Raw genomic sequence first — 55,745 nt, forward strand, 5'->3', positions numbered from 1 at the left:
GGTTGATAGGCCGGATGTGGAAGCCCCGCAAGGGGTGGAGCTGACCGGTACTAATAGGCCGAGGGCTTGACCATAGCTGCTACGCGTCCACTGTGTTGTTCTGAAGTCACGGCCATATGCTCCGGCTGGTCAACTTCATAGAGTTTCGGTGGTCATAGCGTGAGGGAAACGCCCGGAAACATCCCGAACCCGGAAGCTAAGCCTCACAGCGCCGATGGTACTGCAGGGGGGACCCTGTGGGAGAGTAGGACGCCGCCGAACAACCATTCCAGGCAAGCCCCCTGACCACCGGTCAGGGGGCTTACCTGCGTTCCCCCACCACGATCCGGGGAGGCCGGGCGCCGCCACGGGCCGGCGGCAGCTGCAGGTGGCTTACATGGCGCCACCGATGCCGCCCGCCCCCGCCCGTGGCTTGTTGCTGCTGCTCGCTCCGCTCGCGGGCCAACAACAGCGGGGGAACCAGGCCGAGGCGGGGCGCCGTTCCCGGGCTGGGGGTCGCGGGTGGGGCGTGCGGAAACGGTCCTGCGGCAGGGCTTCGGGCGAACCGGGGTCACTTCCGGGACGCCGGGTCACTTCGGTACACGAATACCCGGACGAATCGGGCATAACGGCACGATCAAGTGACACCCTGTCCCAAAAGTGACCCCGGTTCGCCCCCGGGCCCGGCTTATCGGGTCACTGCCCATGCTTTTGGGTCACTCCCCCGACGCCGGAACCGGACATAGCGGGCAGAATCCGTCGGACCAGTGACCCGAACGTATGGGCAGTGACCCCAAAACCACCCCCGGCCCCGGCAGGAACGTTTCTGCACGCCCCCACCCCAACCGCCCCGCCGCCCGGCAACGGTGCCCCGCCCCTGCCCCGGCTCCTCGTAGTTGCCGCGAGCGGAGCGAGCCGCCCCAGCCACCCACACACCAACGTGCCCCATGGAAGTGATGGTGGTTCAGCGGGAGCGAACACGCACGTCAGAGACGGCGTCGGGACGGGGGCTCGGCAGCCAAACGCACCCCGCACCCCACGCCATCCCACCCCGCTCAAGTGCCCGTTCCCCCCTGGCGCAGAAGAGTGGAGTGCGGCGGAAGTGGTGTGAGCCAGGCTGCTCTGTGGCAACGGATGTGACCGCTCGGCCCCGTACGAGGGGCCGCTCAGCGAGAGGACATCCATGCGATCCGGACGACTCGTCGGTGCGGGCTTGGCAGCGGTGGCACTGACAGCCATCTTCGTCAGCCCCGCCCAAGCCGACACCCTTCCCGAGACCGTGTCTGCCACCGGCTCCCCAAGCGGCGTGTCCGCGATCTGCCCCCAAGGCTTGCGCCCGGCCACTCCCTTCACGATCACCAACGGCGACGGCACCCCGCTCGGCAGGAACCAGCGATGGGATTGGAGGGACAGCCTGGACGGCAATGGCTTCATGGTCTGGATCAGCGGTTACCTCAACTCGCCGCCCCCGCCCCCCAGCATCACCCTGACGGTCTCCTGTATCTGCTGAGCCCCCAGCAACGGAGGGCGTGCGGTGACGGTAGCTACTGCCGCACCCCCTCTGGCTTCTCGCGGTCGGCCCGCGAGGCGGAGCCGAGCCACCCCAGCCACCTGCGCATCGACGTGCCCCACGGAAGTGATGGTGGATCACCGGGAGCGAATACACAACGGTTGCTCGGCAACGGGACGGGGGCTCGGCAGCCAGACGTACCCCGCGCCACCCCCCTGTCCCGCACCCCACCGCCACCGGCTATCGCCGCAGGTGGGAGCCGTTGGGGGAGCGTGCGCCCGATGCTTTGGCAACGGGGTGTCCGGTCGAGGTCCGCCAAGTAGGTTGCAAGAGCGGTCCGCGGCCGCGAATGTGTCGGTAACTGTGTTGAACGGCACCATACTTGGAGGCGAATCAGACGATGACCGACGAGGGCTCAGCCCCATCCGCGACCTCGAGCTCGGCCTCGAGCTCGGCCTCGAGCTCGGCCTCGACTTCGACTGAAGGTCCGGCCGGTCCACTGCCGGGTGTCTACCGGGTCGACCCGGACCAGACGGTGATCCGATTCCGGGCCCGTTCCATGTTCGGCCTGGTCCCGGTGAAGGGCACATTCACGGTCGGGCAGGGGGAGTTCACCGTTGCCGAGGATGTCGCCGCGTCGACGATCGACGTATCCGTGCCGGCGGCGAGCTTCGCGAGCGGCAACGCCAAGCGGGACGAGCACATCCGCTCTTCCGACTACCTGGAGGCGGCTGCCCACCGCACGATCGTGTTCCGCAGCGCGAGCGTCCAGCAGGGAAGCGGGATCACCGCGCCCGGTGAGCTCACCGTCCGTGGTGTGACGCAGCCTTGCGTTCTGACCATCGCCGAAGTGACCGGCGATGACAAGACGGTGACGGCGAAGGCAACCACGACGGTTGACCGTTATGCCTTCGGGCTGACCAAGCAGAAGGGGATGGTCGGGCGGCAGACCATCCTGGAGATCGAGGTCGTCGCCGTCCGCGAGTCCGAATCGGCCCCGGCGGAGGCTTCGAGCGAGGCCTCGGCCGAAGCGCCGGCGGAGACCCCGGCCGAACCCCTCGCCGAGGCAGCAGCCGAGACGGCAGCCGAGACCGCCGACGAGGCCGAGGCCCCTGCCGAGACCGCATCCGAACCGCCGGCCGAGAGTTCGACCCCCGATCAGCCCCTGAGCTGAAGCTCGGGCTGAACCGGGTGCCGTGGTCGGCGCTCGGTGGCCCAGAGCAGCAGGCCCGCCGTGGGGAGTGCCGCGCCGAGGGTGGCGACTGCCGTCCACCCGTCGGCGCGGTAGACCGTGGAGGCGAGTTGCGAGCCGAGCGCGCCGCCGAGGAAGAAGATGGCCATGTAGGCGCTGTTGAGACGGGCGCGGGAGTCCGGGTCGAGCTGGAAGATGACGTGCTGGCCCAGGATGAGGGTGGTCTGCACGGCCATGTCCAGCAGGATCGCTGCCGCGCCGAGGGCGATGATGCTGTGCCGGCCGACGCCGGCCAGGCCGAAGGCGAGGGCGGCGGTGAGCAGCGCCGCCGCCGTCATCGGCCGGACCAGGCCCCGGTCGGCCCAGCGTCCGGCCAGCGGCGCGACCACCACGCCGCCCGCGCCGACCAGGGCGAACAGTCCCACGCCCAGCTGGTTGTAGTGGAACGGCGCACTGGTGAGGACAAAGGAGACGGTGGTCCAGAAGGCACTGAACGCCCCGAACATGGTCGCCTGGTAGAGGGCTCGCCGTCGCAGCGCCGGGTGCTGCCGCACCAGCCGGGCGGTGGAGCGCAGCAGTTCCGGGTACGGCACACCGGTGCTCGGGTGGCGGGTCGGCAGGGCCGCACGCAGCACCAGGGCGAGGGCGGCCATCAGCCCGGCCGAGGTGAGGTAGACGACGCGCCAGTCGGTGGCCTCCGCGAGCAGGCTGCCGAGGGTGCGGGAGAGCAGGATGCCGGCCAGCAGCCCGCTCATCACCTGCCCGACTATGCGGCCCCGGATGTGACCAGGTGCCAGGTCGGCGGCGAACGGCACGAGGATCTGGACGACGACGAGAGTGGTGGCGAACAGCAGCACCGCGACGAGCAGGACGGCGAATCCGGGTGCGGCGCCGGCCACGACCAGCGAGACGGTGGTGATGCCCAGCAGCACGGTGACGAGCCGTCGGTTCTCCACCCGGTCGCCGAGCGGGACGATGAACAGCAGGCCCAGCGCGTAGCCGATCTGACTGATGGTCACAAGCCACCCGGCGGTCGCCGCGTCGATGCCGAAGACCTGACGCAGACTGCTGAGCAGCGGCTGGGCGTAGTAGAGGTTGGCGACGGTCAGTCCGCAGGAGACTGCCAGGAGCAGGACCAGCCAGCGCGGGGGTTCTCCCGTCCCGGTCGTGGGGAGTACAGCCTCGGCGTTGGTGAACTCGGCGGCGGCGGTGGTGGACTCGGGCGGCTGGGACACGCGTGTTCTCTCCCTCAGCGGCGGCAGTCTGGGAACCGGTTAAACAGGTTCCAGAGGCTACCAGTTAAACCGGTTCGCGCAGTAGTGTGTCCCGCATGACGGTCACTACCCGTGCGGCTGGGGACACAGCGGACAGAGGGGCGGAGGTGGTCCGCTTCCGGGAGGGGGCGGGCAGGCTTTCACTCGACTTCATTCGTACCCTCCGGTACCGGGGCACCCTCGGCTCCGTCGAGGAACTGGCCGATGTGACGGCCCTGGTGGCCTGGATCGTGCAGTGCGGACCGTGCCCGTTGCCGCTGGACCCCGAGCTGGTCAGGCCGACCGACGTACGGGATGCACGGAGTCTGCGGGAGGCGATCCACGAGCTGATCGCGGCCGGACGCAGCCCCGGCGGGGTGAGCTCGTCGAGCTTCCTGTCACGTGAACTGGTCAACCGGGCGGCGGCCGTCGCGACGCCGACACCACGGGTGGACCCGTCGGGGGCGCTGCTCTGGATCGCCGTCGATCCGGTCGCGGCCACGCTGTCACTGGTGGCGCGGGACGCCGTCGACCTGGTCACCTCCCCGGCGATCGCACGGGTGCGGGAGTGCGCCGATCCGACCTGCGGGGCGCTGTTCGTCGACAACTCCCGGCCGGGGAAACGGCGCTGGTGCTCGATGGGCGCCTGCGGCAATCGGGCGAAGAAGAGCACGATCCGCAGCAAGGCCGCGCAGAACAAGGACCAGGGGAAGGGCAAGGGGACGACGGGCGGCCCGGTCTGATCCGGAGCCGCTACGGCTGCTGCTGCCCGTCCTGCGGCCCCGGCCCCGCCTCCGGGTGCAGCTGAACGCCCGCCTGCTCGGCCAGGGCCAGGTCCAGGCTCTCCCGACGGATCCGTCGGTCCAGGTACAGCAGGCCGTTGGTCAGCGGGGTCAGTGGCAGGACGAGCACCATCACGACGGCGAAGCCGATGCCCATCGTCAGGTAGAAGAAGGCCAGGGCGCCGAAGCCGATGTGCGGCATGATGGCGCTGTCAGGGGTTCGCGAGAGCTGGCCGAACACCGGCAGCGAACCGATCACGACGGCGGGCACCAGGATGAGCTGGCCGGCGACCGAGCCCACCAGGCCGACCAGGTAGGGGATGCCGAAGCTGCGCCACCAGGCGCCCTCGTTGAGCTTCCAGGCCCGGCGCAGCGCGGCGATCGGCCGTTGGTTCTCCAGCACCGCGACGGGGATCACCAGCACCAGCCGCACCGTCACATACATCGCCGCCGCCATCACCGGCAGCCAGAACAGCAGCAGGGTCGCGCCGAAGACCGCATCGCTCTGCGCGGCGGCCCCGAGGCCCGCGACCAGCAGCCCGGTCGCCACCACCGCGGCAGCGGAGGCGCCGACGGTGAGCAGCAGGGAGATCCCGAGCACCCGCCACAGATGCGGCCGCGACTCGCTCCACACCTGCCGCACCGTCACCTTCCGCCCCAGGACGGCATGGCGCAGTACGGTCGTGCAGGTGGTCGAGCACACCAGGTAGCAGGCAAGCCCACCGAGCGCCGCGACGAGAAAGCCGCCGGCGCTGAAGCCGATGAGAGTGAGGCTCTGGCCGCTGCTCGGGCTGAAGTAGGCGTCGTCGCGGGCCGCGACGTAGATGCTCTGCAGCGGGCTGTAGGCGAAGGCGGCCAGGACGCCGAAGAGCAGGGCGCTGCCGAGGGCGGTCAGCAGCAACGGGACGTAGACCGCCAGGAAGTGGCGGCGCAGAGTGCCGAAAACGCCGCCGAAGACGTCCCCCACGGAGAGCGGGTGCAGCGGGATCACGCCGGGCTTGGGCGGGGGCGGGGGCGGCGGTATGGGGATGTACCCCCACCCGGGGGGACCGGGGTAGCCGGGGTAACCGGGACCGCCAGGAGCCCCGCCGGGCCCACCCCCGCCGGGCCAGCCGCCCGGACCCCCGCTGGTGGCCCCGCCGCCGGCCGGGCCACCCCACCCCGTGTTGCCGCTCATCGCCCCGCTGCTCTCTTTCACTCGTGACCCGTCCGGCACGCCCCACTGCGCGTCCCGCGTCCCACGCCGGTGGAGTCATGAGCGTACGGGAGCGCCTTCCGTCGACGAACCTTCGATGCGGAAGCGTTGTGCGGGCTTTCGGTCCGCGAGCAACAGCAGTTCGCCCTTGTCCAGGGCCCCGGGGGCGGACGCCGACTCGCACTCCGCCGGACCGGACCCGAGCGCGTGCAGCAGGCTGTCGATGCCGGGGGCAGGCAGCGGGCCGAGCACGGCGCGGGCGTCCGCACTTGTCCACAGGCTGTGGACGGCGCGCTCGTCCCACCGCAGCCGGGCCTGCTCGGGGGAGCGGAAGACGGCGACCCCCGCCAGGCCCAGCGGGCCGCCACGGGCCATCAGCTCGGGCAGACCGGGGAACGGGGCGACCGCGGCCGTGTTGTCGAGCACGCACAGCAGTGGTGGGTCGAGCCGACCGGAAGATGACCGTACGGCCATGCGCCGGCCGCGCTCGACCACGTCTTCCACGAGCGCGCTCAGCAGGGGCATCACGCTGCGCTGGGCACTGCCTGCGAAGCCGGCGCTGCCTGCGGAACCGTTACTGCCGACCCTGGTCTCGGTGGCGCGACCCAGTACGTAGAGAGTTCCCCGATGGCGCAGCAATGACTCCACATCAAGGCTGTCTGTTGCCGAGGAGGAAGCGGACGGCGCGCAGGCCTGCTGCACCTGGAGCTCCGACAGCGACTCGAGAGCGCCGCCGATGCGCTGGAGCGCGGAGTCGCGCAGCTCGGTGGAGTGGGTGAGCACCGTCTGCAGCTCGCCGTCCCAGCCGTCCGCAGCGGTGTGCGGGTCGGCGTTGCGCAGGATGCCCAGGGCCTCCTGGCGGTTGGTGCCGGAGGCCCAGCGGTGGATGTGCCGGAACGGGCGTCCGTCCAGCGCGGCCGCGTGCAGCCAGCAGCGGAGCACGGTCTGTGCGGTCTCCTGGATGCTGCGCTCTTGCGAGGCGCTGGAGGAGCTGGTGGAGCCGTCGCCGCGGGCGGTCGGGGCAAGCAGCGCGCGGGCCCGGGCCGAGGCGACGGCAGGGTCGTCACAGTGGTCGTGCGGGGCCCAGCGGACCCGGACGTCGGGATCGTCGAGGGCGTCGACCAGTCGCAGCGGATCGTAGAGGCGGGCGTCCCGGTGCGCGGGGCGGGCCTCCCAGAGGGCGAGGTCGTCGGTGACGACGAGGACGGCCCCGGTGGCGGTCTCGACGGCCCGCTGCAGCAGCCGGCGGCGGTACGGGGCGGCGCCGGCGTCGGGCACCAGCAGCGCGGTCATTCCCGTGGGGAAGGCGAAGGGCCGAGCGGCGGGGGCCGGTTCAGGAGCAGCAGGCGGAGGCTCGCTGACGGCTTTGTAGATGGAGACGGGGGCGACCGGCGCGGTCCGGGGCTCGGGTACCGGCGCGGCTGCGGGTACGGGTACAGGCGCGGTCGCCACCCCTCCGGTTGCCGAATGCACCTCATACGCCCGCTGCGCCTGCCGCGCGCTGCGCAGCCGCATCCACGCCGTCAGTATCGTCAGCGCCAGCGCGATCAGCAGCGCCAGCAGCACGAAGAAGGCGGACCAGAACGCCGTCGGCGACGGCAGTTGCGCCGCCGGGGTTCCCGGCCAGGCCGCGCCCATGCTGTTGGGCTTGGTGGCCAGGCTGCGGATCGCCGTCGGCGTCCCGCCGAACGGCAGCGGATGCGGCAACCGGCCATGCGTCACCAGCGCGCCCAGCGCCGTGGACAGCCACACCAGCGTGGTCGTGCCGAGCAGGGTCGCCAGCACGCCGACGATGGCCCCGTCCGGTATGCCCCGCCGTGGCGGCACGGCGGGGCTCCTGCCGTCCCCGGCCCCGCCCCCGTCCCAGTTCCTTGCGTCCCCCCGCCGCCCCTGGCTGCCCGGCTGCATCGACGACATCATGCCGCCGGGTCGTCCGCGAGCTGTTTGGAAGCCCGGGTGCGTTCGATGATGGCGTCCTCCGTCATCGCGCGGTCGGTGAAGACGAGCGGTCTCTCGTGCTCGGTGATCAGGTGCTTCACGACCTGGACGTTGCCGTTGACGTCCCACACCGCGATACCGGGCGACAGGGTGGGGATGATCTCCACCGCCCAGCGCGGCAGGCCCAGCACCCGCCCGGTGGCCCGGGCCTCGTCGGCCTTCTGCATGTAGATGGTCCTGGTCGAGGCCATCTTCAGGATCGCCGACGCCTCCTTGGCGGCGGCGCCGTCCATCACGTCCGAGAGGTGGTGCACCACGGCCACGAACGACAGGCCAAGACGCCGGCCGAACTTCAGCAGCCGCTGGAACAGCTGGGCCACGAAGGGCGAGTTGATGATGTGCCAGGCCTCCTCGACCAGGAAGATGCGCTTCTTCCGGTCCGGCCGCAGCCAGGTGTGTTCCAGCCAGACGCCGACGATGGCCATCAGGATCGGCATGGCGATGGAGTTGCGGTCGATGTGCGACAGGTCGAAGACGATCAACGGCGCGTCGAGGTCGATGTCGGTGGTCGTGGGCCCGTCGAACATGCCCCGCAGGTCGCCGTCGACCAGCCGGTCCAGGACCAGGGCGACGTCCAAGCCCCAGGTCTGGATGTCCTCCAGGGAGACCCCCAGCGCGTCGACGGAGTCGGTGTTGGGGGAGCGCAGCGTGTCGATGATGTCGCCGAGGATCGGCTGGCGCTCGGTCCTGGTGGCGATGACATGGGCGTGCGCGGCCTTCAGTGCGAATCCGGCCCGCTCGTCCAGGCCGCGGCCCATGGCCACCTCGATGATGGTGCGCAGCAGCGCCAGCTGGCCGGTCAGGGTGATCGCCGGGTCCAGCGGGTTGAGCTTCACCCCGCCGTTGAGGGCCGCCTGGGGGTCCAGCCGCACCGGCGTTATTCCCAGCGCCCGGGCGATCAGGTTCCACTCGCCGACGCCGTCCTCGCCCTGGGCGTCCAGCACCACCACCTGGCGGTCGCGAAAGCGCAGCTGGCGCAGCACATACGTCTTCTCCAGCGCTGACTTGCCGTTGCCGGACTCGCCGAGCACCAGCCAGTGCGGGGCCGGCAGCTGCTGCCCGTACAGCTGGAACGGGTCGTAGACGTAGCCCTTGCCGCTGTAGACCTCCCGGCCGATGATCACCCCGGAGTCGCCGAGACCGGGCGCCGCCGTCGGCAGGTAGACCGCCTGGGCCTGGCCGGTGGAGGTGCGCACCGGGAGCCGGGTGGTCTCCATCTTGCCGAACAGGAAACTGGTGAAGGCGTCGGTCAGGCCGCCCACAGGTGCTGCCATGAAGGGCCTCCAGGGTCCGGGGAGAGCGGGGACGTGGTTAGCGGCGGATGCCGGTGGCGAACGGGAGGGTGTTGACGAACGCCCGGTGGTGCTCCCGGTCGCACCACTCCAGCTTGAGGTAGCTCTTGCCGGCGGAGGCGCGGATGGTCCGCTTGTCGCGGGCGAGCGCCTCCGGGTTGCGGGAGCTCACCGTGATGTAGCCGACCAGGTTCACGCCCGCCGCGCCGGAGGCGAGGTCCTCGCCGCGCTGGTCGACCCGGCCGCTGTGGGCCGCGTCGCGGGGGTCGACCGTACGGTTCATCTTCGCCTGGCGGCTGGCCTCGGCGTCGTCGTTGGTCTTCTCCGTCAGCATCCGCTCGATGGCGACGTCGGTGGGCTCCAGGTCCATGGTCACCGCGACCGTACGGATCACGTCCGGCGTGTGCACCAGCAGCGGGGCCAGGAAGTTCACGCCCACCGGGGTCAGCGGCCACTCCTTCACCCAGGCCGTGGCGTGGCACCAGGGCTCGCGGGTCCCGGACTCCCGGGTCTTCGCCTGGAGGAAGTTGGCGTCGGTGGCGTCCAGCTCGGCCGGCCAGGCGTTGCGCCGGGACATGGCCTGGATGTGGTCGATCTGGTGGTCCGGGTCGTACATGGAGTGCAGCAGGGACGCCAGCCGGGCCTGGCCCAGCGGCTGCCGCACCCGGATGTCGGCCTCGGCCAGCCGGGCGCAGATGTCGGTCAGCTCACGGGCCATCACCGCGGCCAGGCCCTCGTCGCCGCGTGCCCTTATGTGCGCGGTCCGGCCGATGGCGTGCGCCTCCGCGGCCAGCTCCCGGGTGTACGGCATGCAGGCGACCAGGTAGGCGCGGTGCTGCTCGGAGGAGGTGGAGACCATCGACTGGAGCTGGTCGTAGGACTCCTTCAGCCACTGCGGCGAGTTCGGGTCGCCGCGCCGGGCGACGTCCTTGGCGTGCGCGTCCGGGTCGGCGGGCAGGGTGCGCGCCAGTACCTGAAGCCTGGTCACGAAGCCGTCGCCGTTGGCGACGTGCTTGAGCAGCGTCCCGAACCGCTCGACCAGCGCCTCCTGGTCCTCGGAGTCCCGCAGGCCGACGCCGGGCCCCTCGATCTCGATCGCCGCGGTGACGGTCTTCCGGGTGAGGTGCAGCAGCACGGTCACCTCGTCCGGACCGAACGGGGCGGCGAGCCAGCGGATCCGCCCGATCCCGGGCGGCGGCCCGATCTCGACCTCGCGCCCGTCCAGCTTGGTGCCGGCCTCCATCACGCCCGACCGGTAGGTGGCTGCGGCGGACGAGCGGACGGTGCGGCGGTAGCTGCGGTTGATCTCGGCCCACCTGTAGATCGTCCGCTTGCGGTACGGCATGTAGACGATGACGAAGGCCATCAGCGGGAAGGCGACCAGGCCGATCAGCCGCAGCGGGAGGAAGGAGGTGAAGAGCAGGCCCCACATCATCCCCAGGAACGCCCCGAAGATGATCAGGAAGACCTCGCCGGTCTCCCGGTTCTTCCCGATCAGGGCGTTGGGCTTGGCCTTGCCGATCAGGTAGGTGCGTCGGTAGCCACCGACGGGCTGGGTGGTCAAGGCCGCGCCCCCTTGCTCATCGTGCTGTTACCCGTGCCTGCGGGGGCGCGGTCGGACACGCCTCCGCTGTTCTGCGCCGGTGGCGCGGTGCCGCCGCCCCGGGGGCTCCGTGAGCCGTGCGCGGCGATGCCCGGCGTCACGCTGCCGCCGCCCGCGCCGCCGCCGCGGCCGCCCTGCTCGGACTCGCGTCCGGCGTGGGTGTTGATGCCCTGCTTCATGAAGTTCGCGGGACCGTTCACCACGGCCGAGCCCGCGCTGACCGCGGACGCGCGGGCCTGCCGCATCGCGGCCATGTCGTCGCCGAAGCCCGGCACGAAGCGGTAGATCGCGGTGCTCGCGAAGATCGACAGGGCGAGGATCGCCAGTCCGGCGAGGACGGTGGAGAAGGCGTCGTTCGCCCCGGCGTTGGAGGCGATGGCCCCGGCCAGGCCCAGGATGATCACGATCACCGGCTTGATCAGGTCCACGGCCACCATCAGCCCGGCCCAGCGGCGCACGTGCTTCCACAGCTGACGGTCCACCAGCCCTGCGTAGACGGCGGTGCCGAGGAGCGCGCCGACGTAGAGCATCGCGGCCCGGATCAGCATCTCCAGCCACAGCACGGCGGCGGCGAGGATCGCCACCAGGGAGACCAGGACCTGGATGATCGGACCGCCACCGAGGTTCCCTCCGGTGAGGGTGTTGGCGAAGGTGCCCAGGTAGTTGGTGGTGTCCGTTTTGGTCCCCGACGCGATGGCGGCGGTGATCCCGTCCGTGGCGCTGACGACGGTGTAGAGCACGAGCGGGGTGAACGCCGAGGCGATCACGGTCAGCCAGAGGAAGCCGACGGCCTCTCCTATCGCGGTGTAGATCGGCACACCGCGGACGGCCCGCTTCGCCACGGCGAGGAGCCAGAAGATCAGCGTCAGGAAGGTGGAGGCGGCGAAGACGACGGCGTACTGCTTCAGGAAGGTCGCATTGGTGAAGTCGACGTTGGTCGTCGAGTTGATCCCGTCCGAGAGCTTCCGCACCACCCATGCGGCGGCGGTGGAGCAGCCGTTGGCCAGCGACTGCAGGGGGTCCAGGGTGGAGGTGCCGGGGAGCGTGTTGGTGTTGGTGTTCTTGCTCTCGCACAATGATTTGCCCAGCCCGACCAGCCCGCTGCAGTTGGGGCTTGCCGAAGGCGATGGAGTCGCCGGAGCAGCAGTAGCCATGCCGGCTACGGACAGCAGGGCAAGCTGAAGCAGTGTCACTGTGGCACTGAGTACGGCGATGCGGCGCTTACCTGGCATAGCGGAACCCCCCGAACTGCGAGACAGCGCTGCTGATGGCACCGGAGTCGGAGGCGGCTTGGCTCCCACTGATCGGGACCGGTCCGTCCTTCTGGTTGTAACCGGACATCTTCCAGTCTCCGTTCACCCAGCGAAGCTGCAGTACCTCGGTGAACCAGTACTCAGCGACTGGCTTGGTCGATCCCGTGCCCGCGATGCCTCCGAGGGCGTTGCACCACACCTCTACAGTGACGGCATCGTTGCTGTAGTTGTCGCTCTTGCTTCCGACGGGGATCGTCCGTGAAACGAAGGTCTGACCGGCCGGGGCCGCGCCGTTCACGAGTCCGAAGGTCTTCGCTTGCGCCGTATAGGAGCTGTCCGACTGTGCCTGCATGGACGACTCGGCCGAGGGGTCGGTGATCGTGTGCAGTATCGTGTGTCGGCTCGCGTCCGCGTACATGTCCGCTGAACCCAGCGCCACCGCATAGTTCACCGCCGCCGACTGTGCGCCCTCGCTGGTGTGCGGGAACCCCGTCGCGATGCCGTTCTGTGTGGTCGTCACCGGCTGGGTCCCGGTCGGGGCCGTCGCGCCGTCGCCCGAGGTGGCCGCCTTCGCGGTTCCGCTCGATGTGTGCGTAGTCGCAGACGTCGTCCCGCTGGTGCGGTTGAGTACGGCCACCGCCAGCACCAGGACGGCCACCATGGCCAGGACCGCGACCAGCGTCCGCAGGGATCGACGACCACCCGCCTCCGGTGTGCCGGGTGACGGAGTCCCGGCCGGATAGCGGGTACGCGTATGCGGCTGGTCGTCAGGCGCTGACACAGCGGCCCCCTTGGGACGAGGGTGGGCAGGTAGACAGTTGTCGGCTACAGGTGGACAGGGACCATCGCGACAGTGGCACCCGGACGGTGGCCCGTGGGGAGGGCTTTGCCGAACCGGTACATATCGTCGTACGGCAGGATGATCAGATTAGACGTCTCGTCAGATCGCCATGCCATACACAATGGTGAACAACGTACCGAGCGATCCGATGATGAACACGCCGGTCAAACCGGCGACGATCAGTCCCTTCCCCTGTTCCGCACTGAAGGTGTCCCGCAGTGCCGTGGCGCCGATCCGCTGCTTCGCCGCGCCCCAGATGGCGATGGCGAGACAGCCGAGGATGGCGACGGCCATGATGACCTCCACCATCGTCTTGGCTTCGGAGCCCAGACTGGCGAAGGGACCCCAGTTCGGGGCGATCCCGCCGATGATGGTGTTGATGTTGCCGCTGCCAGCACTGAGATACAAAACAATCACCTACCTGATCATCATTCAAAGCCCGCACCCGGCCGTGGTGTAGGGCCCGGCCCTATTGTTGGCCAGAACCGAAGTCGACTTGGCCACTTTCCAGAGGATCGTCGTTGAGTTGTGTGCCACAGGTGCCAACATTGGGCCTCATGGGTCCTGCAGCCGCTTGGTCGAGCCTACCGCTAACCGTGTGTATCACCAGTGATTGCGCAGAGCAACGCCCTGGTCCAGACTCTGTGGGGGCATCTGCGGGCACTCGAGGCAAAGGCCGGTGGCACATGCGCACTACCACGCCATTCCTGCACTCCGGCGCTTCATGACGCTCCGTCGGGCCTGGGCCCTCATCAGTGGAGGCGGCGTCACCGCTCTCGGCGTCGCACTCTTTGTCGTCATTGGCACGTACACCGCCTCAGGGTCGATGGTGCAGGCCCAGGCCCAGGGCTCGGTCCAGCTCGCGCCGGGGACCGTGCCGTCGAGCTATGCCGCACTCATCCAGAAATGGGGCACCCTGTGCCCCGAGCTGACGCCCCCTCTGCTGGCGGCGCAGATGTACCAGGAGAGCGGTTTCAACGCCAAGGCGGTGAGTCCGGTCGGTGCGCAGGGGATCGCCCAGTTCATGCCGGCGACCTGGGCCATCTATGGGATCGACCCCACTCATACCCATACGCCGGACGTATGGAACCCCGCGGATGCCATTCCTTCCGCCGCGACCTACGACTGCGCCCTGGCCAAGGACACCGCCAACGTCCCCGGCAACCACACCTCCAACATGCTGGCCGCCTACAACGCGGGCCCGTACGCGGTGATAAGCGCCAAGGGCGTCCCCTCCTTCGCGGAGACCCGGAACTACGTCAGCTCGATCACCAAGCTCGCCGAGTCCTTCACCGGGGCCACCACCATCAGTTACTCCAGCCAGGCGGCCGGGGCGATCTACTACGCGCAGACCAAGCTGGGCACCCCGTACCTCTGGGGCGGTGAGGGGCTGGCCTCGCAGAACTACCAGTTCGACTGCTCCGGGCTCACCCAGGCGGCGTACGCCAGCGTGGGCATCACCCTTCCCCGGGTCGCGGCCGACCAGTGGTACGCCGGTCCGCATCCGAGCCGCAGTCAGCTCCAGCCGGGCGACCTGGTGTTCTTCTCGCACAGCGCGACCGACCCGACCCAGATCCACCATGTGGGGATATACGTCGGCGGCGGCATGATGATCAACGCACCGCACACCGGCGCGGTGATCCGCTACGACTCCATCGCCTCCGAGGGCGACTACTTCGGGGCGACCCGGGTCACCGCCGGCGGCGCCGCCGCGCTGCCGACCCTGCAGCCCGGCGGAACCATCGCCAACGGGGGCGCACCGGTCACCAGCTGAGATGGGCAGCCGATTCGAACGGCCTGCCCGTATCAGCATGTGAGCATGCGTCACAGGGCGGACCCAACCTTGTGGCGGTGCGGTGAGTGTCTCGTTACGTTCCAATAACTTCGGTCTCGACCGGAACACTTTGGGCGATTCGCGCCGTTGTGCCCGATGCAGGAAGAGGACACTTGACCTTGCCGTTCCGGGGCTCCGGCGGTCGGGATTCCTCACCGTCGAAGCAGGACGAGTCGGGCGAAGAGATCGCGGAGGTCTGGCGTGGCGACGTTGATGCTGCTGTCCGACGGTGAGAGCGGGGACATCGACTGGTCGCTGACCTCCTCGGTCAACGGGCTGGCCCGCGACCTGCCGCACGCGGTCGACAGCGCGCTCGGATTCCTCGGGGAGTACGGGGTGCCGCTGGCCTCGCTCCTGGCGCTGCTCGGCGCCTGGCTCTGGGCTCGGCGCCGGCCCGACGCGGCCGAGTCGGTGGCCGGGGTGCTCTGGGCCGGACTGGCGGCCGGAGTGGCGCTGATCCTCAACGTCCCGGTGCGCGCAATGGTGGAGCGGCCCCGGCCGTTCGTCTCGCATCCCGGGCAGCTGGACCTGCTGATGAACCATCAGGCCAATGGCTCCTTCGCCAGCGACCACGCCACCTTCACCATGGCGCTCGCGGTCGGGCTGCTGCTGGTCGACCGCAGGTTCGGGCTGATCGCCCTCGGCCTGGCCGGGTTCGAGGGCCTGCTGCGGGTCTTCATGGGCGTCCACTACCCCACCGACGTCATCGGTGGCTTCGCCCTCGGCACGGCCACGACGCTGCTGCTGGCCCCCATCGCCATGGCGGTGCTGGCCCCGTTCGTGCACGCGGTGACCCGCACCTCGCTGGCCGCCCTGGTCCAGTCGCCGCGCCGGGTCCGCCGCACCCGGGTGGCCGCCCAGCCGGCCAGGTCCCTCCCGGGGACTCCGGACAACCCCGACACCCCGGACGAACTCGCCGCGTAACGGCTCACGCCGTACCCCTCACCCCAGCGGCACCGACTGCGGGAAGCGGAACATCCCGCCCGGGTCGTACGCCCGCTTCACCGTCCGCAGCCGGGCCGCGTTGGCGCCGTAGTACGCCTGCTCCCAGCCGGACAGCCGCGGGTCGATGTAGTTCTGGTAGGCCTGCCCGCTCGCGTACGGGCGCATCGCCGACCAGACCCCGTTCAGCCACGCCCAGGAGCGGTCGGCCCCGCTGCCGCCCGTCACTCCACTCGGGTAGTTGGCGGTGTACTGGGCCAGGAACAGGCCATTGCGGTGGACGAAGGCGGTGTCGGAGGCGCCGACGCGGTTGATGGCGCCGCCCAGCGCGTCGAAGGCCACCCCCGCGCTGCCGCCCGCAGGGCCGGTGCGCGGGTAGCGGGTGATCGCCGCGACCAGCGCCTCGGCCCCGGCCTCGCTGAGCGGATTGGTGAACACGTCCGACTTGGCGCCGTAGGACTCACGGGTGACCCGGCCCGAGGGGTTCTGTCCGGGCAGGCTGCCGGGGAGGTGCGAGGCGGCCTGCGACCAGCCCGACACCCCGCCCATCACCTGCATCGTCTGCAGATAGGAGCGGGTGTGCAGGGAGACCGAGGACGGTGCGACGGCCAGCTGGTCGACCAGGTTCGACAGTTCGCTCTGCGGGCCCAGGTAGTTGACGGTGGTGCCGAGCTGGGTCCGTCCGTCCGCCCACACCAGCAGGTGCAGATCGGCCCACAGGGCGTCCGGCGCGCTCGGCGCCCAGGCCTGCCAGGCCCGCACCACCGCGGCCGCCTTGGACCACGGCCAGGAGAGGAAGCCGTAGGCGCACTCCGCCGCCGGGTGGGTGCGGAACGACAGCGAGGTGACCACGCCGAAGTTGCCGCCGCCCCCGCCGCGCAGCGCCCAGAAGAGCTCGGGATCGCTGGCGGCGCTGGCCGTACGGATCTTCCCGTCGGCCGTCACCACCTCAGCGCTGCTGATGTTGTCGCAGGTCAGGCCGTACGCGCGGCCGGTGACCCCGACCCCGCCGCCGAGCGCGAGACCGGTGACGCCGACCGTCGGACAGGACCCGGCCGGGATGGTGACGCCCCGTCCGGCCAGGCCGGCGTAGACGTCGATGAGCCGCGCGCCGGCCCCCACCGTGGCGCTGCCGCCGGAGGCGGTGACCGAGTTCAGCTTGCCGACGTCCAGGACCAGGCCGCTCCCGGAGGACCAGCCGCCGTAGCTGTGCCCGCCGCTGCGCGCCGCCACCGGGACGCCGTGCTTCCGGGCGAAGGCGAGGCAGGTCGCCACGTCGTGCGCTCCGGCGACATAGGCGACACCGCTCGGCTGCAGCGAGTCGTACTGCGGCTGGAACAGCCGCCGGGCCGAGTCGTAGCGGCTGTCGCCGGGCCGGATCAGCAGTCCGTCGAGATCCTTGGCCAGCGCGGTCCAGTCCGCGGCCTTCGCCGGCGTGGTGGCGGCGCCGTCCGCCGAGGCGGAGGAAGTGCTCGACAGAGCGGTGCCCGTGCCCGTGGTCGACCCCGAGCCGACGACGGTCGCACTCCCGCTCGTGCCGCCACCCTTCGAACACGCGGTCAGACCGGCCACCCCCGCAGCCGCGGCCGCCCCGGCCACCGCCCCGGCCCGCAGCACGGTCCGCCTGGAAGTGATCGTTTCGCCCATGCCGGACCTCTTCTCGGAGCAGCAGCCGTACGTCTCGACCGCAGTGACGTCGGAACCGTACCTGCCGGTTCGCCCGGTTCTGCGCTCCTACTGCTGCGCCTCGTGCTTCGCGGCGTCCTTGCGGGCCTTGTCCCGCGAGCGCCGGGCCGAGGAAATCCAACCGCAGCTGCAGCGTGCCGTCGCGAAGGAGCCCTTCTCGTCGACGGTCGTCCGGTGGGTCAGGGCCGCCGGAGCAGCCCCGGGTATCGGAGACGCGGGATCCGGCTGGTCGCTGTGCACATGGATCACGGTAGCCCGCCGGGTTCCCGACGTGCCTCCCCCGGGGAGCCGTAACCTCCGGCACCTTTTCTCGTTGGTGCTGGGGAGCCCGGATTCGGGTGTGTGACTGTCGCAGGTGTTGTACGAGGGATGGGTGTGCTCCGTGGTCAACCGACAGGGCCTTCGCGCCGCAGGCGCCGTATCGGTCGCCGCCGCCATGACCGGCCTGCTGGCGGGAGTGCTGTCGGGTTGCTCCAGTGCCGGGGGCGGCAGCAGCTCGGACGCGGCCGCGGCCGCCGCGAGGGCGGGCGCCGCCGACACCCTCGCCGCGGACCCGCTGACCGCGGTGCGCAACGCCGCCGACATCACCGGCCGCACCGGCTCGGTGCAGGACACGACCACGCTGCAGACCGCCTCGCCCACCAAGAGGGTCACCCTGCACGGGACGGGCGTCTACAACTACAGCACCCGGCTGGGCCGGATGGAGGTCACCGTCCCGCCCGGCGGCAGCACCACCGGCAGGCTGGTTGAGGTGGTCAGCCCCGGCATCGTCTACATGCAGAACAGCGGGGCGAAGGTCCCGGCGGGCAAGTGGGTGGAGGTCAACGTCGAGCAGCTGGCCGACGGCAACCTGGTGAGCAGCGGGGCGACGGACCCCGCCAGCGCCGCCAATGCCCTGCGCGGCGCGCAGACCGCCCAGCTGGTCGACTCCAGCACGGTCGGCGGCGTCCTGCTCAAGCACTACAAGGGCACGCTCGACCTGGCCAAGGCGTCCTCCGCCACCGGCGGCGGCGCCGGGGTCGGTCTCGCCCTCGGCGCGAGGACGTTCACGGTCAAGCAGGTTCCCTACGAGGTCTGGCTGGACGCGCACGGCCGGATCCACCGGGTCACCGAGAACTTCACCTTCAGCCAGGTCGCCGGCTCGGCCGCGGCGAAGGACCAGGTCCAGGTGGTGTCGGACTCCGCGTTCTCGGGCTTCGGCGTGCCGGTCAGCGTCTCGCTGCCGACCTCCAAGGACATCTACGGGGCCCAGTCCTCGAAGTGACGCAACGGGATGCCTCGGGCATAAGCGGCTCCGGTAGTGCGCTTGTGCCAAACGGGGGGCAGGGAAATGACCCAGATGTGCCATGCGCGCCCCCCGCGCGCTCCCTACTCTGGTCGGAGGGTCGACTACTCCGTTCCCTGACGAGGAGGTGGTTCGTGTGGCTGCGCACGACCCGGTGGCCCTCGCGGAGATTGAGCTGTACGGCGAGTTGATCATCGCCGCCGCGGCCACCCCGTTCGACCGCCTCTCACCGGACCGCATCGACCAGGTCCTCCGAGTGGCCGCAACCCGTTCCACCGATCACCCCGACGACGATCCGGAACGCTACCCACCCCGTGTTCCGGCCCAGCGCGAGGGCGCGCCCTAGCTTCGTCCGTCGTCGGGGCCCGAGCTCACTGGAGTCGTATCGTGGACCGTATGACGACCATGTCCGACCTCTGGGAGAGTTTCGAGCCGCCGGACGGCTTCCGCGCAGAGTACGTCGGCGGCAGGATCATCATGCAGGCCAATCCGACAACCCTCCACGACGCCATCGCTCGCAACATCACTCGGCAGATCCCCGACGGTCGTGCGTTGGAGGCCTGGCAGGAGCGCGGCATCGAACTGCACGCGGATTCCAGGCCACGTGCCGATGTGGTGATCGCTCGGAGCGAGGACATCCCGATGACTGCCCGGGACTGGCCCGCTCAGATCGTCCAGGTCGTGGTCGAGGTCGTCCCAGGAGGCAGGGACGCCTGGAAGGACGACTTCCTGATGAAGCGCAGCGCCTATGAGGAGGCGCGCATCCCGCGCTACCTGATCGTGGATCCGCGCGGCGGCAGCTGGCACCTGCTGGAACTCGACTACAGCCAGACCACCCCGGTGTACGAGGAGACGGACAAGGGCGCCTTCGGGAAACCGATCGCACTCGGCGTGAGCGACGACGTCGGCGAGCTGGTACTGCAGACCGACACGTGGCGCCCCTATCCTTCCAGCCAGCGCTGACACCCCACGGTCCGGTCCTAGCTCCGCAGCAGGCGGGCGATGGCTGCCGTCGCCTCGGCGACTTTGTCCTCGCCCTCGGGTTCGCCGTTGGTGACGGCTTCCGCAACGCAGTGCCGCAGGTGTTCCTCCAGCAGGCTCAGTGCGAAGGACTGGAGCGCCTTGGTGCCGGCCGACACCTGGGTCAGGATGTCGATGCAGTAGACGTCCTCCTCCACCATGCGCTGGAGCCCCCGGATCTGACCCTCGATCCGGCGGAGCCGCTTGATGTGCGCGTCCCGTTGCGGGCTGTACCCGTGGGGACCGTGCGGGGACTCCTTGATCGCCGTCGGTGTTACCGCTGCCGCTGTGTTTTCCGCCACCGCTCCATCGTATGGCGCGCCGGTGAGGTGCGGGCATTGGTGAAGGCGGTGTGAAGGTACCGACATCGGGGGGCAGCTTTCCGGCCGACCGTCCGTCACACTGATGGTGCACAGCCCCTGCGCGGTGTTCTGCTGTTTTGTAGGCGAGGATGAACCCAGGCACGGGTGCCGGCGGCTGCTACCCAAGTGGACTGCTACTACCCCAGTGGAAAGGCGGAGCCCACGCAGCGCCTAGCATCGCATCGACCGCACCCTGTACTTCGGAGACCTCTGTGCGTATTCGTCTGACCCCCCGGGAGACGAGCTTCTATGACATGTTCGCCGCATCGGCGGACAACCTTGTCACTGGCTCGAAGCTCCTGCTGGAACTCCTCGGCGCGGACGTCTCAGCGCGGCCGGAACTCGCCGAACGGATGCGCGCCGCGGAACACGCGGGCGACGACACCACGCATGCGATCTTCCATCAGTTGAACTCCTCCTTCATCACCCCGTTCGACCGTGAGGACATCTACAACCTGGCCTCGTCGCTGGACGACGTCATGGACTACATGGAGGAAGCGGTCGACCTGGTCGTCCTCTATGAGATCGAGGCCCTCCCCAAGGGCGTCGAGCAGCAGATCGAGGTGCTGGCCCGGGCCGCCGACCTGACCGCCGCGGCGATGCCCGGCCTGCGCACCATGGACAACCTCGCCGAGTACTGGATCGAGGTCAACCGGCTGGAGAACCAGGCGGACCAGATCCACCGCAAGCTGCTCGCCCATCTGTTCGGCGGCAGCTACGAGGCCATCGAGGTGCTGAAGCTCAAGCAGATCGTGGACGTCCTCGAGGAGGCCGCCGACGCGTTCGAGCATGTGGCGAACACGGTGGAGACCATCGCGGTCAAGGAGTCCTGACCCCTTGAGCATGCTCGGACTGATCCTTGTCGTGGGCGTGGCGTTCGGCTTCGCCTACACCAACGGATTCCACGACTCGGCCAATGCCATCGCCACCTCGGTGTCGACCAGGGCGCTGACGCCCAAGGTCGCGCTGATGATGGCCGCGGTGATGAACCTGGCCGGCGCCTTCCTCGGTGTGGGTGTCGCACAGACCGTCAGCAAGGGCATCATCGAGACGCCGCACGGCACCAAGGGGATGGTCATCCTCTGGGCCGCGCTGATCGGCGCGATCACCTGGAACCTGGTCACCTGGTACTTCGGCCTGCCGTCCTCCTCCACGCATGCCCTGTTCGGCGGGATGGTGGGTGCGGCGATCGTCGGCGGCACCGACGTGTACTGGACCGGGGTGTGGGAGAAGGTGATCATCCCGATGATCACCTCACCGGTCGTCGGCCTGATCCTCGGCTTCCTGGTGATGCTCGCCATCATGTGGATCTTCCGTCGCGCCAACCCGCACCGGGCCAAGCGCAACTTCCGGATGGCGCAGACCGTCTCGGCGGCGGCGATGGCCCTCGGCCACGGCCTGCAGGACTCGCAGAAGACCATGGGCATCGTGGTGATGGCGCTGACCATCTCCAACCACTACTCCGGCACCGGCATCCCGATCTGGGTGAAGGCCAGCACCGCGTTGGCGCTGTCGCTGGGGACCTGGGCCGGGGGGTGGCGCATCATGCGCACCCTGGGCCGGAAGATCATCGAGCTGGACCCCCCGCAGGGGTTCGCCGCGGAGTCGGTCGGCGCGACGATCCTGTATGTCACGGCCTACGCCTACAAGGTGCCGGTCTCCACGACCCACATCATCACCTCCGCGATCATGGGTGTCGGTGCGACCAAGCGCGTGCGGGCTGTTCGCTGGGGCGTGGCGAAGAACATTGTGATCGGGTGGTTCCTGACGATGCCGGCTGCGGGGATCGTTGCTGCGGTTGTGTTCTGGGTGAGCTGGTGGATTATCGGGTGACGGGTCGGCGGGGGCGGAGGTTCGCGCAGTTCCCCGCGCCCCTAAAAACAAAAGCCAATGGTGAAGGGCCCGCTCATAAGTGAGCGGGCCCTTCCAGTACTCCGTGGCGGCACCGCCTAGCAGCGCCACGGAGTAGTACATGTGCGCAGAGATCCGCCAGGCACCTACCAGGGGCGCGGGGAACTGCGCGAGAACCCCGAACGGCGGGTCAGCCGAACCGCCCGGAGATGTAGTCCTCGGTGGCCTGGACCGACGGGTTGGAGAAGATCTTCTCCGTCGCGTCGATCTCGATCAGCCGCCCCGGCTGACCCACGGCCGAGAGATTGAAGAACGCGGTACGGTCGCTCACTCGGGCCGCCTGCTGCATGTTGTGGGTGACGATGACGATGGTGAACTGCTCCTTGAGCTCCCCGATCAGGTCCTCGATGGCGAGGGTGGAGATCGGGTCCAGGGCGGAGCAGGGCTCGTCCATGAGCAGGACCTGGGGCTCGACCGCGATGGCGCGGGCGATGCAGAGGCGCTGCTGCTGGCCGCCGGAGAGGCCGGCGCCGGGACGGTCGAGGCGGTCCTTGACCTCGTTCCAGAGGTTGGCGCCCTTGAGCGACCGCTCCACCGCCTCGTCGATGATCTTCTTGTTGCGCACCCCGTTGAGCTTGAGGCCCGCCGCCACGTTCTCCTTGATGGACATGGTGGGGAAGGGGTTGGGGCGCTGGAAGACCATGCCCACGGTGCGGCGGACGGCGACCGGGTCGATCCCGTTGCCGTAGAGGTCCTCGTTGTCGAGCATGACCTTGCCCTCGACCCTGGCCCCGGGCACGACCTCGTGCATCCGGTTCAGGGTCCGCAGGAAGGTGGACTTGCCGCAGCCGGACGGGCCGATGAAGGCCGTCACGGAGCGGGGTTCGACGGTCATGGAGATGTCCTCGACCGCTCGGAAGTTGCTGTAGTAGGCGTTGAGCCCGCTGACGTCGATGCGCTTGGCCATGATGTGTGGTGTCCGTTCGATGAGTCCGTGGTGTGACGTGACCAGCCGACGCGCGTCAGCGCGAAGCCTTCGGGGCCTTCCAGCGGGCGATCCCGCGGGCGACCAGGTTGAGCAGCATGACCAGCGCGATCAGCACCAGCGCACCACCCCAGGCCCGCGCCTGCGAGGCGTCGGTCCCTGCGGAGTACTGCTGGTACACATACAGCGGCAGTGAGGACTGCGGGTCCTTGAAGGGATTGGTGTTGATCACATCAGTGCCGAAGACCAGCATCAGGATGGGTGCGGTCTCGCCGATGATGCGGGCGATGGCCAGCATGACACCGGTGGTGATTCCGCCGATGGCGGTGGGGAGCACGATCCGGAGGATGGTCAGCCACTTGGGCACGCCCAGGGCGAGACTGGCCTCGCGCAGCTCGTTGGGGACGAGCTTGAGCATCTCCTCGGTGGAGCGGACCACGACCGGAAGCATCAGGATCATCAGCGCGAGGCTGCCGGCGAAGCCGGTGTACTGCTGATTGAGGATCACGATCCAGAAGGTCAGGATGAACAGGCCGGCGACGATCGAGGGGACACCGGTCATCACGTCGACGAAGAAGCTGACAGCCTTGGCCAGCGCGCCGCCGGTGCCGTACTCGACCAGGTAGACGGCGGTCAGGATGCCGAGCGGGGCGGAGACCAGGGTGGCGATGCCGACCTGCTCCAGGGTGGCGATGAGCGCGTGATAGAGCCCGCCGCCGACCTGGTTGGGCGAGATCAGGTTCATCGAGTGGGTCAGGAAGGTGCCGTTGATGACCCCGGCGCCCTTGTTGATCGTGTAGTAGAGCAGGCCGAACAGCGGCAGCAGGGCGAGCAGGAAGGCCACCCAGACCAGGCTGCTGACCAGTCCGTTCTTCGCCTGGCGCGGGCCCTCGACCTGACGGGCCAGCAGGTACTGGCCGGCCACGAAGAAGATCGCGGCCATCAGGGCCCACTGCAGCTTGCTGGTGATGCCGAAGCCGGTGCCCAGGCCGACGGCGAGGGCGACGGCGCCGACGACGGTCGCGGCCGGGGCCCAGCGGGGGAGGCGGCGTTCCTTCAGCGAACCGTTCAGCGGGGAGCGGCGCGAGGAGGTGGTGATGGTGCTCATCAGGCGTTCGCCCCCGAGTATTCCTTGCGACGGGCGATGATCAGGCGAGCACCACCGTTGACCAGCAGGGTGATGAGGAACAGGACCAGACCGGAGGCGATCAGCGCGTCACGTCCGACGCCCTGGGACTCGCCGAACTGGGTGGCGATGTTCTGGGCGATGGTGCTGCCGCCCGGGTCGGTCAGGTGCAGGCTGAGCAGCAGGCTGGGGGAGAGCACGGTGGCCACGGCCATCGTCTCGCCGAGAGCGCGGCCGAGGCCCAGCATCGAGGCGCTGATGATGCCGGAGCGGGCGAAGGGGAGCACCGAGGTGCGGATGACCTCCCAGCGGGTGGCGCCCAGCGCCAGGGCCGCCTCCTCGTACATCCGGGGCACCTGCAGGAAGATCTCCCGGCTGACCGCGGTGATGATCGGCAGGATCATGATGGCCAGCAGCACGCCCACGCTGAACAGGCTGCGCGGCTGGGCGCCGGGCTGGGACTGGCCGAAGATGTAGGTCCAGCCGAAGTACTGGTTCAGCCAGGCGTTGACGCCGAGCATGTGCGGGACCAGGAACAGCGCGCCCCAGAGGCCGTAGACGATGCTGGGCACGGCGGCGAGCAGGTCGATCACATAGCCGAGGGCCTGCGCCATCCGGCGCGGGGCGTAGTGCGAGATGAACAGGGCCACCCCGATCGCCACCGGCACCGCGATGATCATGGCGATGATCGCGCTGACGACCGTGCCGAAGGCCAGAACGGCGATCCCGAAGGAGAGCGGCGCTCCCTCCTGGGTGTTCCACTCGAAGGTGGTGAGGAAGTTGCCCTGGTCGTGGCTGATCGCGTTGACCGAGCGGATGGTGAGGAAGACCGCGATGGCGGCCATCACCACCAGCAGCACGATGCCGGAGCCGCGGGAGGAGCCGGCGAAGAGCCGGTCGCCTATGCGGGCCTTGCCCTTCCCCCGGCTGCTGCCCGCGAGCGCGGGCACGGCGTCGGACATGCGGGAACCCCGCGGCGGCCCGGTGGGGCTGGCGGCGAGGAGGTCTTCGTTGGGTGGCACGTCCTGAGGAGGCGCCGTGTCGGGTGTGTCCATGACTTCTCCGGTCTGGGTGGCGGCGCCCTGGGGACGTCGCCTGGCGGCGGTGCACCGGACTGACGGTCGGTCGGAACTGCGGTGAGGTGGTGCGGGGCGGTGCCGAGTGGTGCGGGGCGGTGCCCGGTGGCGCCGGCCGGTCCTGTCTCCCCCCGAGGGACAGGACCGGCCGACGCCGGCTGTGGTGCTGCGGGCTACCGGGTGGGACTAGGAGAGCGCGGCGATCTCGGCGGCGACCTTGGCCTGGAGCGCGGCCGGCAGCGGGAAGTAGCCGAGCGAGGAGATCGAGCTCTGGCCGGCGGCGCTGACGGTGTAGTTCAGGAAGGCCTTCAGGGCCGGCAGGGTGGCGGCCTTGTTGCCCTTGTCGCAGACGATCTCGTAGGTCAGCAGGGTGATCGGGTAGGCGCCCTCGGCCTTGGTGGCGTAGTTGAGCTTCTGCGCCAGGTCCGCGCCGGTGCCGACGGTGGTGGCGTCCGCGACCGCGGTGGAGGCGTTGGCGGCGGTGGCCTCGACCGGGGCGGAGGCGCCGGTCGCGATCTTCGCGGTGCTGATGTTGCCCGCGGTGGCGTAGGAGAGCTCGAAGTAGGAGATCGCGCCCTTGACCGACTTCACCTGGGCGGCGAGGCCCGAGGAGCCGGTGGCGGACTGGCCCGACTTGGCCGGCCACAGCTTGGCGGCCTTGTAGGGGAAGTCAGTGGCCGCGGTGGCCGCCAGGTAGGCGGTGAAGTTGGCGGTGGTGCCCGAGCCGTCCGTGCGGTGGAAGGTCTGGATCGGCAGGTTCGGCAGCGTGGCGGTGGGGTTGAGCGCCTTGATGGCCGCGTCGTTCCAGTTGGTGATCTTGCCGTTGAAGATCTTCGCCAGCGTGGAGGCGTCCAGGATCAGGCCGGTCACGCCGGGGACGTTGTAGCCGATCGCGATGGGGCCGCCGACCATGGGCAGGTCGATCGCGGTGCCGCCGGGGCAGGAGGCAGCGGCAGCGGCGACGTCCGTGGCCTTCAGGGCGGCGTCGGAGCCGGCGAAGGCGACCTTGCCGGACTCGAAGCTGGTGATGCCCGCGCCCGAGCCGGTGGGGTTGTAGTTGACGGTCACACCGGGGCACTTGGCCTGGAAGTCCTTGACCCACTGGGTCACGGCGTTGGCCTGTGCGGTGGAGCCGGCGCCCAGCAGCTGGCCGCTGCCGCAGGCGGACTCGCCGGCCGCGCTGCTGGAGCCCGCGGCGGCGGTGGCAGCCGCGCTGCTGGTGCTGCTGCTGGCGTTGTTGTTGTCGGAGCCGCACGCCGCGAGCGTCAGCGAGCTGACGACCGCCACGGCGCCGATGGCGAGGGCCTTGGTGCGGCCGTTCCGCTGGAGCTTCACTTGGTGTCCCTTTCTGGGGGCCGCAGGCTGGGATCCGCCGTTTCGGCAGTCTCTGACCTGGGGCTTCGGTGGTGTCCGGGGCCTTGCGACCTCCGATAACCAGGACGTTAGGCGGGGGAGGTGAAGCGCCAGGCCAGCGCAAATGAACGGAAGGTGAACCTCGGACGGACGCCGGGATACGCAGTGCGGTAGTAACGGTTTCGCCACGGTGACAGCACGACGGGGTAAACCTGACGAGGAATCAGAAGTCCTCGCCGAGCAACTCCTCCAGCAGGGCGTCGACCAGCTCGCGGTCGTGCTCGTAGCTCAGCCGCTTGCGGGCCTCCGCGGCCGGCAGCCACACCAGCCGGTCCACCTCGCGGTTGGGCGTGAACGCCCCGCTGACCCGGACCGCGGCCCAGTAGCGCACCCGCTTCCGCCTGCCCCTGACGGTGTAGTGCCGGGTCGGCAGCCGGAAGCAGAGCTGCACCCGGATGCCGGTCTCCTCCAGCGCCTCCCGCCGCGCGGCGTCCTTCGAACGCTCTCCGGGCTCCAGCTTCCCCTTCGGGAAGGTCCAGTCGAACCACTTCGGCCGGTGCACCAGCGCGATCTCCAGGTCCCGGTCACACGGTCCTGGGCGCCACAGCACCACCCCCGCTGCGCGGATCGGCTGTTCCTTGCCGAGAAGAACCTGGGTCAGCGAGTCGTCAGCCATGCTTCGGTCAGCCATCCGGAACGGTAGAGGTCGGGCCAGGTCGTGCTGAAGGCGTGGCGCGCGGCTTCCACCTCCAGTCGTTGATCAGCATGGACCACGCCGAGGACGTAGCCGGTGGCGGGGGTTATCCGTGGCGTCAGCGCCGCCAGCGCGGCGGCCTCCGCGGCCTCCGCGGCATCGCGGTGCCGGCCGAGTATCCGGCCCAGCTCGGTGAGCGCCGCCAGCGGGGGGCCGGCCTGCCGGCCCATCAGCGGCGCGCACAGCTCCAGTGCGTACTGGGTGCGCCGCACCATTCCGTGCACCTGGTGCCAGGGCTGGTCGTCGCCGGGGTCGTGCAGGCAGTCCCCGTTGTAGGCGACGGCGGTGCGTTCCAGCGGCAGCGCCTCGGCGGCCGCGGCCAGCGCCGCTGCCTCCGCGGCGGCGCAGGCGAGCAGGGACTCGGACGGGGTGTCGTCGGCGCCGGCCCGCAGCGGCAGGTCCGAGACGAGCAGCGTCATCCGGTCGGCCAGCGCGTGGAAGCGCGCCGAGCCCAGCTCCTGCAGGGCCGCGGTGTGGGCCCGGGAGCGGCCCAGGGTGAGCTGGCGCTCCAGCAGCGCCCGGGCCTTGGGCGCGCCGGGGTGCCGGGCCAGCAGGCCCTCGGCCTCGCGCGGACGCGGGACAGGGCCGGCGGTGGACGGGCCGGCTGCGAGCACCGCCGGGGCGGTCGCGGCGCCGGCGCGGGGATCGGTGCTGGTCAGCGAGTCGAGACCGGCCAGCAGCCGGGTCAGCCTGCGTCCGTAGGCCCGTTCCTGGCCGAGCAGGGCGCCCAACCGGGACAGCTCCTCGCGCAGTTCGCGGGACCAGCCCGGGTCCAGCAGCGACTCGAAGGTGCGCAGCAGCGCGCCGACCCGGCGCAGCGTGTTCAGGTCCACCGCGGGCAGCCCGCGCAGGAAGTCCCCGGCCTGCGCCGCGAGGTTGACCGCCAGGAGTTCGGCGGCGGAGCCCTCGTCCAGCAGCGCCGAGAGCCGGCCGGACGGGCCGCCCGGATGCGGGCGGGCCTGGTGCGACACGTTCGTGGCAGCCGACGGGGCCTCAGCGGCCGGGGTTGCGTCGGTCATGGTGCGTAAGTCCCCGTCGTCGTCGTTGCGGTCCCCGGGTGCCCCGTCGGGGTGCCCCGCTGTGTCAGGCCGTCGAGCCACTCTGGCCCCAGCCACCGGTGCTGCGCTTGCGCCGCCGGGATTCGATGAGCAACTCCTGGACGTTGCGCAGGGGTCTGCCCTCGGCGTCGTGGGAGTGCCTGGTCCAGGCGCCGTCGGGGCCCAGGTGCCAGGACGAGGTGTCGTCGGCGGTGCCCAGTTCCAGCAGCCCGGCCAGTTCGCTGCGGTGGCCCGGGTCGGTGACCCGCAGCAGCGCCTCGATCCGGCGGTCCAGGTTGCGGTGCATCATGTCGGCGCTGCCGATCCACACCTCGGGGTCGCCGCCGTTGCCGAAGACGAACACCCGGGAGTGCTCCAGGAAGCGGCCGAGGATGCTGCGGACCCGGATGTTCTCCGACAGCCCGGGCACGCCGGGCCGGATCGCGCAGATCCCGCGCACCCACACGTCGACCGGGACGCCGGCCTGCGAGGCGCGGTAGAGGGCGTCGATGACGGCCTCGTCCACGATGGAGTTGACCTTGATCTGGATCCGGGCCGGCCGGCCGGCCCGGTGGTGGGTGATCTCGTCGTGGATCCGCGAGACCAGGCCCTGCCGCAGCGAGCGCGGGGCGACCAGCAGCCGGCGGTAGGACTCCCGGCGGGAGTAGCCGGAGAGCCGGTTGAACAGGTCCGAGAGGTCGGCGCCGACCTGCTGGTCGGCGGTGAGCACGCCCAGGTCCTCGTACATGCGGGCGGTCTTGGGGTGGTAGTTCCCGGTGCCGACGTGCGCGTAGCGGCGCAGCGTGTCGCCCTCCTGGCGGACCACCAGCGACAGCTTGCTGTGCGTCTTCAGCCCGATCAGGCCGTAGACCACATGGCAGCCGGCCTCCTCCAGCTTGCGGGCCCACTTGATGTTGGCCTGCTCGTCGAAGCGGGCCTTGATCTCCACCAGGACCAGCACCTGCTTGCCGGACTCGGCGGCGTCGATAAGGGCGTCCACGATCGGGGAGTCGCCGGAGGTCCGGTAGAGGGTCTGCTTGATCGCCAGGACGTTGTCGTCGTTGGCGGCCTGCTCCAGGAAGGCCTGCACCGAGGTCGAGAAGCTGTCGTACGGGTGGTGCAGCAGCACGTCGCGCTCGCGCACGGCGGCGAAGATGTCCGGCTGGGACGCCGACTCGACGTCGGACAGGCCGCGCGCCGTGCTCGCGATGAAGGCCGGGTACTTCAGCTCGGGCCGGTCCAGGCCGGCGATGGCGAAGAGGCCGGTCAGGTCCAGCGGTCCGGGCAGCGGGTACACCTCGGACTCGGAGATGTTCAGCTCCCGGACCAGCAGGTCCAGCACGTAGGGGTCGATGGACTCCTCGACCTCCAGCCGCACCGGCGGCCCGAAGCGGCGCCGCATCAGCTCCTTCTCCAGGGCCTTGAGGATGTTCTCGGTGTCGTCCTCCTCCACCTCCAGGTCCTCGTTGCGGGTCACCCGGAAGGCGTGGTGCTCCAGCACCTCCATGCCGGGGAACAGCTCCTCGAGGTAGGCGCCCATCACGTCCTCCAGCGGGACGTAGCGCTGCGGCGAGGCCTCCAGGAAGCGGTGCAGCGACTGCGGGACCTTGACCCTGGCGAAGTGCTTGTGGCCGCTGATCGGGTTGCGGACCACCACGGCCAGGTTGAGCGAGAGGCCGGAGATGTAGGGGAAGGGGTGCGCAGGGTCGACCGCGAGCGGGGTGAGCACCGGGAAGATCTGCTGCCGGAACAGGATCAGCAGGCGGCCCTGCTCCTTGTCGGTCAGATCGCTCCAGCGCACCAGTTCGATGCCTTCGGCGGCCAGCTCGGGCAGCAGGTCCTGCTGGAAGCAGGCGGCGTGCCGGGCCATCAGCTCGCGGGAGCGGCCCCATATCTTCTCCAGCACCTCACGCGGCTGGAGGCCCGCGGCCGAACGGGTGGCGACGCCGGTGGCGATCCGGCGCTTCAGGCCGGCGACGCGGACCATGAAGAACTCGTCCAGGTTGCTGCCGAAGATCGCCAGGAACTTGACCCGCTCCAGCAGCGGGGTCTCCGGGTCCTCGGCGAGTTCCAGGACCCGCTCGTTGAAGGCGAGCCAGCTGCGCTCGCGGTCCAGGAAGCGGTTGGCGGGCAGCTCGTCGTCGAACTCCGCGAACTCGGCGAGCGCCCGGCTGTCCGGGAGCAGCGTCGCGACGCCCGGCCCGCCGGAGGCGGGCGTGGTGGTCGGTGCGGCGGTGGGCAGAGCGGTGGCGGTGGAGGTCGCAGGAGTAGTGGCCGGTGTGGCGGCAGGTCGGGCGGCGGTCATGGTGAGCAGCTCCTCCTGCAGGGTGTCCGGCATCGTCGTTGCCCCTGCGGCTTGCATTTCGTGATCTTTGCAACGGCGTCTGAACTGAAGGTGAATAGCGGATGGCCTGAAGGAAAGCTGACGCGGACGCCTCAGCGCGGGACGGCTCAGTCGCTGTTCAGTCGGTACATCAGGTCCACCTCGTACACCGTGAAGCCCAGTCTCTCGTATACCCGGACGGCGGCCGGGTTATCGGCGTCCACGTAGAGCAGCACCGTGCCGAGGCCGCGGTCGCGGCCCAGGTAGCGCAGCCCCACCGAGGTCAGCGCCCGGCCGAGGCCGTTTCCCTGCTCGGACGGACTGACCCCGACGACGTAGACCTCTCCGAGGTCTCCTTCCACCTTGGTCCAGTGGAACCCGACCAACTCGTCACCGCGAGTGGCCAGGAAGAACCCGGACGGGTCGAACCAGGGCTCGGCGAGCCGGTCGGCCAGGTCGCGGGCGGTCCAGCCGCCCTGCTCGGGGTGGTGGGCGAAGGCGGCGGCGTTGAGCGCGAGCCAGGCCGCGTCGTCCTGGCCCGGACGGAAGGTGCGCAGCTCGACGCCCGGGGGAAAGGTGATCTCCGCTTCCGCGTCGTCCTCGACGGGCAGCGGGCGGCGCATCTGCCGCAGCTCCCGTACCAGCTGGAAGCCCAGCTCCTCGGCCAGCCGCCGGGCCCCCGGGTGGCCGCCGTGCGCCCACGCCGCGCTGGCTCCGGCCTCGACGGCGGCCTGCGCGAGGGCCCGTCCGTGCCCCTGGCGGCGCTGTGCCGGGTCCACCGCCAGCTCGGCGGTGCCGGCGGCGTCCACCTGCGCATACCCGACCAGCCCGGCGCCGCCGTCCCGCTGCAGCAGATGCCGCACCCCGGGCCTGGGGCCGCGCAGCGCCAGCCGCCCCTGCTCCGAGACGGCCGCCCGTCCGTCGCTCTCCCCCGCCGCCGCCAGCAGCCGCTGTATCGCCGCCAGCTCCGACCCGTTCACCGTCTCGACAACCTCAACCGCGTCCATTCAGTGACTCTAAGCCGCGCCGTCCACCGCCCGCACCGGCACCACGGCGATCGCGGCCAGCCCACAGACGGCTGCGCAGGCGAAGGCGGCGCCGTAGCCCGAGGCGCTGATCAGCGCGCCCACCGCCGGCGGGGCCAGTGAGGCGGTCAGGTTCTGGCCGATGTTCTGGACGCCCAGGGCGCGGCCGGCCCACCGGGGACCGGCCAGCTCCGCCACCGAGGTGAACGACAGTCCGTTGGTGCTCGCGGAGAGCCCGCACAGCAGCACCAGCAGCACCACGGACGCAGCCGAGGGCCACCACTGCGCGCAGGCGGCCAGCAGCAGCGACGCCGCGCCCACGGCTGCGGCCAGCACCCGCATCGGCCGCAGCCGGCTGCCGACCGCGTCGGACCAGCGACCGGCGCCGATCCGGCAGCAGGCGGCCAGGGCCTGGCCGCAGGCCATCAGCTGACCGGCCGCGACCGGTGACCAGTGTCGGACGTCGGTCAGGAAGACCAGCCCGAAAGCGCCCACCGTGAACTGCGGCCAGACCATCAGCGCGCTGGCTCCGTGGATCCGCCACAGCGTCCGCGAGCCGTGGTAGGGCGAGACCGGACGGGCGCCGCCGGGGGCTGCCTTCGGCGGCCGCGGCGGATCCACCACCAGCAGGGCCACCAGCACGGTCATCACGCCGCTCAGCAGGGTGACGAAGAGCAGCGCCCCGCGCAGCCCGTACGCGGCCGCCAGCGGCGGCATCGAGACGGCCGCGACCAGCATCCCGAGGGGTGTGGAGGTCTGCCGGATGCCCATCGCCAGTCCGCGCTGCTCCGGCGGGAACCAGCCCAGCACCACCCGCCCGCTGGCCGCCGAGACCGACGCCCCGGCCGCACCCGCCAGCGCGAACATCAGCCCGAGCAGCACCAGCCCATGTACGAACAGGGCCCCGCTCAGCGCCAGCGTCGCCAGCCCCAGCCCGGACGCCAGCACCACCCGCTCGCCGTACCGGTCGGCGGCCGCACCCCAGGCGTACAGCGCCAGCAGCAGCCCGACGGTCGGGCAGGCCACCAGCAGCCCGGCCTGGGAGAGGCTCAACCGCTCGCTGCCGCGGAGCACCGGGATCAGATAGGGAAGCCCGTAGACGAACGCGAACGAGCTCGTCTGCGCAGCAGTACCGAGCGCCAGCATCAGCCACCGCCGCTTGCCGCCCCCAGCAGTCGCTGCCGCCGCCGTCCGGGCTTTGGCGTCGGTGATCCCCATGGCTGTGCCTCCCCGCAGTCGCTTGTGCCTGCGGGGTCATCATGGCGGACTATCCATTTGTTGGGACAGATCGTCTCACATATCGGACCTAGGCGAGCGGGAGTTCGAGCCGGATCACTTGTGCGAGTGGATCGCCGGACGGGCGCGGGGGTCGGTCAGGACGGTGAGCTGCGCAAGGTCGGTTGACCTCGTTCCGCCGACAGTGGGGGCGCTGCTCAGACTGGGGTGTGCGGCTCAAGCTGATGGTCGATGCCCACCTGGGGCGGGGTCGGCGGAGGGGGCGTCGGGGCGCCCGGCAGCTGCACCGTGGCCAGGGCGCCGCCGGTCGAGCCGTCGGGGCCGGGCGCGGCTGCGGCGAGTGAGACCTCGCCGCCGGCGTCTCTGATGGTCTGGGCGACGATGGCCAGGCCGAGGCCCGAACCGGGCATCTGCCGTGCGGAGGGCGAGCGCCAGAAACGGTCGAAGACGTGCGGCAGGTCCTCGGCGGGGATGCCGGGGCCGTGGTCCCGCACCGTGAGGGTGCCGAAGCGGAGCTGGACGTCGATGCTGCCGCCGGGCGGGCTGAACTTCACCGCGTTGTCCAGCAGGTTGATCACCGCGCGCTCCATCGAGTGCGCGTCGGCGCGCACGTACCAGGGCCGCAGCTCGACGTTGAAGACCAGCCCGGGACCGCGGAGCCGGGCCCGGTCCAGCGCGCGGGCGGCGATGTCGTGCAACGGCAGCACCTCCAGCGGCTTGGAGCCCTTCGGGCGGGAGGGTCGCGACAGTTCCAGCAGGTCCACGATGAGCGTGGACAGCTCCACCATCTGCGCCTTCATATTGCCGAGCATCCGGTTCCGGGTCGCCTCCGGCAATGCGCGCCCGGTCTCCTCACTGCGCACCAGGAGGTCCACGTTCGTGCGCAGCGAGGTCAGCGGGGTGCGCAGCTCGTGCCCGGCATCCGCGATCAGCTGCGACTGCCGGTCCCGGGAGCTGGCCAGGGCCACGCTCATGGAGTTGAACGACTCGCTCAGTCGGGCGATCTCGTCCTTCCCGGAGACGGCGATGGTCGTCCCCAGCTCCTCGGTCCGCGCGATGTGCTCCACGGCTGCGGTCAGCCTGTCCACCGGCTTGAGCGCCGCCCGCGCCACCCACAGGCCGATGCCCGCAGCGCCGAGGATTCCGCCGGCTGCGACACAGGCGAGGATGATCAGCAGTCTCTGCAGGGAGTCCTGCACCTGGGTCAGCGGTACGGCGGTGAGGACATAGGCGCCCGAACCACCGGTGACCTTGACTTCGGCGGGAACACCATCCGTATAGCTGCCGGACCGGAACAGCGTGTCCCCATCTGCCACCGAGGCGTCCGAGGCGACGGTGTTGATCCCCCGTGTGCTCTGCGCGAGAACGCACACCTGGCCGGCGCTGTCACCGCTGGTCAGGACTAGTTGCATGTCCCAGCGGTTGGGCGGGTTCGGCTGGCCACTCGTATTGGAATTGGTCGCGGCTACCGACTTGGCCGCCGCGGAGGTGGCTGAGGTCGCGCAGTACGAGTTGTGCACGAAGACCTCGGAGCCCACCCGCACTGATGCGAGATTCTGGTGCACCTGGTCGTAGAGCTGCCCGCGGACGATGAAGTAGCAGGAGAACGCCGACGCCGCGATCGCCACCGCCACGGCGGCAGCCGTCAGCAGCGACAGCCGTCCGCGCAGTGACATCCGGCTGAACCAGCCGCCGAACCGCCGCTTGGGCCGCTCCGCAGCGGGCCCCTCGGCGACAGCCGTGGTCTCGCTCACGTCCCGCTGCCCGCGCGGAGCGCGTACCCGACGCCGCGGACCGTGTGGACCAGGCGGGGCATGCCGCCGGCCTCGGTCTTGCGGCGGAGGTACATCACGTACACGTCCAGGGAGTTCGACGACGGTTCGAAGTCGAAGCCCCAGACGGCCTTCAGGATCTGCTCGCGGGTCAGCACCTGGCGCGGGTGCGCCAGGAACATCTCCAGCAGCATGTACTCGGTGCGGGTCAGCTCCACCGGCTGGCCCGCACGGGTCACCTCGCGGGTGGTGGTGTTCATCTTCAGGTCCTCGAAGGCGAGGACCTCGTCCTCGGCCGCGCCGCCGACCCCCGCCGCCTGGGCGATGGAGTTGCGCCGCAGCAGTGCCCGAACCCTGGCCAGCAGCTCGTCCAGTTCGAACGGCTTGGCCAGGTAGTCGTCGGCACCCACGTCCAGCCCGGTGACCCGGTCGCCCACGGCGTCCCGCGCCGTCAGCATCAGCACCGGGACGGTGTCCCCGCGGGACCGCAGCCGACGGACGGTCGTGAGACCGTCCATCCGCGGCATCATGATGTCCAGCAGCACCAGGTCGGGCGACTTCTCGGCGATGGCGTCCAGCGCCTCCAGGCCGTCCGAGGCGGTGGTCACCTCGTAGCCCTCGAAGGCAAGGCTGCTCTCCAGGGCGTCGCGCAGCGCGGGCTCGTCGTCGACGACCAGGACGCGTGCGAGCGCGTCCTCGGACGATGACGGGTCATTGGCTGCGGACTGCGCGGCGGAGGCACTCATCTGCTTGTTTCCTCGGATTCCTCAGGTACGGACACGATGGCATCTGTCCGCGATTGTCCGTCACGGGTGGGTCCCGCGTCAGGACGACGTTCTGTCACGGTGTCGCGGTGGAGCGTCAGGAGGTGATGTTGTGGCCGGCCTGGAGCTGCGACAGGACCGCCTTCACGGCGTTGATCGGGATGGCGAAGCCGAGTCCGACGCTGCCGGCCGAGCTGCTGGAGCTGCTGCTGGAGGACGAGCTGTACATCGAGGCGTTGATCCCGACGACCTCCCCGGAGCTGTTGAGCAGCGGGCCGCCGGAGTTGCCGGGGTTGAGCGAGGCGTCGGTCTGGATCGCGCTGTAGGTGGCGGTCTGGGCGCCGGAGGAGGAGCTGCTGCCGGAGCCGCTGCTGCCCTGCTCACCGGACCAGCTCGGGAAGCCGAAGCCGCCGTTGGACTGGGTGGTGCTCTGGCTGACGTCCACGGTGACCTTGCGGTTCAGCGCGCTGACGATGCCGGAGGTCACGGTGCCGGTGAGGCCGTCCGGGTTGCCGATGGCGACCACGGAGTCGCCGATCGCGACCGAGCTGGAGTCGCCGAGCGAGGCGGCCTTGAGGCCGCTGACGCCGCTGGCCTTGATCACGGCGACGTCGAGGCTCGCGTCGGTGCCGACGACGCTCGCGCTGGCGGTCTTGCCGTTGCTGAAGGTGATCTTGATGGTGGCGCTGCTGTCGCTCGCCGCGGCGGAGATCACGTGGTAGTTGGTGAGGATCTGACCGGTCGAGGTCAGGATGATGCCGGTGCCGATGTCCTCGCTCTGGCCCGAGTCGACCGTGATCTGCACGGTGCTGGGCGTGACCGCGGCCGCTATCGCTGCGGTGTTGCTGGTGCTCTTGGAGTCGGAGGTGACCACGGCGCCGGTGCTGTAGCTGGCCGCGTTGCTGCGATCGGCGCTGATCACGCCGCCGGCGACGCCGCCGGCCAGCGCGGAGACCAGCGCGACCGCCGCCACCAGGGCGATCGGACGGCGTAGCCGGCTGCGCTTCTTGGGAGCGGGCTCGGCCGCGTGGTGCGCCATCTCGCCGGGGGCGCCGCCGTCGTGGCCGCCCCAGCCGCTGCCGCCCGCATACGGCGCGGGGGCGGGCAGGGCGGGACCGGGGAGCGGCGCGGTGTCGCCGGGAAGGACGGTGCCCTCGATGGGCGCCTCGCCGTAGTGGGCCGCCGGCGCGTGCTCCGGCTTGGGGGGCAGCGGCACCGTCGGGTCGACGCCCGTGCCGTCACCAGTGGTGTAGGGGTACACGCCCGGCTCGGGGGCGCCTTCAGAATTCCGGTGCGTCTCGCTCATGGCTTCAATTTCCGCCCGCAAGATGAGAGCCCACTGAGAGCAAGCTCATAGCCCCACGAAAGAATCAAGGTCCAAGCTCCCCTCAGATGAGTGTCGGCTAGCTGCAGCCGCAGGAGCGCCTGGTCACCAGCCTGCTGGGGAAGCGCCGGACCCGGGGCGTGTCCGAACCCGGCACCAGCAGCGAGTCGTCCAGCACCAGGTCCACCGCCGCCTTGGCCATGGCGTCCCGGTCCGAGGCGATGGTGGTCAGCGGCGGGTCGCAGAACGCGGCCTCGGGGATGTCGTCGAAGCCGGCCAGGGCCAGGTCCTCGGGGATCCTGACGCCGACCTCGCGGGCCGCCCTGGCCACGCCGATGGCCTGGTCGTCGGTGGAGCAGAAGATCGCCGGGGGACGGTCGGGGGAGCGCAGCAGCTCGACGGCGACGGCGCGGGCCCCGTAGCGGTCGAAGGGCGCGTCGATGAGCCGGCCCTCGGTCGCCACACCCGCGGCGGTCATGGCCCGGCGCCAGCCCTCGATGTGGTCGATCACCGGGTCGCCCGGCGCGGGCGAGGCGACCGGGCCGCCGAAGCAGGCGACATAGGCGTGGCCGTGCCCGAGCAGGTGCTCGACGGCCAGCTGGGCGCCGCCCACGTCGTCGGTGACCACGGCGACGTCCTCGGCGCTCTCCGGGCGGCGGTGCAGCAGCACCACCCGGGAGTCGTCCTCGGCGGCGAACTCGGTCGCGGCCTGCTGCGAGGGCCCCTGGCTGATCAGGATCAGCCCCGAGACGCGCATGCCCAGAAAGGCCCGGACGTAGTGCATCTCACGGTCGCCGACGTAGTCGGAGTTCCCTATCAGCACGATCTTGCCGCGCTCGGAGGCCACCCGTTCCACCGCGTGCGAGAGCTCCGCGAAGAACGGCTGGCGGGCATCGGGCACGACCATGCCGATGAGGTTGGTACGGCGGCTCGCCATCGCCTGGGCGACGCTGTTGGGGCGGTAGCCGAGTTGCGCTATCGCCGCGAGCACGCGTTCGCGGGTCGCCGGGGCGACCGGGCGGGGGCCATTGTTGATGACGTAGCTGACGACCGCGGTCGAGGTCCCTGCCAGCCTGGCCACGTCGTCGCGGGTCACCTTGGGCACGGCGGCAGTCTACGCGCCTCACCGATCTGTGGTGGACCTGTCCAGAACTGCGAGATCCATTCGGGTTTCCGCAGGCGGCCGTACGGGCGTGGGGGGGGGGGGGGGGGGGGCCCCCCCCGCCCCCCCCCCCCCCCCCCCCGGCGCCCCCCGCCCCCCCCCCCCACAACCCCCCCCCGGCGGGGGGGGGGCCCGCCGGGGGGGGGGGGGGTCTGCGGGCGGGGCGGGGCGCCGGGGCCGCCGCGCCGGGGTGTGGGGGGGGGCCCGCCCTCACCCCCCCCCCCCGGCCGCCCCCCCCCACGCCCGCGTGAACGACGGCCGGACGGATCTCAGACCTCTGCGTCCGCCTCGATCTGCTCGACGGCAGCGGAGGGCGGGAACGTCGCGTCGGCCTCGGGCCGGGGGATGCTCCCCTTGTCGCCCTTCTCCGGCACCACGAAGCGGTAGCCGACGTTGCGCACGGTGCCGATCAGCTGCTCGTGCTCCGGGCCCAGCTTCGCCCGCAGCCGCCGGACGTGCACGTCCACGGTCCGGGTGCCGCCGAAGTAGTCGTAGCCCCAGACCTCCTGCAGCAGCTGCGCCCGGGTGAAGACCCGGCCGGGGTGCTGCGCGAGGTACTTGATGAGCTCGAACTCCTTGAAGGTCAGGTCCAGCACCCGGCCCTTGAGCTTGGCGCTGTAGGTGGCCTCGTCCACGGACAGGTCGCCGTTGCGGATCTCCATCGGACTGTCGTCCTGGACGACCTGCATCCGGCCGGTGGCCAGCCGCAGCCGCGCCTCGACCTCGGCCGGGCCGGCCGTGTCGAGCAGCACGTCGTCGATGCCCCACTCGGCGGTGACGGCGGCCAGGCCGCCCTCGGTCACGATCAGGACCACCGGCGCGCCGGGCCCGGTGGAGCGGATGAGCTGGCAGAGACTGCGGATGTGCGGCAGGTCGCGACGGCCGTCGACCAGGACCACATCGGCGCTGGGGGTGTCCACGAGGGCGGAGCCCTCGGCAGGGGCGACACGTACGTTGTGGAGCAGCAGGCCGAGTGCGGGCAGCACCTCGGCGGACGGCTGCAGGGCATTGGTGAGCAGCAGCAGAGAACTCATACCCGGTTAGTCCCCTTTCCGGGTGGGACGGTGGGGTCGGCGGCTCCCTTGGGTCCGGTCGGGCACACGGCGTTGTGCGTTCCGTCCGGGGAAGCCTCTCGCAGGTCACGCGTTCAGGGTCGGTATGCAGAAAAAGCTGCAATGCGTAAAGGCTGCAATGCACAAAGGACCCGGGGGCGACTCTGCCCGGATCCCTTGGAGAAGGAGAATAGCCCACATGGACGCTGCCGCGAAGGGCCTGACCAGGACTGGTACCGATGCGCGACCTTGGAACGCCCCCGCCGAGGCGATTCTGCTGACCTCCGACGGTGTACGTATCCATGCAGCTCACCGCCCTGCCGGCGGCCCCGGTGCAGCCGCTGGGAGGGACCTGGCGGTGGTCGTCGCGCACGGTTTCTCGGGGGCGGTGGAACGCCCCGCGCTGCAACGCGCCGCAGGGGTGCTGTCCCACTATGCGGGCGTGGTGATTTTCTCCTTCCGCGGCCACGGCCGGTCCGGCGGGCGCTCCACCGTCGGCGACCGGGAGGTCGAGGATCTGCAGGCCGCGGTCGAGTGGGCGCGTTCGCTGGGCTACCGGCGGATCGTCACCGTCGGCTTCTCCATGGGCGGCGCCGTGGTGGTCCGCCATGCCGCGCTGTACGGGGGAGTGGCGGCGGTGGCCACCGTCAGCGCACCGGCCCGCTGGTACTACCGGGGCACCGCGCCGATGCGGCGGCTGCACTGGGTCGTCATGCGTCCGCTGGGCCGGGTGGTCGGGCGGCTCGGGCTGCGGACCAGGATCGACCCCCAGGAGTGGACGCAGATCCCGGTGCCGCCGGTGGAGGCGGCCGCGCTGCTGGCCGAGCGGGGCATCCCGCTGCTGGTCGTGCACGGTGACAGCGACCCGTACTTCCCGCTGGACCACCCGCGCTCGCTGCATCTGGCCGCCGCCGCGAAGGGCAGCTCGCAGCTGTGGATCGAGCCGGGGTTCGGCCACGCCGAGAACGCCGCGGACGAGGCGCTGCTCGAACGTGTGGGCGAGTGGCTGACCGGCGCGCGGTGACGAGAGCGGGCGGATGAGGCCATGATGGCCCGATGCGAGGTTCCACTGAGGAGGGTGAGATGACCGCACGTCCGGCATCCGCCGAGGCAGCAGGCGTACATGAGGGGGTGATCCGCTACTGGGCGGCGGCCAAGGCCGAAGCGGGCACGGGCGAGGAGCCGTACCGCGCGGCGACGCTCGCCGAGGCGCTGGCGGCCGCGCGTGCGCTGCACGCCGACCGGCCGCGCTTCGCGCAGGTTCTCGGCCTGTGCTCGTTCCTGGTGGACGGCGACCCGGTCGGCACCCGTGACCACGCCGAGGTCGAGCTGGCGCAGGGCGGCACCGTCGAGGTCCTGCCGCCGTTCGCGGGAGGGTGACGCAGAGCATGTCCGGATATTCGGGTTCCCCCATCTTCCCCGCCGAAGGCCAGCAGCCGCAGCCGCAGTCGCCCGAGTGGACCGAGGCCGACCAGACCTCCCTCCTCCCGCCCTACCCGCAGGGCCCGCCGGCCAACGGCGACGCGACCCCGCCGCCGGCCTCACGCTTCGGCCAGATCCACGAGCGCTACGCCACCACCGAGGTGCCGCTGCCCCAGGACCTGATCCAGCCTCAGTTCCCGTCCCAGGCTCCGGGCCAGGGCCAGGGGCAGGGGCAGGGCCAGGGCCAGGGGCAGGGCCAGCCCCAGCCCCAGAGCCAGGGGCAGAGCCAGCCCCAGGGGCAGGCCCAGAACCAGTTCCAGAGCCAGGCCTATGGTCAGGGCCATTTCCAGCCCCAAGCCCCGTCCCAGCCCCAGGCCCAGCCCCCGTCCCAGCCCCAGGCCGGGGCGCCCGCGTGGCCGTCTGAGTGGGAGCGCGGGGCGGCGCCGGCCGCTGCGCCCGCTCCGCCCAGCGGATGGCAGCCCCAGGCGCAGCCGGAGCACGGTTTCCCGCCGCAGGCCCAGTCCTGGGCCGGCCCCGACGCCGAGGCGACCGCCTTCCTCCCGCCGGTCCCGGCGCAGGCGCCGCAGCCCGGCTTCGCCGAGTGGCAGCCAGCCGGCCCTCCGCCGCAGGCGCAGTCGTGGGCGGGTCCGGACGCCGAGGCGACCGCGTTCCTTCCGCCGGTCCCACCGCAGCCGCAGGCGCCGCAGTCGGGCTTCGCGGAGCAGCACCAGCCCGGCCCCCCGCCGCAAGCGCAGCCGCAGGCGCAGTCGTGGGCGGGTCCGGACGCCGAGGCGACCGCGTTCCTTCCGCCGGTCCGACCGCAGCCGCAGGCGCCGCAGTCGGGCTTCGCGGAGCGGCACCAGCCCGGCCCCCCGCCGCAGGCGCAGTCGTGGGCGGGCCCGGACGCCGAGGCGACTGCGTTCCTCCCTCCCGTCCCGCCGCAGCCGCAGGCATCACAGCCTGGCGCTCCGGCCTGGCAGCCGCCGGCCCCCGGCGGGGACGCCGAGGCCACCGCCTACCTGCCGCCCGTGCCGTCCGCCGGTCCCGCCGCCGCCCCGTACTCGCCGCAGGCACAGCCCCCCGCCCCGACTCCCGAGTACTTCGACGCCCTCGGTGCCCAGCCGCAGTCCCAGCCGCTCGCCTACGGCGCGCCCAACTCGCTCCGGGAGACCTTCGCCGCCGCCCAGCCCACCGGCCCGGCCGGGGACTTCGCGCCGCCGCCGGCGCAGCCGCTGGAGGCCCAGCCGGGCGGCTCGCTGCGCGAGGCCTTCGCGGCGGCGCAGCCCACCGGGCCCACGACCGCTGAGGGCCCGGCCGCGCCGGCCGCCCAGGCCGCCCCCGCCCGCAGGGGCTCGCCGATCATCGACCCGGGCATCCAGCCCGCCGCCGCGACCCTGGCGATCGCGGTGCTGCTGACGCTCGCCGCCCTGCTGGGCCGTCCCGCTCTGCTCGTCCCGACGCTGCTGCTGCAGGCCGTGACCTCCGCCGGGTGGTTCCGGCTGAACGGCATGTGGCCCGCCCGGCAGGGCATCGCCCTGGCCGCGCTCGGCGGTTTCACCGCGGACGCCGCGATGCTCGCCGCCTCCGGCGGCACCGCGCCGGCCGTGCTGGCGGGCACTCTCGGCGGATTCTTCCTGCTGGTGCTGATCCTGCAGATCTTCCGGCCGAGCAACCCGGACGAGCGCTTCTACGCCCTGACCGTGAGCGCTTCGGCGACGGTCATGACCGTCCTCGCCGGCTGCTTCCTGGCTGCCGGGTCGGTCTCCCACCACGGCTGGTCGACCGGTGCAACGGTGACCGTCGGCGCGCTGTCCGCGGCGCTCGCCACCCTGGTCTCCGCGCTGCCGATGCTCCCCGCCAAGGTGTCCTTCGGGGCCGGCGCGGCGACCGGGCTGCTGGTCGGGGCCCTGCTGGGCGCCGCCACCGGGCTCGGCGCGGGCGGGGGCGTGCTGCTCGGTCTGGCCGGGGCCGGCTGCGCCCTGGTCGGCCGCCGGGTCGCGGCGTACGACTTCCCGTCCCGCTTCGTCCACCTGACGGCGGGTGTCGCCGTGCCGCTGGCCTGTGCGGCCCCGGCGGTCTTCCTGGTGGGCCACCTGCTCGCGGGGTAGACGCACCGGCGAGTGCTGAGCATCCGGGTCGGGCGGCCCGCGGAACCAGGGGCCGCCCGACCGCTGTCCTTTCACTCAGCTTCTACCGGCGGGGTCCCGTCAGCGGAACCTTTCCGCCTCGGGGTTTCGTGGGGGTCCGGGGGGTCGCTCCCCGGAAAATTTGGAGCAGGCATGTCCGTCCAAGGGAGGACTTCCATGCGCGCCGCGCGCCGACTGCTGATCGTCCTGATCGTCCTGGCCGCCCTGTTCGTCGCGGCCGACCGGATCACCCTGCACTTCGCCGAGAGCCAGGCCGCGAGCAGGATCCAGTCCCAGCGGAACCTGTCGCAGAAGCCGAGCGTCAGCATCGAGGGCTTCCCCTTCCTGACCCAGCTCGCCTCCAAGAAGTTCGACGAGATCAAGCTGAGCGCCGCCGCCCTGACCGTGAACGACGGCAAGGGCGGCCCCGACATCCGCCTGCAGAACTTCCGTATCGACGCCAGGAACGTGAAGGTCACCGGCAGCTACAGCGGGATCTTCGCGGGCAGCGGCACCGGGACCGCCCGGATCTCCTACGCGGACCTCTCCGCCGCGCTGCCCAACAAGGTCACCGTCGCCTACGGCGGCAGCCCGGGGAAGGTGAAGGTCTCCGGCAAGGTCGACCTGCCGGTGCTGGGGGCGCAGCAGGTCTCCGGCACCGCCGACATCGTCGTGGTGAACGGGACCGGCATCAGCCTGACCAACATCAGCGGGATCACCGGGGTCGACCCGACCGTGGCCGACCTGGTCTCGTCCTTCCTCCAGCCGCAGTTGGCGCTCGCCGGTCTGCCCAGCGGGCTCAGGCTGGAGTCGGTGCAGCCGGGCCCGGACGGCATCGACGTCACGGTCTCCGGCACCAACGTCTCGCTCAGCAAGTGAGGGTCGTGCAGAGAGGCCGTCCCGATCTGCGAGACGCGGTGTCCATGCCCGTCTCGCGGATCGGCGGAACACCCCTCCCGGGATCCCCCGCACCCCCGTCCGCAACCGGCCGGATCCACCCCCGTCGCCATTGATACCGCCATACGGACAGTTTTATCCCAGCATTCAAGACGGCGATGACAGCACGCGCTCCGTTCCCTAGCATCGAAGCCATGAAGCGACAGGCGGATCTCACGAAGCGGCGGGCGGTAGACCTGTGCCGCGTGGCCGCCTGCCTCTGTCGAATGCGCTGACAGGGCGCCACTCGTCCGTTCCAGGACGGTTCGCTCGCAGGCCGCGGGGCCGGCCCAGCCCGCCCACCGCATGAATCTCGCAGACCACTGCCGCGCTGTCCCACGATCCGGACTCCCCTCCGGACACACGTCCGCGCGGCGCCGCTCTTCCGCAACTGCCCCGGATGGAGAATCCCCATGAGCCGCAGTGACGTCCTGGTAAGCGCCGACTGGGTCCAGGACCACCTGGACGACCCGAAGGTCGTCGTCGTCGAGGTCGACGAGGACACCGCCGCGTACGACAAGAACCACATCCGCAACGCCGTCCGGATCGACTGGAAGAAGGACCTCCAGGACCCGGTCCGCCGCGACTTCGTGGACCAGGCCGGCTTCGAGGCCCTGCTGTCCGCCAAGGGCATCGCCAACGACGACACCGTCGTGCTCTACGGCGGCAACAACAACTGGTTCGCCTCCTACGCGTTCTGGTACTTCAAGCTGTACGGCCACGGCGACGTCCGCCTGCTGGACGGCGGCCGCAAGAAGTGGGAGCTCGACTCCCGCGACCTGGTCGACGGCTCCGCGGTCCCCGAGCGCGCCGCCACCGAGTACAAGGCGCAGGCCCAGGACGCCTCGATCCGCGCCTTCCGTGACGACGTCGTCGCCGCGATCGGCGCCAAGAACCTGGTCGACGTCCGCTCGCCCGACGAGTTCTCCGGCCGCCTGCTCGCCCCCGCTCACCTTCCGCAGGAGCAGTCGCAGCGTCCGGGCCACGTCCCGACCGCCCGCAACATCCCGTGGTCCAAGAACGCCAACGACGACGGCACCTTCAAGTCGGACGACGAGCTCAAGGCCCTCTACGAGGACGAGAACGTCGACCTGTCGAAGGACACCATCGCCTACTGCCGCATCGGCGAGCGCTCCGCGCTCACCTGGTTCGTGCTGCACCAGCTGCTCGGCCAGACCAACGTCAAGAACTACGACGGTTCCTGGACCGAGTACGGCAGCCTCGTCGGCGTCCCGATCGAGCTCGGCTCCAACTGACCCCCCTGAAGGCCTGAAGGAGAACAAACATGTGTGGAGCGAAGGCCGGCGGCCCCGAACTGGCAGGAGTTGACGTGGCGAGCGAGACCATCATCCAGGGTTCGGTGACCCGCGACGGCGAGCCCGTCAACGGCTACGTCCGTCTGCTCGACGAAGGCGGCGAGTTCACCGCTGAGGTGCCGACCTCCGCGACCGGACAGTTCCGCTTCTTCGCCGCCCCCGGCACCTGGACGCTCCGCGCCCTGGTGCCCGGCGCGACGGTCGACCGCGTGGTCGCCGCCCAGCAGGGCGCTGTGGCCGAGGTCGCCATCGCCGTCTGACCAGCACCCGACCCAACGGCGAAGCCCTGCCCCGGAAACCCGGCGCGGGGCTTCGCCGCTTTTGTCCTCAGGGGCGCGAGGCTGTGCTTGATCAAAGGCGCGCGCGCTCAGCCAAAGCAGACCGTCAGTAAACCAGCGCCTGCACCCCGTCCCCCATCACCTCACTGACGAACACCTGCGCGCCGGCAATCCGAACCCCCTCCAAAACATCCGCGGCCCCGATCCCGCGTCGGGCGGCACACTGCGTACACAGCGTCACCTGCCCCCCAGCGAGCACCGCGTCGAGCAGCTCAGGCAGCGGCGCCGCATGAGGAAGCTCGAACTCCGCAGCCCGTCCTGGCAGGGCGAACCACGCTGATTCCCCGGTGAGCCACAGCGACACCTCCACCCCGCTCGCGACGGCGACCGCCGCCACCGTGAACGCCTGCGAGCACCGCTCCGGCGCGTCCGCTCCCGCGGTGACCTTGATGACCAGCTTCTTCGACATACCGCCACCCTAGATACCCAGGCGTGGCGGGGCTCACCGCGAGTGCCCGCCGTCCGGCGACTAGAATCGGCGGGAGACCCTTCCCCTCCCCCGAGGAGCACGCGCGTGTCCAGCCTTGAGTACTTCTTCGACGGCCTGCTGATCGTCATCGCACTCGCCGTCGTCTGGTTCACCGTGTTCTCGGTGAAGAAGCTCTACCAGGGCCAGCGCTGACATGGTCGCCAGGATCGAGGTCCCGTCCGGCCTGCACCAGGACGTCGTCTCGTTGGCCTTCCTGCTGGGCACCTGGGAAGGGGCCGGGGTGCACGACTTCCCCGGCGCGGAGAAGTGCAACTTCGGCCAGGAGGTCGTGTTCCGCCACGACGGCCGCGCGTTCCTGGAGTACCGCTCCCGCAGCTGGGTGCTGGACGCCGAGGGCAACAAGCTGCGTCCGCTGGAGAGCGAGACCGGTTTCTGGCGGGTCACCAGCAACCAGCACGGCACCGCAGGCGCCCGCGAGGTGGAATTCTCCTCGGTCCGCGACGACGGCACCGTGGAGATCTGGTACGGCGAGCTGGCCGACGGCAAGCCGCAGATCGAGCTGGCCACCGACGCGGTCGCCCGGATCGAGGGCGCGGCCCCGTACAGCGGCGGCAAGCGCCTGTACGGGCTGGTCAACGGCGAGCTGATGTGGGTGGGTGAGAAGTCCGCCCCCGAGGTTCCGCTGCGTCCCTACATGTCGGGCCAGCTCAAGAAGGTGCTGAACCCGGCGCAGCTGGTCCAGGACGTCTCCGACCTCCCGGACGACGGCATCGCCTTCTTCCGCTGAACCACAGGTCCGAGCCGCTCGCTCCCCGCCCGCGCCCCCATAGACTCGGGGTGCGGGCTTGTGGGCCGCAGATCGGCGGGCAGAGGGGCGACGTGGTGAGCGGCATCGACTGGCAGACGGATCTGAGAGCGCGCGGGTACCGGCTCACCCCGCAGCGCCAGCTCGTACTGCAGGCCGTGGACACCCTGGGCCACGCCACCCCCGACGACGTCCTCACCGAGGTCCGCCGCACCGCGACCGGCGTCAACATCTCCACGGTCTACCGCACGCTGGACCTGCTGGAGGAGCTCGGACTGGTCTCGCACGCCCATCTGGGCCACGGCGCGCCCACCTACCACCTGGCCGACCGGCACCAGCACATGCACCTGGTCTGCCGGGACTGCGAGAAGGTCACCGAGACCGATGTGTCGCTCGCGGCGCCGTTGGTGGAATCACTGAGGGCCAGCCATGGTTTCGAGACTGACGTGAAGCACTTCGCCATCTTCGGCCGCTGTGCCGACTGCTGCCGCAAGACCGGCCCGACCGAGGACGCTGACCAGTGACGACCACGCAGACCACCCCCGCCAGTCCGCTGCTGACCACCCTCCGCGGCGCTGTCGCCGCCGACGGCGTGGACGCTCCGGTCGCCGCGCACTACGGCGAGCTCTCCCGCGAGCAGCGCGAGCTCGTCGCCGGGCGGGGCTTCGTCGACCTGTCGCACCGCGGCGTGGTCACCGTCAGCGGCCCCGACCGGCTGAGCTGGCTGCATCTGCTGCTGACCCAGCACGTCAGCGAGCTGCCGCCGCAGCAGGCGACCGAGGCGCTGATCCTCTCCCCGCACGGCCACATCGAGCATGCGCTCTACCTGGTCGACGACGGCGCCACCACCTGGATCCACGTCGAGCCGGGGACCCAGGGCGAGTTGGTGGCCTACCTGGAGAAGATGAAGTTCTTCAACCAGGTCGAGGTCGCCGACGCCACCGCCGACTACGCGGTGGTGCACCTCCCGGCCGGCTCCACGGCCTCGGCCGCCGGCGCCGCCGCCGTCCGTGAGCTGCCCTACGGCCGCGACCTGTTCCTGCCGCGCGCCGAACTGGCCGCGCTGACGGCGGGCTTCGGGTCGCCGTCCGGGCTGTGGGCCTACGAGGCGCTGCGGATCGAGGCGCACCGGCCGCGGCTGGGCTTCGAGACCGACCACCGCACCATCCCGCACGAGCTGGGCTGGCTGGAGACCGCGGTGCACCTGCAGAAGGGCTGCTACCGGGGCCAGGAGACGGTGGCCCGGGTGCACAACCTGGGCCGTCCGCCGCGCCGGCTGGTCTTCCTGCACCTGGACGGCAGCATGGAGGTGCTGCCGCCGCACGGCGCCGAGGTGCGGCTCGCCGCGGACGGCGCCGAAGGCCGTCCGGTCGGCTTCGTCACCTCCTCGGCGCGGCACCACGAGCTCGGCCCGGTGGCGCTGGCGCTGGTGAAGCGGAACACGCCGGTGGACGCCCCGCTGCTGGCCGGCACGGTGCCGGCCGCGCAGGAGGTCGTCGTCCCGCAGTAGCCCCTGCCGTGCCGGTAGGGCTCAGAACTCCAGCAGCACCGTGAACGGGCCGTCGTTCACCAGCGCGACCTTCATGTCCGCGCCGAACCGGCCCGTCTCCACGGTCGCGCCCAGCGCCCGCAGCTGCGCCACCACCTCGTCCACCAGCGGCTCGGCGACCGGCCCCGGCGCGGCGGCGTTCCAGGTGGGGCGGCGGCCCTTGCGGGCGTCGCCGTAGAGGGTGAACTGACTGATCACCAGCAGCGGGGCGTCCAGGTCGGAGCAGGACTTCTCGCCCTCCAACACCCGGAGGGACCACAGCTTGCGGGCGAGCAGCGCCGCCTGCTCGGCGGTGTCCTCGTGGGTGACCCCGACCAGGACGCAGAGCCCCGGGCCGAGGATGGACCCCACCACCTCCCCGTCGACGGTCACCTTTGCCTCGGTCACGACCTGAGCCACAGCACGCATGGCCCCATTCTGGGGCAGGCCCCGGCTGCTCCGACCAGGGGGGCTTGCAGGATCGTCCGCGCGCCCCATCGCCACCCTGCGCCAGGGCGTTGCGCAGGGAATATGCACCGGTCGTATGAGCCACCCGAATTCGCCAGGGGGTTCGTTGCGGCCGATTGGGTGCAGCTCGCCTGCGCCGGGCAGGTAGGGAGTGGGAGCATGCGAACTGAACCTGCTGGCTGAGCGTGCGGCGCGGGACGGACGATTTCGGGATGGCGAGTGTGGTGGGCGAAAGGTACGACCAGGAAACGGATCGCATCGGGGGTCTGGGCCTGGAGGAGCTGCGGACGCTGCGCCGCCAGGCGCAGGAGGACGAGGCCGACCTCTCCTACCTCCGTCGGCTGCTGCACGGCCGGGTGGACATCCTGCGCGCCGAGCTGACCCGCCGCAGCGGGCGGACCGCGGCCGCGGACACCCTTCTGGAGCAGCTGGCCGTGATCCTCACCGACCTGCCCTCCCAGGTCCGCAACTCGGCCCGGCACCTCACCCTGAACACCCCGCGCAGCGAGGAGTTCCAGGCCCTCGCCGACGAACTGATGGACGATGTGGCCCTCGCCGACCTGGAGTCGCAGTCGGACGCGGCGCTGCAGGCGGCCTGTATCAGGCTCACCGCCCATGAGCGCATGCTCTCGGGCCGCCGCCAGGGGCTGCAGCGGACGGTGGACGGTTGCAGCGCGGAGATCACCCGCAGGTACCGTGAGGGGGAAGCGCGCGTCGACGATCTGCTCTCCGGAGGCTGAACCACCATGAACACCCAGGCCACCCCGGTCATACCGCGGCCCCCCGTTCCCGACACGGCGGTGCTCGCCGAGGTGGTCCGCTCGGGCTTCACCGAGGGACGCCACCGCGGCTCCCTGGTGGTCCTGGCGGCCGACGGCTCGGTGGAGTTCGCGCTGGGCGTCCCCGACCTGCCGGTCTTCCCGCGCTCCAGCAACAAGCCGATGCAGGCGGCGGCGATCCTGCACACCGGTCTCCGCCTCGACGGCGAGCTGCTGGCGCTGGCGGCGGCCAGCCACTCCGGGGAATCGTTTCACCTGGACGGCGTCCGCAAGATCCTGGCCGGCGCCGGGCTCACCGAGCAGGCGCTGCAGACCCCGCCCTCGCTACCGCTGGACCCGGCCGAGTCGGAGGCCTGGATCCGCTGCGGCGGCCACCCCGAGCCGATCCTGATGGACTGCTCCGGCAAGCACGCCGCCATGCTGGCGACCTGTGTGGCCAACGGCTGGGACACCGGCTCCTACCTGGAGCTGGAACACCCGGTCCAGCAGCAGGCCCTGGCCACCGTGCAGCAGCTCAGCGGCGAGCGGGTCACCGCGATAGGCACCGACGGCTGCGGTGCGCCGCTGATGGCCGTCAGCCTCACCGGGCTGGCCCGCGCCTTCCGCGCCATCGCCCTCGCCGACCCCGGCACCCCCGAGCGCCGGGTCGCCGACGCGATGCGGGCCCACCCGGAGTACGTGGCCGGCACCCGTCGCATCGACACCTGGCTGATGCGCGGCATCCCGGGGGCGATCGCCAAGATGGGCGCCGAGGCGGTCCAGGCGGTGGCCCTCGACGACGGCCGGGCGCTGGCCTTCAAGATCGAGGACGGCGGATACCGGGCCGTCGGCCCGGTCCTCGCCGCCGCGCTCCGCCGCATGGGCGTAGGCGCCGCGGGGGACGCCCTCGGCCGCATCGCCTCGGCCCCGCTCTACGGCGGCGGCCACCCGGTTGGCGAGGTCCGCGCGGCGTTCTGAGGGTTTGCTTTGCGGCTGCGGCGTGTGCCTGGCTGGTCGCGCAGTTCCCCGCGCCGCTGAGGTGATGCAACTGAGCCAGTTGCAATCGCTAGGGGCGCGGGGAACTGCGCGAGCAACCAGGCACACGCCGCAGCCGAAAACCCTCAGGACCGCCCCTCGCCGGTCAGCCGGGTGAACGCCTCCAGATTGCGGGTGGACTCGCCGCGCTTGGTGCGCCACTCCCACTCGCGCTTGATCGCCGTGGCGAACCCCAGCTCCAGCAGGGTGTTGAAAGGCTCGTCCGCATTGCTGAGCACCGAGCCCAGCAGCCGGTCCACCTCGTCCGGCGTCACCGCCGCCAGCGGCAGCCGGCCGGCCAGGTAGACGTCGCCGAGCCGGTCGATCGCATAGGCGATCCCGTACAGGCGGGTGTTGCGTTCCAGCAGCCAGCGGTAGAACGCCTCGTGGTTCTCGTCGGGGTGGCGGACCACGAAGGCGTTGATGCTGAGGGTGTGCTCGCCGACCCGCAGTGAGCAGGTGGTGGACAGCTTCCGGGTGCCCGGCAGGGTCGCCACGAAGGTGTACGGGTCGCCGGAGGGCTGCTCCCAGGCCACTCCGGCGTCGTCCAGTGCCGACCGCAGTACGTCCACCGCCCGCGCGCGGGCCGAGTCCTCGTTGTCCATGCCCTGATCGATGCCCTGATCCATGCCCTGACGTTATCGCGCAGTACCCATTGCCTCGCGGTACACCTCGATCGTCTCCGCGGCCGCATTGGTCCAGCCGAAGTTGGCGGCGTGGCAGGCGGCGGCCGCGCCCATCCGCAGGCCCAGCCCCGGGGCGTCGACCAGTCGGTGCAGCGTGTGGGCCCACTCGCTGGGGTCGTGGCCCTTCACCAGGAAGCCGGTCTCGCCGTCGCGCACGGCCACCGGCAGGCCGCCGACGGAGGCCGCGACCACGGGGGTGCCGCAGGCCTGGGCCTCCAGGGCGACCAGTCCGAAGGACTCGCTGTAGGAGGGCATCACCAGGGCGCTGGCGGCGCGGTACCAGTCGGCGAGTTCGGTCTGGCAGACCGGGGGATGGAACCGGACCACATCGGATATGCCGAGCTGGGCGGCGAGTTTGTGCAGGCTCTCGGGCCGGGCCAGGCCGCTGCCGCTGGGTCCGCCGACGACGGGGACCACCAGCCGGTCGCGCAGTGAGGGGTCCCGCTCCAACAGCTCGGCCACGGCCTTCAGCAGTACGTCGGGGGCCTTGAGCGGCTGGATCCGCCCGGCGAAGAGCAGCACCGTCGCGTCCACCGGGAGGCCGAGCCGGCCCCGGATCTCGGCGCGCGCGGCCGTCGCCGCGCGGGCGCCGCTATGGTCCACCGCGTCGCCGACCGTGCCGACCGGCGTCGCCGTGGCGGGCCGGAAGACCTCCAGGTTCACCCCGGGGTGCACCACGGAGAGCTGGCCGGCGCGGGCGCCGTAGTGCTCGGCCAGCTCGTGCGCCTCCTCGGTGGTGTTGGCGATGAGACGGTCGGCGGCCTCCACGACCTGGCTCTCGCCGATGATCCTGGCGGCGGGCTCGGGGGTGTCGCCGACGGCGAGGGCGGCGTTCTTGACCTTGGCCATGGTGTGCATGGTGTGGACCAGTGGGACGCCCCAGCGCTCCGCGGCCAGCCAGCCGACCTGTCCGGAGAGCCAGTAGTGCGAGTGCACCAGGTCGTAGTAGCCGGGCCGGTAGCCCGCCTCGGCGCGGAGCACCCCGTGGGTGAAGGCGCAGAGCTGCGCGGGCAGGTCCTCCTTCATCAGCCCCTCGAAGGGGCCGGCCGTGACATGCCGGACCAGCACGCCGGGTGCCAGCTCCACGGTGGGCGGCAGGTCGGACCCGGTGGCCCGGGTGAAGATCTCCACCTCGACGCCGAGATCGGCCAGCCGTTTGGAGAGCTCGACGATGTAGACGTTCATGCCCCCCGCGTCACCCGTTCCCGGCTGGTGCAGCGGGGAAGTGTGCACACTCAGCATTGCCACGCGGGCAGGGCGCAGGGTCACCGCTCGTCCTTTCGCTCCGGCTCCGGCCGCAGCGCGACCCGTCAACAGAGGGGCAACAGCGTCCGGCCTCGGCTGATTCCCCCTGCTCAGGATGGACTGCCGCCGGTGTCCGCGTACTGCCGCCCGCGTACGCTGCCTGACATGCGTGTACGTACAGCGGGCGGCCGGTCGGCGCGGCCGGCGCGGCCGGTGGGGGCGGTGACCCGGGGTACCACCAATCCCAACCGTCTGCGCCGTATGGACCGCTGGATCGCGGCGGAGCTCGCCCCGGCGCTCCGGGCCGCGGACGCGCCCCCGGTCGCGGTCGACCTCGGCTACGGCGCGGCTCCCTGGACGGCCGTGGAGCTGCGCAGCAGGCTGGCGGCGGTCCGGCCGGACGTACGGGTGGTCGGGATCGAGATCGAACCGGAACGGGTCGCCGTCGCCCAGCGCTATGCGAGCCCGCCGGAGCTGACCTTCCGGCGAGGCGGCTTCGAGATCCCGCTGGACGGCGCGGGCGGTGCGCCGGGGCCCGGTGGCGCGCTGCTGATCCGGGCCGCGAACGTGCTGCGCCAGTACGAGGAGGCCCAGGTCGCGGACGCCTGGGCGCTGCTCCGGGCCCGGCTGGCGCCGGGCGGGCTGCTGGTCGAGGGCACCTGCGACGAGATCGGCCGCCGCCATGTCTGGGTGGCCCTGGACCGCGAGGGCCCCCGCACGGTGACCTTCGCGGCCCGCCTGGGCGGCCTGGACCGACCGTCCGACCTGGCCGAACGGCTGCCCAAGGCGCTGATCCACCGCAATGTCCCGGGCGAGCCGGTGCACGCCTTCCTCCGCGACCTGGACCGCGCCTGGGCCGCGGCCGCGCCCTACGCCGACTTCGGGGCGCGGCAGCGCTGGATCGCCGCCGCCCGCGCGGTGTCCGCCGACTGGCCGGTGGTCGGAGGCCCGCGCCGCTGGCGGCTGGGAGAGCTGACGGTCCGTTGGGAAGCGGTCGCACCGGCGCTGCCCTGACGGTCCGTCAGCTCTGGAGGTGCGCGATGCCCCTACGCCGCCGCCCAGGTCGGCCACCCCTACATCTGGGGCGGCACCGGGCCGTTCGATTCCGCGTACTGCCCCACGTCCCGGTGGTGCAGCTGCGCCCCGGTGATCTGATCATCTATTTCCCGGATGCCAGCCATGTGGCGCTCCGCGGGGGCGACGGCGCGATCGTCCAGTGCCCCGCACCCGGGTGCGAAGGTCGAGCTCTCGGCCGCCGGCTCGATGCCCGTTCCGGGGGTCGTCCGACCCGACTGGCAGGTGGTACGAACCACTTTCACTCGAACGAGTTATCGAATATTTATGGCGTGTTGACGCCCGTTCAGGCCACCATGGACCCATGCCCCAAGCCCGGTCCCGTGCATCACAGGCCCAACTCCAGGCGCACGGACTCGAACACCCCGAACGCGTCAGCCCCGAACAGCACGAACCGCACCTCGGCCACCCGGCTTCCGGTTCCCAGAGCCACCTCCCGCACCGTCCGCAGCGCGATCCTCGCGGCGTCGTCCGCCGGCCAGCCGTAGACGCCGGTCGAGACGGCCGGCATCGCCACCGTCCGCGCGCCCAGCTCGTCCGCGACCCGCAGCGATTCGCGGTAGCAGGAGGCCAGCAAGGCGGCCCGGCCCGGATCCTGCGCCGCGTACACCGGCCCGACGGTGTGGATGACCCAGCGCGCCGGCAGCCTCCCGGCGGTCGTCGCCACGGCCTGCCCGGTCGCCAGTCCCTTGCCGTAGTGCGACGCCCGCAGCGCCCGACAGGCCGCCAGGATCTCCGGCCCGCCCTTCCGATGAATGGCGCCATCGACCCCGCCACCACCCAGCAGCGACGAATTGGCCGCATTGACCACTGCGTCCACCGCCTGCTCGGTGATATCACCCTGAATCGACGTGATCTCCATCACGCACTCCTCTCGATAGGTCGCACGCTACCGCCCCAGGCCCCGCGCGGGCTCCGGGATATCTGCAGCCCCATGAGTCCCGCCGCAGGCCACAGGGATCCCGGGTCACTTCGTCGGGCCGGCGCCACGGAGTGCGAAGGGCCTGTGGAGATCACGTTAGGGTCACGGGAACAGGGCAGGTTCGTGGTGTCTTATGGGCACTGCTTCCGCCGGTCAACCGTTGCACAGCCAGGGAGAGGGAGGTATCGCTGATGCCCGCGATCGAACGCGCGCACGACCCGCAGTCGAGCACGGCCAGTCCGCGACCGATACCGCGCCCGCGCCCTGCCACGGTGGCTACCGCTCCGCTCCCGGCCCCGGTGACCCCGGCCGGCGGCGTCCTCTCCGTGCTGCTCATCGACGACAGCCCGCAGGACGCCGAGGCGTTCCACAACCTCCTCGCCGAGGTCGGCCCCGAGGTGCAGCTCCGCTGGGCCCGCACCCTCGACGCCGGCACGGCCATGCTCAACGCCGACACCGCCTGCGTCCTGCTCGACCTCGAACTCCCGGACGGCGGCGGCCTGGACGGCCTGCGCCGACTGCTGCGCCGCGCACCCCGTACCGCCGTGCTCGCCGTCACCAGCACCGCCGACGTGCACCTGGGCGCGGCCGCGGTCGCGGCCGGCGCGCAGGACTTCCTGGTCAAGCAGGAGATCGACGGCCGGCTGCTGACCCGCGCCGTCCGCTACGCCGTCGAACGCAAGCGGGCGGACGAGTCCCAGCGCAGGCTGGTCGAGGCCGAGCTGCGCGGCCAGGAGAACGCCCGCCTGCAGCGGCATCTGCTGCCCACCCCGCTGCTGGAGGGCTCGGGCCTGGCCTTTCACGCCCGCTACCGCCCCGGCCGCCGCCGCGCGCTGCTCGGTGGCGACTTCTACGACGCCGTCCGCACCGCCGACGGCACCGTCCATGTCGTCATCGGCGACGTCTGCGGCCACGGTCCGGACGAGGCCGCGCTCGGAGTCGCGCTGCGGATCGCCTGGCGCACCCTGGTCTTCGCCGGACTCCAGGGCGAGGCCCTGCTCAGCACGCTCCAGCGGGTGCTGGAGCACGAGCGCCGCAGCGAGGAGATCTTCGCGACCCTCTGCATGCTCGCGATCGAACCGGAGAGCGAGTACGCCGAGCTGCACCTCGCCGGACATCCCGCGCCGCTGCTGCTGCGCGAGGACCGCGACCCCGAACTGCTCCCGTACGACTTCGGCGGCCCGGCCCTGGGCCTGCTGCCGATGCTCGGCGACAGCGGGGAGGAGCAGTGGCCACCGCGCAAGGTCAGGCTGGGCTCGGAGTGGGGCCTGATGCTCTACACCGACGGCCTGATCGAGGGCCGGATAGGGGCGGGCACGCGCCGGCTCGGCCAGGAGGGGCTGATCGCCATGATCGGCGACCACCAGGAGAGCGGTCTGCGCGACGAACTGCTGATCGACACGGCCATGTCCGAGGTCGAGGACCTCAACGGCGGCGCGCTCGCCGACGACGTCGCCGTCCTGCTGCTCACCCGCAGCGGCAGCGCGCCGGTCACCTACGTGTAGCCGGGCCTCCGCCCGGCCCCGCCGCGGACCGCTGAGGGCCGCGGGACGCGGCGGTCACCCTCGGGGGCCATCGTCAGGGGCCGCCGTCAGGCCACGGTCACCAGGGTCCGTACGGCCCCATGTTGCTGCGGTCGTCCTTCTTGCCGCCGCCGAGGCGGCCCTTGCCGCGCCGCTGCGGCGAGATCGCCCTGATCCGGGGGCGGACGTCCACCATGTAGACGATCGCCGCCACCAGGCCGATCAGGCTGAGCATCTGGCCCAGGCCGGGCACCGCGAAGACGCTC

Annotated in this window: 55 protein-coding genes and 2 rRNA genes (1 of these 57 running past the window's edge); 26 read left to right on the forward strand and 31 right to left on the reverse strand. The window is 71.2% G+C overall.

Going from position 1 to position 55,745, the window contains the following annotated elements; all coding sequences use genetic code 11:
* From ABH941_RS21520 to ABH941_RS21535, 4 genes are all read left to right on the forward strand, one after another.
* Positions 1–74 (forward strand): 23S ribosomal RNA (locus ABH941_RS21520); the annotation flags it as partial.
* A gap of 70 nt (positions 75–144) precedes the next feature.
* A 5S ribosomal RNA gene (rrf, locus tag ABH941_RS21525) occupies positions 145–261 on the forward strand.
* A 901-nt stretch (positions 262–1,162) separates the two neighbouring features.
* A complete protein-coding gene (locus tag ABH941_RS21530; RefSeq protein ID WP_370131038.1) occupies positions 1,163–1,489 on the forward strand; it encodes a hypothetical protein in 327 nt (108 codons plus the stop codon).
* A 400-nt stretch (positions 1,490–1,889) separates the two neighbouring features.
* Positions 1,890–2,663 carry a YceI family protein gene (locus tag ABH941_RS21535; protein ID WP_370131039.1) on the forward strand — a complete coding sequence of 258 codons (774 nt, stop codon included), beginning with the start codon at positions 1,890–1,892 and terminating at the stop codon, positions 2,661–2,663.
* On the opposite strand, the gene ABH941_RS21540 is transcribed toward ABH941_RS21535, so the two are convergent.
* Positions 2,648–3,916, reverse strand: coding sequence for an MFS transporter (locus tag ABH941_RS21540; RefSeq protein ID WP_370131040.1), 1,269 nt, complete (start codon positions 3,914–3,916; stop codon positions 2,648–2,650). The genes ABH941_RS21535 and ABH941_RS21540 overlap by 16 nt on opposite strands.
* A 95-nt stretch (positions 3,917–4,011) precedes the next feature.
* Between ABH941_RS21540 and ABH941_RS21545 the strand changes: the two genes are divergently transcribed.
* Complete coding sequence (locus ABH941_RS21545; protein WP_370131041.1) at positions 4,012–4,677, forward strand: ABATE domain-containing protein; 666 nt, start codon at positions 4,012–4,014, stop codon at positions 4,675–4,677.
* A 10-nt stretch (positions 4,678–4,687) separates the two neighbouring features.
* Here the strand turns inward: ABH941_RS21545 and ABH941_RS21550 are convergent, their stop codons facing one another.
* From ABH941_RS21550 to ABH941_RS21580, 7 genes are all read right to left on the reverse strand, one after another.
* Positions 4,688–5,893: a hypothetical protein gene (locus tag ABH941_RS21550; protein ID WP_370131043.1), complete on the reverse strand. Its 1,206-nt coding sequence runs from the start codon at positions 5,891–5,893 to the stop codon at positions 4,688–4,690.
* A 75-nt stretch (positions 5,894–5,968) separates the two neighbouring features.
* The gene (locus ABH941_RS21555; RefSeq protein ID WP_370131044.1) at positions 5,969–7,738 is read right to left on the reverse strand and encodes a TraM recognition domain-containing protein; all 1,770 of its coding nucleotides are present in this window, start codon (positions 7,736–7,738) and stop codon (positions 5,969–5,971) included.
* 89 nt (positions 7,739–7,827) lie between these two features.
* Complete coding sequence (locus tag ABH941_RS21560; protein WP_030255885.1) at positions 7,828–9,183, reverse strand: ATP-binding protein; 1,356 nt, start codon at positions 9,181–9,183, stop codon at positions 7,828–7,830.
* 37 nt (positions 9,184–9,220) lie between these two features.
* Positions 9,221–10,765, reverse strand: coding sequence for an SCO6880 family protein (locus tag ABH941_RS21565; protein ID WP_370131045.1), 1,545 nt, complete (start codon positions 10,763–10,765; stop codon positions 9,221–9,223).
* Complete coding sequence (locus tag ABH941_RS21570; RefSeq protein ID WP_370131046.1) at positions 10,762–12,036, reverse strand: hypothetical protein; 1,275 nt, start codon at positions 12,034–12,036, stop codon at positions 10,762–10,764. Before ABH941_RS21570 ends, ABH941_RS21565 begins: the two co-directional genes overlap by 4 nt.
* Positions 12,026–12,838 (reverse strand): hypothetical protein, encoded by an 813-nt coding sequence (locus ABH941_RS21575; protein ID WP_370131047.1) that lies wholly within the window; start codon positions 12,836–12,838, stop codon positions 12,026–12,028. The genes ABH941_RS21570 and ABH941_RS21575 overlap by 11 nt, the downstream gene beginning before the upstream one ends.
* A gap of 159 nt (positions 12,839–12,997) precedes the next feature.
* Positions 12,998–13,306 carry a hypothetical protein gene (locus tag ABH941_RS21580; RefSeq protein ID WP_134002113.1) on the reverse strand — a complete coding sequence of 103 codons (309 nt, stop codon included), beginning with the start codon at positions 13,304–13,306 and terminating at the stop codon, positions 12,998–13,000.
* Positions 13,307–13,622: 316 nt separating this feature from the next.
* Between ABH941_RS21580 and ABH941_RS21585 the strand changes: the two genes are divergently transcribed.
* Both ABH941_RS21585 and ABH941_RS21590 read left to right on the forward strand, forming a co-directional pair.
* Positions 13,623–14,672: an NlpC/P60 family protein gene (locus ABH941_RS21585; RefSeq protein ID WP_370131049.1), complete on the forward strand. Its 1,050-nt coding sequence runs from the start codon at positions 13,623–13,625 to the stop codon at positions 14,670–14,672.
* 261 nt (positions 14,673–14,933) lie between these two features.
* Positions 14,934–15,656 carry a phosphatase PAP2 family protein gene (locus ABH941_RS21590; RefSeq protein WP_370131050.1) on the forward strand — a complete coding sequence of 241 codons (723 nt, stop codon included), beginning with the start codon at positions 14,934–14,936 and terminating at the stop codon, positions 15,654–15,656.
* Between the two features lie 18 nt (positions 15,657–15,674).
* Here the strand turns inward: ABH941_RS21590 and ABH941_RS21595 are convergent, their stop codons facing one another.
* Positions 15,675–17,321 carry an FAD-binding oxidoreductase gene (locus ABH941_RS21595; RefSeq protein ID WP_370131051.1) on the reverse strand — a complete coding sequence of 549 codons (1,647 nt, stop codon included), beginning with the start codon at positions 17,319–17,321 and terminating at the stop codon, positions 15,675–15,677.
* Between the two features lie 87 nt (positions 17,322–17,408).
* Entirely contained in the window at positions 17,409–17,600 is a 192-nt protein-coding gene (locus tag ABH941_RS21600) for a hypothetical protein (protein WP_370131291.1), read from the reverse strand.
* Positions 17,601–17,742: 142 nt separating this feature from the next.
* On the opposite strand from ABH941_RS21600, the gene ABH941_RS21605 reads away from it, so the two are divergent.
* The 3 genes from ABH941_RS21605 (at position 17,743) to ABH941_RS21615 (ending at position 19,608) form a co-directional block, all read left to right on the forward strand.
* Positions 17,743–18,624: a hypothetical protein gene (locus tag ABH941_RS21605; protein WP_370131052.1), complete on the forward strand. Its 882-nt coding sequence runs from the start codon at positions 17,743–17,745 to the stop codon at positions 18,622–18,624.
* A gap of 157 nt (positions 18,625–18,781) precedes the next feature.
* Positions 18,782–18,991 carry a hypothetical protein gene (locus tag ABH941_RS21610; protein ID WP_370131053.1) on the forward strand — a complete coding sequence of 70 codons (210 nt, stop codon included), beginning with the start codon at positions 18,782–18,784 and terminating at the stop codon, positions 18,989–18,991.
* A 50-nt stretch (positions 18,992–19,041) separates the two neighbouring features.
* Positions 19,042–19,608, forward strand: coding sequence for a Uma2 family endonuclease (locus tag ABH941_RS21615; protein WP_370131054.1), 567 nt, complete (start codon positions 19,042–19,044; stop codon positions 19,606–19,608).
* Between the two features lie 17 nt (positions 19,609–19,625).
* Here the strand turns inward: ABH941_RS21615 and ABH941_RS21620 are convergent, their stop codons facing one another.
* On the reverse strand, positions 19,626–19,967 hold the full coding sequence (locus ABH941_RS21620) for a metal-sensitive transcriptional regulator (protein WP_370131055.1): 342 nt from the start codon (positions 19,965–19,967) through the stop codon (positions 19,626–19,628).
* Between the two features lie 272 nt (positions 19,968–20,239).
* Here ABH941_RS21620 and ABH941_RS21625 point away from each other — a divergent pair, with 272 nt between their 5' ends.
* Both ABH941_RS21625 and ABH941_RS21630 read left to right on the forward strand, forming a co-directional pair.
* Positions 20,240–20,860, forward strand: coding sequence for a DUF47 domain-containing protein (locus ABH941_RS21625; protein WP_134002099.1), 621 nt, complete (start codon positions 20,240–20,242; stop codon positions 20,858–20,860).
* A gap of 10 nt (positions 20,861–20,870) precedes the next feature.
* A complete protein-coding gene (locus ABH941_RS21630; protein WP_370131280.1) occupies positions 20,871–21,860 on the forward strand; it encodes an anion permease in 990 nt (329 codons plus the stop codon).
* A 208-nt stretch (positions 21,861–22,068) separates the two neighbouring features.
* Here the strand turns inward: ABH941_RS21630 and pstB are convergent, their stop codons facing one another.
* The 14 genes from pstB to ABH941_RS21700 all read right to left on the reverse strand — a co-directional run bounded on the left by pstB (position 22,069) and on the right by ABH941_RS21700 (position 38,849).
* The gene (pstB, locus tag ABH941_RS21635; RefSeq protein WP_370131056.1) at positions 22,069–22,845 is read right to left on the reverse strand and encodes a phosphate ABC transporter ATP-binding protein PstB; all 777 of its coding nucleotides are present in this window, start codon (positions 22,843–22,845) and stop codon (positions 22,069–22,071) included.
* A gap of 55 nt (positions 22,846–22,900) precedes the next feature.
* Complete coding sequence (gene pstA / locus ABH941_RS21640) at positions 22,901–23,971, reverse strand: phosphate ABC transporter permease PstA (protein ID WP_370131057.1); 1,071 nt, start codon at positions 23,969–23,971, stop codon at positions 22,901–22,903.
* Positions 23,971–24,951, reverse strand: coding sequence for a phosphate ABC transporter permease subunit PstC (gene pstC / locus ABH941_RS21645; protein WP_370131058.1), 981 nt, complete (start codon positions 24,949–24,951; stop codon positions 23,971–23,973). Before pstC ends, pstA begins: the two co-directional genes overlap by 1 nt.
* A 300-nt stretch (positions 24,952–25,251) precedes the next feature.
* Positions 25,252–26,400: a phosphate ABC transporter substrate-binding protein PstS gene (gene pstS / locus ABH941_RS21650; RefSeq protein WP_370131059.1), complete on the reverse strand. Its 1,149-nt coding sequence runs from the start codon at positions 26,398–26,400 to the stop codon at positions 25,252–25,254.
* 241 nt (positions 26,401–26,641) lie between these two features.
* Positions 26,642–27,109 carry an NUDIX hydrolase gene (locus ABH941_RS21655; protein ID WP_370131060.1) on the reverse strand — a complete coding sequence of 156 codons (468 nt, stop codon included), beginning with the start codon at positions 27,107–27,109 and terminating at the stop codon, positions 26,642–26,644.
* Positions 27,076–28,191, reverse strand: coding sequence for a CHAD domain-containing protein (locus ABH941_RS21660; RefSeq protein WP_370131061.1), 1,116 nt, complete (start codon positions 28,189–28,191; stop codon positions 27,076–27,078). Before ABH941_RS21660 ends, ABH941_RS21655 begins: the two co-directional genes overlap by 34 nt.
* A gap of 64 nt (positions 28,192–28,255) precedes the next feature.
* Positions 28,256–30,547, reverse strand: coding sequence for an RNA degradosome polyphosphate kinase (locus ABH941_RS21665; RefSeq protein ID WP_370131062.1), 2,292 nt, complete (start codon positions 30,545–30,547; stop codon positions 28,256–28,258).
* A 113-nt stretch (positions 30,548–30,660) separates the two neighbouring features.
* Positions 30,661–31,539, reverse strand: coding sequence for a mycothiol synthase (gene mshD, locus ABH941_RS21670; protein WP_370131064.1), 879 nt, complete (start codon positions 31,537–31,539; stop codon positions 30,661–30,663).
* A gap of 9 nt (positions 31,540–31,548) precedes the next feature.
* Complete coding sequence (locus tag ABH941_RS21675; protein ID WP_370131065.1) at positions 31,549–32,775, reverse strand: MFS transporter; 1,227 nt, start codon at positions 32,773–32,775, stop codon at positions 31,549–31,551.
* 215 nt (positions 32,776–32,990) lie between these two features.
* Positions 32,991–34,547, reverse strand: a complete 1,557-nt coding sequence (locus ABH941_RS21680; protein WP_370131066.1) for an ATP-binding protein — start codon at positions 34,545–34,547, stop codon at positions 32,991–32,993.
* Positions 34,544–35,311, reverse strand: a complete 768-nt coding sequence (locus ABH941_RS21685) for a response regulator transcription factor (protein ID WP_134002080.1) — start codon at positions 35,309–35,311, stop codon at positions 34,544–34,546. Before ABH941_RS21685 ends, ABH941_RS21680 begins: the two co-directional genes overlap by 4 nt.
* A gap of 115 nt (positions 35,312–35,426) precedes the next feature.
* Positions 35,427–36,635 carry a S1C family serine protease gene (locus ABH941_RS21690; RefSeq protein ID WP_370131067.1) on the reverse strand — a complete coding sequence of 403 codons (1,209 nt, stop codon included), beginning with the start codon at positions 36,633–36,635 and terminating at the stop codon, positions 35,427–35,429.
* 97 nt (positions 36,636–36,732) lie between these two features.
* On the reverse strand, positions 36,733–37,758 hold the full coding sequence (locus tag ABH941_RS21695; protein WP_134002076.1) for a LacI family DNA-binding transcriptional regulator: 1,026 nt from the start codon (positions 37,756–37,758) through the stop codon (positions 36,733–36,735).
* A gap of 326 nt (positions 37,759–38,084) precedes the next feature.
* Positions 38,085–38,849 carry a response regulator transcription factor gene (locus ABH941_RS21700; RefSeq protein WP_134002074.1) on the reverse strand — a complete coding sequence of 255 codons (765 nt, stop codon included), beginning with the start codon at positions 38,847–38,849 and terminating at the stop codon, positions 38,085–38,087.
* A gap of 217 nt (positions 38,850–39,066) precedes the next feature.
* Between ABH941_RS21700 and ABH941_RS21705 the strand changes: the two genes are divergently transcribed.
* The 7 genes from ABH941_RS21705 to ABH941_RS21735 all read left to right on the forward strand — a co-directional run bounded on the left by ABH941_RS21705 (position 39,067) and on the right by ABH941_RS21735 (position 44,927).
* Positions 39,067–39,891: an alpha/beta hydrolase gene (locus tag ABH941_RS21705; protein WP_370131068.1), complete on the forward strand. Its 825-nt coding sequence runs from the start codon at positions 39,067–39,069 to the stop codon at positions 39,889–39,891.
* Between the two features lie 59 nt (positions 39,892–39,950).
* Positions 39,951–40,247, forward strand: a complete 297-nt coding sequence (locus ABH941_RS21710; RefSeq protein ID WP_370131069.1) for a MoaD/ThiS family protein — start codon at positions 39,951–39,953, stop codon at positions 40,245–40,247.
* A gap of 8 nt (positions 40,248–40,255) precedes the next feature.
* On the forward strand, positions 40,256–42,397 hold the full coding sequence (locus tag ABH941_RS21715) for a hypothetical protein (protein WP_370131070.1): 2,142 nt from the start codon (positions 40,256–40,258) through the stop codon (positions 42,395–42,397).
* A gap of 195 nt (positions 42,398–42,592) precedes the next feature.
* Complete coding sequence (locus tag ABH941_RS21720; RefSeq protein ID WP_370131071.1) at positions 42,593–43,294, forward strand: DUF2993 domain-containing protein; 702 nt, start codon at positions 42,593–42,595, stop codon at positions 43,292–43,294.
* Positions 43,295–43,506: 212 nt separating this feature from the next.
* Positions 43,507–43,587, forward strand: a complete 81-nt coding sequence (locus ABH941_RS21725) for an Ms5788A family Cys-rich leader peptide (RefSeq protein ID WP_369405619.1) — start codon at positions 43,507–43,509, stop codon at positions 43,585–43,587.
* 177 nt (positions 43,588–43,764) lie between these two features.
* The gene (locus ABH941_RS21730; protein ID WP_370131072.1) at positions 43,765–44,607 is read left to right on the forward strand and encodes a sulfurtransferase; all 843 of its coding nucleotides are present in this window, start codon (positions 43,765–43,767) and stop codon (positions 44,605–44,607) included.
* Between the two features lie 29 nt (positions 44,608–44,636).
* Complete coding sequence (locus tag ABH941_RS21735) at positions 44,637–44,927, forward strand: DUF1416 domain-containing protein (RefSeq protein ID WP_134002064.1); 291 nt, start codon at positions 44,637–44,639, stop codon at positions 44,925–44,927.
* A 124-nt stretch (positions 44,928–45,051) separates the two neighbouring features.
* Here the strand turns inward: ABH941_RS21735 and ABH941_RS21740 are convergent, their stop codons facing one another.
* Complete coding sequence (locus ABH941_RS21740) at positions 45,052–45,414, reverse strand: DsrE family protein (RefSeq protein WP_370131073.1); 363 nt, start codon at positions 45,412–45,414, stop codon at positions 45,052–45,054.
* Between the two features lie 214 nt (positions 45,415–45,628).
* Here ABH941_RS21740 and ABH941_RS21745 point away from each other — a divergent pair, with 214 nt between their 5' ends.
* The 3 genes from ABH941_RS21745 to ABH941_RS21755 all read left to right on the forward strand — a co-directional run bounded on the left by ABH941_RS21745 (position 45,629) and on the right by ABH941_RS21755 (position 47,750).
* Entirely contained in the window at positions 45,629–46,222 is a 594-nt protein-coding gene (locus ABH941_RS21745) for an FABP family protein (protein WP_370131074.1), read from the forward strand.
* 95 nt (positions 46,223–46,317) lie between these two features.
* The gene (locus tag ABH941_RS21750; protein ID WP_134002058.1) at positions 46,318–46,764 is read left to right on the forward strand and encodes a Fur family transcriptional regulator; all 447 of its coding nucleotides are present in this window, start codon (positions 46,318–46,320) and stop codon (positions 46,762–46,764) included.
* Entirely contained in the window at positions 46,761–47,750 is a 990-nt protein-coding gene (locus tag ABH941_RS21755) for a folate-binding protein YgfZ (protein ID WP_370131076.1), read from the forward strand. The genes ABH941_RS21750 and ABH941_RS21755 overlap by 4 nt, the downstream gene beginning before the upstream one ends.
* A gap of 21 nt (positions 47,751–47,771) precedes the next feature.
* Here the strand turns inward: ABH941_RS21755 and dtd are convergent, their stop codons facing one another.
* Positions 47,772–48,197 carry a D-aminoacyl-tRNA deacylase gene (dtd, locus tag ABH941_RS21760; protein WP_370131077.1) on the reverse strand — a complete coding sequence of 142 codons (426 nt, stop codon included), beginning with the start codon at positions 48,195–48,197 and terminating at the stop codon, positions 47,772–47,774.
* Positions 48,198–48,448: 251 nt separating this feature from the next.
* Between dtd and ABH941_RS21765 the strand changes: the two genes are divergently transcribed.
* A complete protein-coding gene (locus ABH941_RS21765; protein WP_370131078.1) occupies positions 48,449–48,976 on the forward strand; it encodes an ABC transporter substrate-binding protein in 528 nt (175 codons plus the stop codon).
* 6 nt (positions 48,977–48,982) lie between these two features.
* Entirely contained in the window at positions 48,983–49,972 is a 990-nt protein-coding gene (locus ABH941_RS21770) for an asparaginase (RefSeq protein ID WP_370131079.1), read from the forward strand.
* Between the two features lie 143 nt (positions 49,973–50,115).
* Here ABH941_RS21770 and ABH941_RS21775 read toward each other — a convergent pair whose 3' ends face one another.
* On the reverse strand, positions 50,116–50,634 hold the full coding sequence (locus ABH941_RS21775; RefSeq protein WP_370131281.1) for a YbjN domain-containing protein: 519 nt from the start codon (positions 50,632–50,634) through the stop codon (positions 50,116–50,118).
* A gap of 33 nt (positions 50,635–50,667) precedes the next feature.
* On the reverse strand, positions 50,668–51,957 hold the full coding sequence (gene mshA, locus ABH941_RS21780; RefSeq protein WP_370131282.1) for a D-inositol-3-phosphate glycosyltransferase: 1,290 nt from the start codon (positions 51,955–51,957) through the stop codon (positions 50,668–50,670).
* A 168-nt stretch (positions 51,958–52,125) separates the two neighbouring features.
* Between mshA and ABH941_RS21785 the strand changes: the two genes are divergently transcribed.
* Positions 52,126–52,974, forward strand: coding sequence for a class I SAM-dependent methyltransferase (locus tag ABH941_RS21785; RefSeq protein ID WP_370131080.1), 849 nt, complete (start codon positions 52,126–52,128; stop codon positions 52,972–52,974).
* Positions 52,975–53,362: 388 nt separating this feature from the next.
* On the opposite strand, the gene ABH941_RS21790 is transcribed toward ABH941_RS21785, so the two are convergent.
* A complete protein-coding gene (locus ABH941_RS21790; protein ID WP_370131081.1) occupies positions 53,363–53,896 on the reverse strand; it encodes an O-acetyl-ADP-ribose deacetylase in 534 nt (177 codons plus the stop codon).
* Positions 53,897–54,147: 251 nt separating this feature from the next.
* On the opposite strand from ABH941_RS21790, the gene ABH941_RS21795 reads away from it, so the two are divergent.
* Positions 54,148–55,461: a PP2C family protein-serine/threonine phosphatase gene (locus ABH941_RS21795; protein WP_134002044.1), complete on the forward strand. Its 1,314-nt coding sequence runs from the start codon at positions 54,148–54,150 to the stop codon at positions 55,459–55,461.
* A gap of 97 nt (positions 55,462–55,558) precedes the next feature.
* On the opposite strand, the gene ABH941_RS21800 is transcribed toward ABH941_RS21795, so the two are convergent.
* Positions 55,559–55,745, reverse strand: partial view of a DUF2516 family protein gene (locus ABH941_RS21800; protein WP_347879432.1) — the 3' portion only. 194 nt of this gene lie beyond the right edge of the window; only the last 187 of its 381 coding nucleotides appear in the window; the start codon falls outside the window, past its right edge; its stop codon occupies positions 55,559–55,561.

This window comes from Streptacidiphilus sp. EB103A (genome assembly GCF_041261405.1).
Lineage (GTDB): Bacteria > Actinomycetota > Actinomycetes > Streptomycetales > Streptomycetaceae > Streptacidiphilus.

Bases quoted from the DNA above. Each gene is read 5' to 3' on its own strand.
- ABH941_RS21685 (WP_134002080.1), bottom strand. From the start codon at position 35,311: ATGAGTGCCTCCGCCGCGCAGTCCGCAGCCAATGACCCGTCATCGTCC.
- ABH941_RS21585 (WP_370131049.1), top strand. From the start codon at position 13,623: ATGACGCTCCGTCGGGCCTGGGCCCTCATCAGTGGAGGCGGCGTCACC.
- ABH941_RS21630 (WP_370131280.1), top strand. From the start codon at position 20,871: ATGCTCGGACTGATCCTTGTCGTGGGCGTGGCGTTCGGCTTCGCCTAC.
- ABH941_RS21795 (WP_134002044.1), top strand. From the start codon at position 54,148: ATGCCCGCGATCGAACGCGCGCACGACCCGCAGTCGAGCACGGCCAGT.
- ABH941_RS21765 (WP_370131078.1), top strand. From the start codon at position 48,449: ATGGCGAGTGTGGTGGGCGAAAGGTACGACCAGGAAACGGATCGCATC.
- mshD (WP_370131064.1), bottom strand. From the start codon at position 31,539: ATGGACGCGGTTGAGGTTGTCGAGACGGTGAACGGGTCGGAGCTGGCG.
- ABH941_RS21770 (WP_370131079.1), top strand. From the start codon at position 48,983: ATGAACACCCAGGCCACCCCGGTCATACCGCGGCCCCCCGTTCCCGAC.
- ABH941_RS21665 (WP_370131062.1), bottom strand. From the start codon at position 30,547: ATGCCGGACACCCTGCAGGAGGAGCTGCTCACCATGACCGCCGCCCGA.
- ABH941_RS21790 (WP_370131081.1), bottom strand. From the start codon at position 53,896: ATGGAGATCACGTCGATTCAGGGTGATATCACCGAGCAGGCGGTGGAC.
- ABH941_RS21730 (WP_370131072.1), top strand. From the start codon at position 43,765: ATGAGCCGCAGTGACGTCCTGGTAAGCGCCGACTGGGTCCAGGACCAC.
- ABH941_RS21785 (WP_370131080.1), top strand. From the start codon at position 52,126: ATGCGTGTACGTACAGCGGGCGGCCGGTCGGCGCGGCCGGCGCGGCCG.
- ABH941_RS21725 (WP_369405619.1), top strand. From the start codon at position 43,507: ATGAAGCGACAGGCGGATCTCACGAAGCGGCGGGCGGTAGACCTGTGC.
- ABH941_RS21700 (WP_134002074.1), bottom strand. From the start codon at position 38,849: ATGAGTTCTCTGCTGCTGCTCACCAATGCCCTGCAGCCGTCCGCCGAG.
- ABH941_RS21745 (WP_370131074.1), top strand. From the start codon at position 45,629: ATGGTCGCCAGGATCGAGGTCCCGTCCGGCCTGCACCAGGACGTCGTC.
- ABH941_RS21775 (WP_370131281.1), bottom strand. From the start codon at position 50,634: ATGGACAACGAGGACTCGGCCCGCGCGCGGGCGGTGGACGTACTGCGG.
- ABH941_RS21535 (WP_370131039.1), top strand. From the start codon at position 1,890: ATGACCGACGAGGGCTCAGCCCCATCCGCGACCTCGAGCTCGGCCTCG.
- dtd (WP_370131077.1), bottom strand. From the start codon at position 48,197: ATGCGTGCTGTGGCTCAGGTCGTGACCGAGGCAAAGGTGACCGTCGAC.
- ABH941_RS21615 (WP_370131054.1), top strand. From the start codon at position 19,042: ATGACGACCATGTCCGACCTCTGGGAGAGTTTCGAGCCGCCGGACGGC.
- pstB (WP_370131056.1), bottom strand. From the start codon at position 22,845: ATGGCCAAGCGCATCGACGTCAGCGGGCTCAACGCCTACTACAGCAAC.
- ABH941_RS21660 (WP_370131061.1), bottom strand. From the start codon at position 28,191: ATGACCGACGCAACCCCGGCCGCTGAGGCCCCGTCGGCTGCCACGAAC.
- ABH941_RS21550 (WP_370131043.1), bottom strand. From the start codon at position 5,893: ATGAGCGGCAACACGGGGTGGGGTGGCCCGGCCGGCGGCGGGGCCACC.
- ABH941_RS21715 (WP_370131070.1), top strand. From the start codon at position 40,256: ATGTCCGGATATTCGGGTTCCCCCATCTTCCCCGCCGAAGGCCAGCAG.
- ABH941_RS21720 (WP_370131071.1), top strand. From the start codon at position 42,593: ATGCGCGCCGCGCGCCGACTGCTGATCGTCCTGATCGTCCTGGCCGCC.
- ABH941_RS21690 (WP_370131067.1), bottom strand. From the start codon at position 36,635: ATGAGCGAGACGCACCGGAATTCTGAAGGCGCCCCCGAGCCGGGCGTG.
- mshA (WP_370131282.1), bottom strand. From the start codon at position 51,957: ATGCTGAGTGTGCACACTTCCCCGCTGCACCAGCCGGGAACGGGTGAC.
- ABH941_RS21710 (WP_370131069.1), top strand. From the start codon at position 39,951: ATGACCGCACGTCCGGCATCCGCCGAGGCAGCAGGCGTACATGAGGGG.
- pstC (WP_370131058.1), bottom strand. From the start codon at position 24,951: ATGTCCGACGCCGTGCCCGCGCTCGCGGGCAGCAGCCGGGGGAAGGGC.
- ABH941_RS21675 (WP_370131065.1), bottom strand. From the start codon at position 32,775: ATGGGGATCACCGACGCCAAAGCCCGGACGGCGGCGGCAGCGACTGCT.
- ABH941_RS21735 (WP_134002064.1), top strand. From the start codon at position 44,637: ATGTGTGGAGCGAAGGCCGGCGGCCCCGAACTGGCAGGAGTTGACGTG.
- ABH941_RS21740 (WP_370131073.1), bottom strand. From the start codon at position 45,414: ATGTCGAAGAAGCTGGTCATCAAGGTCACCGCGGGAGCGGACGCGCCG.
- ABH941_RS21530 (WP_370131038.1), top strand. From the start codon at position 1,163: ATGCGATCCGGACGACTCGTCGGTGCGGGCTTGGCAGCGGTGGCACTG.
- ABH941_RS21655 (WP_370131060.1), bottom strand. From the start codon at position 27,109: ATGGCTGACCGAAGCATGGCTGACGACTCGCTGACCCAGGTTCTTCTC.
- ABH941_RS21570 (WP_370131046.1), bottom strand. From the start codon at position 12,036: ATGCCAGGTAAGCGCCGCATCGCCGTACTCAGTGCCACAGTGACACTG.
- pstA (WP_370131057.1), bottom strand. From the start codon at position 23,971: ATGAGCACCATCACCACCTCCTCGCGCCGCTCCCCGCTGAACGGTTCG.
- ABH941_RS21545 (WP_370131041.1), top strand. From the start codon at position 4,012: ATGACGGTCACTACCCGTGCGGCTGGGGACACAGCGGACAGAGGGGCG.
- ABH941_RS21705 (WP_370131068.1), top strand. From the start codon at position 39,067: ATGGACGCTGCCGCGAAGGGCCTGACCAGGACTGGTACCGATGCGCGA.
- ABH941_RS21595 (WP_370131051.1), bottom strand. From the start codon at position 17,321: ATGGGCGAAACGATCACTTCCAGGCGGACCGTGCTGCGGGCCGGGGCG.
- ABH941_RS21560 (WP_030255885.1), bottom strand. From the start codon at position 9,183: ATGGCAGCACCTGTGGGCGGCCTGACCGACGCCTTCACCAGTTTCCTG.